Genomic DNA, 46,116 nt, shown 5'->3' with positions numbered 1-46,116 from the left:
GGTAGGCTCGATTGGACTCGAACCAACGACCCCCACCATGTCAAGGTGGTGCTCTAACCAGCTGAGCTACGAGCCTATGGTACTGCTTGAAACTAACCGCTGTATGCGCTTGCTGCACTGCGCCTACGTCTTACTGCTTGTTCGTTGGTAGGCTCGATTGGACTCGAACCAACGACCCCCACCATGTCAAGGTGGTGCTCTAACCAGCTGAGCTACGAGCCTACGGAGAACGAAAGTATAGCATCACTTTCTTTTCGCTTGCAAGACCCCCACCACATCTTCGATCAAACCGAGTGCGCGCTGCAACTGCGTGGCCTCGGCAACCTCGGCGGTGAACTGCATCCGCGCGACGCCTTTGCTCGACAGCGTCTTCACGCCGGTGACGTTGATCTTCTCGCGCGACAGCACTTCGGAGATGTCACGCAGCAGCCCTTGCCGGTCGATCGCCTCCACGTGGATGTCCACCGGATAAACGGCATCGCTGCGCTTGCCCCACTCGGTATGGATCACGCGCTCCGGCGCACGCGCCGAGAGCTGCCCGAAGGTGTGGCAGGTGCGGCGATGGATCGAGACGCCGCGCCCGCGCGTGACAAAGCCCACGATCTCGTCCGGCGGCGCCGGCTTGCAGCATTTGGACATCTGCGTGAGCAGCGAATCCACGCCCACCACCAGCACACCGCTCTTGGCGCCACGCGCCACGCTGGTGGCGCGGCTCTTCTTGGTGACGGCCTCTTCCTCGCTCTGCACCACCGCGGCTTCGCCCTCGGGGTGCCGCAGCGCCTGCTCCACATGGCGCAGGCTGAACTCATCCTTGGCAACCGCGGCGAACAGGTCGTCCGGCGTCTTGAAGCCCAGGCGCGCGGCAAGGTCATCCAGGTTGACAGCGGTCTTGCCCTCGCGCTGCAAGGTCTTGTCGATCAGCGCGCGGCCTTGCGACATGGTCTCTTGCGAATCCAGCGCATTGAACCAGGCGCGCACCTTGGCGCGCGCACGCGGGCTGGCCAGGTAGCCTAGTTCCGCGTTGAGCCAGTCGCGTGACGGGCCGCCCTGCTTGACGGCGATGATGTCCACCGTCTGGCCGTTCTTCAGCGGCGTGTTCAGCGGCACCATGGTGCCGTCCACACGTGCGCCGCGGCAGCGATGGCCCAGGTCCGTATGCAGGTAGTACGCGAAATCCACCGGCGTAGCGCCCTGCGGCAACGCCACCACGCGCGCCTGCGGCGTCAGTACATAGATGTGGTCGTCGATGGCCGCGTGCTTGAGCTGCTCCCAGGGCGACTCGTCGTGCGCAACCGAATGATCGGCGTCGTCCTTCCACGCCAGCAGCTGGCGCAGCCACGCGATCTTCTCGTCGTAGCGTTCGCTGGCGGAGAACTGGCCGCTATAGCCCTTGCTGCCCGCTTCCTTGTAGCGCCAGTGCGCGGCCACGCCGTACTCGGCGAAGTGATGCATCTCCTGGGTGCGGATCTGCACCTCGAAGGCGCGCCCGTCGTCGCCGATCACCACCGTGTGCAGCGACTTGTAGCCGTTCGATTTGGGCCGGGAAATGTAGTCGTCGAACTCACGCGGGATCGGCTGCCAGATATGGTGCACGATGCCCAGCACGGTGTAGCAATCCTTGATGTCGTCAACGATCACGCGGAAGGCGCGCACGTCGTAGAGATCGGCAAAGTCGAGCTCCTTGCCACGCATCTTCTTCCAGATGCTGTAGATATGCTTGGGCCGCCCGCTCACCTCGGCTCGGATCTCGGCCGATGCCAGCTCGGACTGCAGCCGCGCGATGGCGCTGGCGATATAGCCTTCGCGCTCGATGCGTTTTTCGTCGAGCAGCCGCGCGATGCGCTTGTAGGTGTCGGGCTGCTCGAAGCGGAATGCCAGGTCCTCCAGCTCCCACTTCATCTGCCAGATCCCGAGCCGGTTGGCCAGCGGCGCGTAGATGTCCAGCGTTTCGCGCGCGACCCCCGGCAGCGGCTGCGCCTTGACCTGCGCCAGCCAGCGCAGCGTCTGCAGCCGCGAGGCGAGGCGTACCAGCACCACGCGGATGTCCTGCGCGAAGGCCAGCAGCATCTTGCGCAGCGCCTCCACCTGCTCCTGGCGCGCGGCGATTTCATCCTTGGTGGTTTCGGGCGCGCCGCTGTGGCCCACCGCGATCGCGCCGATACGCAACAACTGCCGCACACCCTTGACCAGCCCCGCTACTTCTTCGCCGAAGAGCGGCTCGATTTCCGCCTCGCTGCCAGGTACGAACGCGGCCAGCGCGAACAGGCAGGCCGCCGCGCGCGCGGCATCGTCGACGCGCAGGCCGTCGAGAATGCGCAGCATGCCCTCGGCATGCGAGAGCACGGTTTCGCCCGTGGGCAGCAACGCAGCGCTGCCGCGCTCGCGCACGAACGCCAGGGCGCGCTCCACCAGCCCGGCATCGGGCGTGCCGGCAATCTGCCCGGTCAGGTCAGTCGACGTCACCATCTCGCTGCCCCAGTCTCACTTGAGCGCGGCGGTGACCACCACTTCGATCAGGTACTGCGGATTGGCCAGGCGAGCCTCCACGGTGGCGCGCGGGGGCGTATGGCCCTGCACCACCCACGCGTCCCAGACTTCGTTCATGATGCCGATCTGGTCGACGTCGGTGAGGAAGATCTGGCACGAGAGAATCCGGCTCTTGTCGCTGCCTGCTTCGTTCAAGAGGCGCTCGATATGGCCCAGCACCTCGCCGGTCTGGCCACGCAGGTCCGCGCCGGGATCGACTTCCGGCACCTGGCCGGCGAGGTAGACCACGCCGTTGTAGATCGCGTATTCGGACAGGCGCTTGCCCACGTGGGCGCGCTTCAGTTCATTGGTACTCATGGCAATACTTTAGTCGTCGGGTAAAACATCAAAATCATCGGGACCGGCCAGCGCCTCTCGCTTCAGCCCGCGCCCAGGAAAAACTGCTTGGCGATGGCCACTTGCGCGGGATCGATGAACGTCGGGGCATGCCCCACATCCGGCACTTCCACAGAAGTCACGTTGCGCCCGCGCGCCACCATCTCCGCCACCGTCTCGCGCGTGAGCAGATCGGACTGCGCGCCGCGCACCACCAGCGTGGGCGCCTGGATGGCCTCGAACATCTGCCACAGCGCCGCCTCGCCTGCGCTCACCTGCTCGGGCGTGGTCTCGCGGAACGGCAGCGCCATCGCCGGATCGTAATGCAAGCCCCATTCCAGGCCTTCGGCGCCCTGCACCGGCTTGAGGATGGCGCCATTGAGCTCGCGCCATTGCTCGGGCGTGTGCCGGCCAAAAGACGCGCTGATGGTCTGGAGGTAGGCGAGGCCTTCCTCGAAGGTCTTGAAGCGCACCGGCAGGCCCAGGTAGGCACCGATCCGCTCCACCGCCGAGGCGGCGATGCGCGGGCCCACGTCGTTGAGCAGCAGCTTGCGCACCGGCGACTTGGGCAGGCCAGCCAGCCCCATGCCGATCAGCCCGCCCATCGAGGTGCCGAACCAGTCGACCTGCTCGACATTGAGCCGAGCGATCAGGGTGACCATATCGGACACGTACTGCGGCACCACGTAGCGGCGCGGGTCCGCGAGCCAGTCCGAGCGGCCGCGCCCGACCACGTCGGGGCACACCACGCGGTACTCGCCGCACAAGGCGGCGGCCACCGTGTCAAAGTCACGGCCGGTGCGCGTCAGGCCATGCACGCACATCAGCACCCGGGGATTGGTGGGATCGCCCCATTCGTGATAGGCCATGCGGTGAAGGCCCGCCGGGCTGATGCACTGGACGAAGCCGAGGCGCGGACTGACTGACGACATCTGAACTCCCTGGCAATACGGTAGCGAGAACGGCGCCGCCGGCATGGTGGCGCCCGGGTTGGGCAAAGCTGGATTGTACGCTGCAGCAGTTACAATGCCACAGCATCGGGGTTCTCGCCGCCATGCCTTTGCCGCTGGCGCGCGACGGGTCCCTCGCGCAGTCCAACTCCAACGTGCAAAGCACTCCGACGAAAGGGCAAACATGCTTAAAGGCAAGACGGCACTGGTCACGGGTTCCACCAGCGGTATCGGGCTCGGCATCGCACAGGCACTGGCCGCCCAGGGCGCCAACATCATCGTCAACGGCTTCGGCGATGCGCAAGCCGCCGAGCGCGAGATCGCGCAGGCCGGCGCGGGCATTCGCGTGGGCTACCACGGCGCGGACATGAGCAAGTCCGCCGAGATCGAAGACATGATGCGCTACGCCGACGCGGAATTCGGCGGCGCCGACATCCTCGTCAACAATGCCGGCATCCAGTACGTGGCCAATATCGAGGACTTCCCGCCCGAGCGCTGGGACGCGATCATCGCCATCAACCTGACCTCCGCCTTCCACACCACCCGCCTCGCCCTGCCTGGCATGAAGCGCAAGGACTGGGGCCGCATCATCAATATCGCCTCCGCCCACGGGCTGGTGGCCTCCGCGCAAAAATCCGCCTACGTAGCCGCCAAGCACGGCATCGTCGGCCTGACCAAGGTCACCGCGCTGGAAACCGCCCAGACCGGGGTGACCGCCAATGCGATCTGCCCGGGCTGGGTGCTGACGCCGCTGGTGCAAAAGCAGGTGGAAGCGCGCGCGCAGAAGGACGGCATTCCCGTGGAGCAGGCCAAGCACGAGTTGGTGATCGAGAAGCAGCCTTCCGGCCAGTTCGTCACGCCCGACGAACTCGGCGCGCTGGCCGTGTTCCTGGCCAGCGACGCGGCCCGCCAGGTGCGCGGCGTGGCCTGGAACATGGATGGCGGTTGGGTGGCGCAATGAGCGCAATGAAAACAAAGGCACGGAGCATGCAGCGACGCCACGTTCTGCGCGCCCTGACCCTGGGCGCCGCCGCCTCGCTGGGGCTGCGCGCCGGTGCCAGCGCCGCTGCCGCCCCGCTCGCCATCGAGGTGTACAAGAGCCCGCAATGTGGCTGCTGCGAGGGCTGGGTCGAGCACCTGCGCGCGAATGGCATTGCCGTGACCGTGCGCGACGTGGAAGACACCGGCGTCTATCGCGCCCGCTTCGGCATGCCAGAGCGCTTCGGCTCCTGCCATACCGGCCGCATCGCAGGCTATGCGATCGAGGGGCATGTGCCGGCCGCCGACATCAGGCGGCTGGTAGCCAGCAAGCCCAAGGCCGTGGGCCTGGCCGTGCCCGCCATGCCGGTTGGCTCGCCAGGCATGGAACAGGGTAAGCGCAAGGACCCGTTCGATGTCCTGCTGGTCCGCGCGGATGGCGGCGCATCGGTCTTCGCCAGCTACAACAAGCGCAGCACCTGAAGCCCCCGGCGCTGAGAATAAAAAACCCCGCGAACGCAAGCTCGCGGGGTTTTTTTCATTGCGACAGCGCGTATCAGAGCAGCGGAGCGCCCGTCTTGCTCTGGATCTCTTCGCGGCTCACGCCCGGCGCGGTCTCCACCAGCTTCAAGCCGGCTTCGGTCACGTCGATCACGCCAAGGTCCGTGATGATGCGATTGACCACGCCCACGCCGGTCAGCGGCAGCGCGCACGACGCCAGGATCTTGATGTCCTCGCTGCCGTCCTTCTTCTTGGCGGTGTGTTCCATCAGGACCACCACGCGGCCGACACCAGCCACCAGGTCCATCGCGCCGCCCATGCCCTTGACCATCTTGCCCGGGATCATCCAGTTGGCCAGGTCGCCCTTCTCGCTGACCTGCATGGCGCCAAGGATAGCCAGGTTGATATGGCCGCCGCGAATCATCGCGAAGGAATCCGCCGAGGAGAAGATCGACGAGCCCGGCAGGGTCGTCACGGTCTGCTTGCCGGCGTTGATCATGTCGGCGTCGACCTCGGCCTCGGTCGGGAACGGGCCGATGCCCAGCAGGCCGTTCTCAGATTGCAGCCAGACTTCCATGCCTTGCGGCACGTGGTTGGCCACCAGCGTCGGCAGGCCGATGCCCAGGTTCACATAGAAGCCGTCCTGCAGTTCGCTCGCGGCGCGCGCCGCCATTTCGTCACGTGTCCATGCCATGATGATTCTCCTTAGCCCGCGGCACGCACGGTGCGCTGCTCGATGCGTTTCTCGGGGTTGGCGTTCAGCACGATGCGCTGCACGAAGATGCCCGGGGTGTGGACCTCATCCGGATCCAGCGTGCCGGTATCGACCAGGTGCTCGACCTCGACGACGGTGACCTTGCCGGCCATCGCGCACATCGGGTTGAAGTTGCGCGCGGTGCGGCGGAACACCAGGTTGCCGGCGCGGTCCGCCTTGTACGCCTTGACCAGGGCCACGTCAGCGGTCAGCGCGCGTTCCATCACGTACTGCTGGCCATCGAACTCGCGGATTTCCTTGCCGTCGGCCACGATGGTGCCCACGCCGGTCTTGGTGAAGAAGGCCGGGATGCCCGAGCCGCCGGCGCGCAGCTTCTCGGCCAGCGTGCCCTGCGGGGTGAATTCCAGTTCGAGTTCGCCGGCCAGGTACTGGCGCTCGAACTCCTTGTTCTCACCCACGTACGACGAAATCATCTTCTTGATCTGGCGTGTGGCGAGCAGCAGGCCCAGGCCGAAACCGTCAACGCCAGCGTTGTTCGAGATGCAGGTGAGTTGCTTGGCGCCGCTGTCGCGCAGCGCGGCAATCAGCGCCTCCGGGATGCCGCACAGACCGAAACCGCCAACCGCGATCGTCTGGCCGTCGCGAACGACGCCCGCGAGCGCCTCCGCGGCGCTGGCGTAGACCTTGTTCATGTTTGCTCCTTCCTCGGTGATTTCCTGTCATTGCGCCCGCCTCCAGGTGATGCCGGCGAGTCACGCAGGAAAATTGTAACGGTACAATCGGACGGAGATCGTCCAGTTGCCAACCGTCCGACAGCATACGCAAGCGTCGCATCCCGCGCCAATACGTACAATTACATAAGCAAATGCCCGCTATCGACTACCAGACCGCCTTCCAGCTCGCCCCAGTCGGCCTCGTGCTGTCGCGCGAGCGCATGATCGAGGACTGCAACGACGAGCTCTGCCGCATCTTTGGCACCACCCGGGCCGCCCTGATCGGCGAATCGTTCCAGGTGCTCTATCCCACCGCAGACGAGTTCGAGCGTACCGGCGCGCGCATCGTGCCGATCATGAACGCCAAAGGCTCCTACTCCGACGAGCGCATCATGAAGCGCGCCGGCGGCGACCTGTTCTGGTGCCACGTCACCGGGCGCTCGCTGGACCGCCTGCAGCCCTTGGGCGCCGGCATCTGGACCTTCGAAGACCTATCGCAGAAGCGCCCGGTCACCGCCGAGCTGACGGCGCGCGAACGCGATATCGCCGCGCAACTGGTGGATGGCAAGACCAGCAAGCAGATCGGCAAGCTGCTCTCCATCAGCCCCCGCACGGTGGACATCTACCGGGCCAGGCTGATGAAGAAGTACGGCGCCCATACCTCGGTCGACCTAGTGCAACGCCTGGTCAACCACTAAGGGCGGCGCCCTACTCCATCATCAGCGCCCGGATTGCCGGCGGCACGGGCACTGATTTTTCGGCCTCGTAGTCGCACCAGACCACCTTGGCGCCGCCTTGCGCGTACACCACGTCCGGCTGGTCGATGCGGCGGATCTCCATGCGGGTCTCGAAGCTCGTGCGCCCCAGGTCGCCCGCAAACATCCGGCACTCGATATCCCCGGGATAGCGCAACTGCTTCAGGAAACTCATGTGGGCGTTGATGATGACTGGCCCGCAACCGCTGGGGTCCTTGCCGCCATGTCCCAGCGACTCGAACCAGGCAATGCGCGCCTGTTCCAGGTAACGGAAGTAGACCGTGTTGTTGACATGGCCCATGGCGTCCATGTCGCCCCAACGGATGGGCATGCGCAGAGTGAATACGGGTTTCATCCGCGTGAGCGTAACACCGGGAGCCGGTCGCTTCCATCGGCGAAAGCGACGGTTCACGCATCGGCACATCGGGAGAACGGCTGCCTTGGCCTTCGATCAGCCAAGCATGCTCATCTCGGACCAATCCGAATCTGCCTTCAGACGTTGAGGCAAGTTCATGCCGGCGACGGACGCCGCCGGCATGATAGGCAAAACCAGGAGAACGATGGCTTAGCGGCGCACAGGGCGATCGCTGCCCGCCGCGCCGGGCATGGCGAGGCCGGAATCCGTCAGGGACGATTCCATGCGGCGGATCTGCTGCTGCAGCTGCTCCAGGCGGATACGGGAGGCACGGCTCTCGATTTCCGCGCTTTGCACCTCGATGCGCGCCGCCTTCTGCTCTTCGGCGATACGCTGGCGCTGCGCCTGCATCACGCGCACGTCTTCATTGAGCGCATTGGCACGCGCCTCGGTTTCTTGCAGTGCCTTGTCAAACGCGCGTTTTTGCGATGCCAGCACCTGGCGGCGGATATCGTCATCAGCCCAGACCGCGCTCTGCTGCGTTACCTGGCGGTAAGCCTGTTCCGCCGCCCCAATCGATTCGAAGCGGAAAACCCGCCAGAGATTCTTCTGGTAAAACAGCGCCACATAGCAAACCACCTGATCGTCCGCAAGCATCAGCGTGGTGCCGTAGTCGCCGTTGTAGCTGGTGCGCAGCTCGCGCACCGACCTGTCACGCAGGCGCTTCTGCAGCTCCGACACCAACCCCAGGGAAGCCGGCGAGGCCTGCGGCATGCTGCCCGAAGCGGTCAGCGGCGCCGGGGCCACCGACATCGGCACGGGCTCGGCCGCCGCCACGACACCGGAGGCGGACAGCGACAAGGCCAGGCCAATCAGACTGGCTAGCAAGGGGGCGCGGCAGGAATTATTCAACATGGCGTTCCGGCTGGGACAGGGACGAAATACGGTTCAGGAAATCGGGGTGCATCATGCGGCACTACCCGACGGCAATGATGCGCAGCGCGCACCTCACCGACCGCGGATTGTAACAAGCTTCCCAGCAGGGACCGCGTTTTGTAACCATTGCGGGATTGGCGTTGCCATTCCCGCAACAGCCCCACTGGCGCGTGGGGAGGCGTTGGCGCCACCCCACGCTACTGCAACTGCGCGCCGCTTAACGCTTGGCGATCGAGGTTTCTGCCTTGCTCACGAGGTCCACGCCAATCTGCTTCTTCCACTTGTCATAGACCTTGGCCGTGGCCTTGCGGAAGGCATCGTGCTCAGCCGGCGTCAGTTGCGCCACCTTCACACCGTGGGCCTCCATATCCTTCCAGGCCGGTGCGCCCGCCTCGACCAGGCCCTTGCGGGCCAGCGCCGTTTCCTGCTTGCCGGCGTCGATGGCGGCTTGCTTGACGATCTCGCGGTCGGCCGGCGTCCAGCTTTCCCAGATCTGCTTGTTGACCACGAAGATCAGCGGGTCAGCCACGTAGCCCCAGGTGGTCACGTACTTCTGGCCCACCGTGTAGAGCTTGGCGGCGGCGAACACCGATTGCGGATTTTCCTGGCCATCCACCGCGCCCGAGGCCATGGCCGGCTGCGCGTCGGCCCAGCTCATCTGGGTCGGGTTGGCACCGAGCGCGTTGAAGGTCTCGATATACAGCGGCGAGCCCACCACACGCAGCTTCATGCCTTTCAGGTCTTCCGGCTTGCGGATTTCGCGCTTGGAGTTGGAGACTTCACGAAAGCCGTTCTCGCCCCAGGCCAGCGGCACCACACCGGACTTGTCCAGGGTCGCGAAGATCGACTTGCCGACCTCGCCTTGCGTGAGGGCGTCCAGTGCCTTGTAGTCAGGCATCAGGAACGGCAACGAGAACAGGTTCAGCTCCTTGACCTGCGGCGACCAGTTGATGGTCGAGCCAACCGCCATGTCGATCACGCCCTGGCGGATCGCCGAGAACTCACGGGTCTGGTCGCCGGCCACCAGCGAGGTACCCGGGTACAGCTTGATGTTGATGCGGCCGCTGGTGCGCTGGCGCACCAGGTCGGCCCAGATCTCGCCGCCCTTGCCCCACGGGAAGGCCGGGCCGAGCACCAGCGACATCTTGTACTCGGCTTTGTAGCTCTGCGCCATGGCGCCAGCGGGCGCGAGGGCGGCAGCGGCGATGGTGGCTGCCAGCGACAGCATCAGGGCACGACGTTTCATGCGTTCTCTCCTCTCAGGATCTGTTGTGTGTTTCTTATGGGCAACGAGAATGTCAACACCTCGAATAACTCAATAACCCAGGTAGTCAGGCAACCAGGTCGCCAGCGGCGGGAAGGCCAGCACCAGCAGCATGGCGACGAACATCGCCAGCAGCATCCACACCACCCAGGGCACGGTCTCTTCCATGCGCACGCGCGCGATCCGGCACGAAACCATCAGGTTCACCGCCAGCGGCGGCGTGAACTGGCCAAGCGCGACCTTGAGCGTCAGCACCACCCCGAACCAAACCGGGTTCCAGTGAAAGGCATTGGCGATCGGCAGCAGCAGCGGCACGAAGATCAGGAAGATCGAGATGCCGTCGAGGAACATCCCCACCGTCATCAGCAAGGCCACGATCAGCGCCAGCACGCCATATTCGCCCAGCCCGGAATGCGCAATGGCATTGGCCAGCGGATCGATCACGCCCAGCGTGGACAGCGCGTAGGCAAAGATGCCGGCCAGCGCCACCACCAGCAGGATCACCGCGGAAGTCTCCGCCGCCTCCTGGAAGATCACGAACAGGTCGCGCATGCCGATGCTGCGGTAGATCACCATGCCAACGAACAGGCCGTACACCACCGCCACCACGGCGGCTTCGGTCGGCGTGAACCAGCCCGCGCGCATGCCGCCCAGGATCAGGAACGGCGCGACCAGGCCCCAGGCCGCTTCGCGCAGGCTCTTCCAGAACGGGGGACGCGGCAGGCCGGCCTCGATGGCGCCCATATTGTGCTTGCGCGCCAGCCAGACGGCCGGCACGATCAGCGCCACGCCGGCCAGGATGCCGGGGATCATGCCGGCTGCGAACAGCGCCGGCACCGAGGCGCCGGGCACCAGCACGCTGTAGATGATGAAGGCAACGGACGGCGGAATCAGGATGTCGGTTGCGGCGGCAGCGCCGACCACGGCCGCGCTGTACGCGCCGGGATAGCCGGCCCGCGACATCGCAGCAATCATCACGCCACCCACCGCGGCCGCATTGGCCGGGCCGGAGCCGGAGATGCCGCCCAGGAACATGGCAACCAGGATGGCCACCAGCGGCAGCATGCCCGGACCGCGCCCGACAATGGCAATGGCGAAGGTCACCAGCCGCTGCGCCACGCCGGAACGGTCGAAGATCGAGCCGACCAGCACGAACATCGGGATCGCCAGCAGCGGGTACTTGCCCAGGCCGGCGTAGAAATTCTGCGGCACGGCCAGCAGGCCGAACATCTGGGTGTCCACGTTGGACAGCCCGATCGCCACCAGGCCGCCAAGCCCCAGCGACACGCCGATCGGCACGCCCAGCATCATCAAGCCCAGGAACACCACGAACAGGATAATGGCAATGAGGGTCATGGCGTGGACTCCGAAGCTGCTGCGCCGGCAACGCGCTCGGCATGCAGGGCCTTGAGCGCGCGCAGGTTGCGCACCGCTACGCCGAGCGCCCGCAGCGCGATGGCGGCGGACAGCACCGGCAGCCAGACGGAGTACCACCAGCTCGGCACGCCAATGCCCGGCGAGGTCTCACCAAACGTGTATTCGTCCCACGCCACGCGAGCACCCAGCACCGCCAGCGCGATGAACATGACTGCAACGGCCACCGCCGACAGCACCGCCAGGCGCCGCTGCCGCGCCGCGCTGCCACGATCGAAAAAGAATTCAATGCGGATATTGCGGTCGCGCGCCACGGCCGCGCTGCCTGCCACCAGGGCCAGCACGATCATCAGGAAGACCGAGAATTCCTCGGTCCAGGCAAACGATTCATCGGTGAAATAACGGACCACCACGTTGGCGAAGGTGATGCACACCAGCAGCACCATGACGATTACGCCAACCCAGTCTTCAATTCGCGGCGATACCTTGAAGCCGCTGTCCCCTTGCTGGCTGGCGCCAGTCTCATCCGGCATGGCCGTGACGTGTTTTGGGTCGGCATCGCGCCGCCCCTCCCGATCTGCTTGCATCTCCCCGGCCTCCGGTCCGGTCCGCGCGGCGCCGCTGGCTGCGCACGGATTTTCTCTTTGAATTATGTAAAGACTTAATCTCAAGACATGGCGGATTATGCCAAGACTTGCCGAGCGCGCGGGAACTTTTGCTCCATGCCGCGCCAACAGGCAATCTTCTGGCCGTGGGAATCCGGCAGGCCATCGATTCCGCAGGGTGCCCAAGGGGACCGGATAAGCCCAGGGACCGGGAATCGCACGCCCCGCCGGCGCTTTTGGCGCGGGCCAGGGCCAACCTGCCGGCGGGCGCACGCAAGCGCGCGCCGCCCCTTCTGGCGGCTATACCATGCCGTCGTCGGCGGTAATGATTGCGCCGTTGATGAATGCCGACTGGTCGGACGCCAGCAGCAACAACAGGCCGTCCAGGTCCTCGGGCTTGCCCACGCGCTTGCGGGGCAGCATCTGGACCAGCTTCTGGCCGGCGTCGGTGTCCCAATGGTGGTGATTGATATCGGTGTCGATATAACCGGGGCAGATGGCGTTGACGTTGATGCCATGGCGCGCCCACTCCAGCGCCATCGACTTGGTCATGTGCACCACCGCGGCCTTGCTCATGCAGTACACGCCGATTTGCGAGAGCACCTTGAGCCCGGCGACCGAGGCGATATTGACGATACGCGACTGCGGCAGCGGATTGCCGTTCTTCTCGGCGCCCTTGGCGCGCGCAATCATGCGCTTGGCCACTTCCTGCGCCACGAAGAAAGCGCCCCGGGTATTGGTGTCGAAGACGAAATCGAAGTCGTCGGGGGTGACGTCGGTCAGGCGCTGGGTGGTGGAGACGCCCGAGTTATTGACCAGGATGTCGATCGCCCCGGCCTCGGTCTCGGCATGCGCCACCGCGGAGCGCACGCTGTCGTGGTCGGTCACGTCGAGCTGCACCACGTGCGCGCTGCCGCCCTCGGCCTCGATCGCGGCACGCAGCTCCTTGAGCCGCTCGGTACGCCGCGACGCCAGGATGACCTTGGCGCCGGCACTCGCCAGGACATGGGCAAACCGCGTGCCCAGACCGCTCGAAGCGCCTGTCACCAGCGCGACCTTGCCTTCCAGATTGATCGACAAACCCATAATGGCCTCTATGTTCGGGAGCCCCCGGCGCCGCCTGCCATGGCCACGGCCTACGGGAGCTCCTCGCGAAATCTGCCTGCTGAAACCGAAGGCAGCATATCAAAAAAAAGAACGGTCGTTCCAAAAAAAATCTTGCCTGACCATGGCGAGTCCCGGACAATGCCGGAGATTCTAAGAACTCGGGCCACAAAGGGAAAGAGGAAAAACGCGCATGGCCGCCACGATTTGGCGAGTGCGCCGCCCCGCCCTTGCCCCAAGTTCCGCCCGATCATCGCATCCCCGGTACCACCGAACACGGCATTTCCCACAATTGCGCGCAAGTTGCCAAGAATAGAGGGTTAGAGACAATGAATCAGCAACAGCTCCTGGAGCAGTACGGCCCCCGCGAGGCCATGGAATACGACGTCGTCATCGTTGGCGGCGGCCCCGCCGGCCTGGCAACCGCCATCCGCCTGAAGCAGCTCGCCCAGGAGAAAGGCACCGAGGTCAATGTCTGCGTGCTGGAAAAAGGCTCCGAGCCGGGCGCCCACATCCTGTCCGGCGCCATCATGGACCCGGTTGCGCTCAATGAGCTGATCCCCAACTGGAAGGAACTCGGCGCCCCGCTGAACCAACCGGTCGCTGAAGACAAGTTCCTGTTCCTCAACGAAACCGGTTCCAAGGCCACGCCGTCCGCCCTGCTGCCGGAGTGCTTCCACAACCACGGCAACTACATCGTCAGCCTGTCCAACTTCACGCGCTGGCTGGGGCAACAGGCCGAAGGCCTGGGCGTCGAGATCTTCCCGGGCTTCCCGGCCGCCGAGGTGCTCTACAACGACGACGGCTCGGTCAAGGGCGTGGCCACCGGCAACATGGGCATCAACAAGGAAGGCGAGCCGACCGAGAATTTCCAGCTCGGCATGGAGCTGCACGCCAAGTACACCATCTTCGCCGAAGGGTCGCGCGGCCACCTGGGCAAGCAGCTGATCGCCAAGTACAAGCTCGATGACGGCAAGGATCCGCAAAGCTACGGTATCGGCCTGAAAGAGCTGTGGGAGATCGATCCCGCCAAGCACCAGCCAGGCCTGGTGGTGCACACCGCCGGCTGGCCGCTGGACCCGGCCACCTACGGCGGCTCCTTCCTGTACCACATGGAAGACAACAAGGTCGCTGTGGGCTTCGTGGTGGGCCTGGACTACACCAACCCCTGGCTTTCCCCGTTCGAGGAGTTCCAGCGCTTCAAGACGCACCCGGAAATCCGCACGTATTTCGAAGGTGGCAAGCGCATCAGCTACGGCGCGCGCGCCATTACGGCCGGCGGCCTGCTGTCGCTGCCCAAGACCGTGTTCCCGGGTGGCGCCCTGGTCGGCTGCGACGCCGGTTACCTGAACGCCTCGCGCATCAAGGGCAGCCACGCTGCCATCAAGACCGGCATGATGGCCGCCGAAGCCGCCTATGATGCGCTGCAGGCCAACCGCCAGCACGACGAACTGACGGCCTACCCGACCGCCTTCGAGAACAGCTGGCTGCACAAGGAACTGCTGCAGGCAAAGAACTTCAAGCAGTGGTTCAAGAAGGGCCGCACCACCGCCACGCTGATGACCGGCATCGAGCAATGGCTGCTGCCCAAGCTGGGCATCCGCAACCCGCCCTGGACCATCCACCGCGAGAAGCCGGACCACGTCTACCTCAAGCCAGCCGCCGAGTGCCCGCAGATCGTTTACCCGAAGCCGGACGGCAAGCTCACCTTCGATCGCCTCAGCTCGGTGTTCATCAGCAACACCAACCATGAGGAAAACCAGCCGGCCCACTTGACGCTCAAGGACGCAAGCGTCCCAGTCAATGTCAACTGGGACAAGTTTGCCGGCCCCGAAAGCCGCTACTGCCCAGCCGGTGTGTACGAGTTCGTGCAGAATGACGACGGCAAGGAACGCCTGCAGATCAACGCGCAGAACTGCGTGCACTGCAAGACCTGCGACATCAAGGATCCCACCCAGAATATCGTATGGGTGACGCCGGAAGGCGGCGGCGGCCCGAACTACGTGGGTATGTAACTTAGCCGCATGGCAAGAACAACGGCACCGGGTTCGGTGCCGTTTTTTTTGGGCTCAGACCTGCGGGCTCGACGTTGCGGGCGACGTCAGTGAATCATGGTAGAGCGGCTTGTCGTCGGCCACGCTCTGATACCAGCCAATCACATCAGCCACGCCCGCAATCAGCGTGATGAGTGCCGGGCCAGCAAGCGGCACCTGCCCGATCCCGTCGATCAGGGCCAGCACCACGTCCGTCATGCCGCCCGCCTCGCGCGGCTTGCCGAGGGCGGTGGCCGAGGCCACGTCCAGGGGCGACATCCCGACCAGCAGGCGTGTGCCGTCGGCACCGGCGTCGGCACTAACTGGCTTGGTTCCACTCGAAAAATCTTCCAGTCCCAGCGCGCGTTCGTCCATCGACAAAGCACTCGCCTGGCTGCCGCCCTGCGCGATATCAGCCATGGCTGGCATGGCAATGGCTAGCAGGGCTGCCAGGATGGGCGCGCGCAATTGCGCGCCAAGGCGGGATAAACGCTTCATGATGTCTCCTTGTGGCAGGAATCGGGATACCGGCCCGCCACAATGCCAGCATGCCGTGCCGGATCTTCTCGCAGGGAACAGTAGAGACGGGAAGCGTGATTCGGGCAAGAATCCGTGTTAGCAGGATGACTCCAAACGCCGCCCCCTCTCACGCGGCGGTGACCTGCATGCTGGCATTGGCCAGCAACTGCTCATAGATAAAGCACTGGAGCAGCGTCAGCTCGCGCTCGCCTAGGGCTTCGAACACAACGCCGAACGTGGGAAACTCCACATCGCCCTCGGCAGGCAACGCGTTGCGCACCACCCCGTCGACCATGATCTCGCTGTCCAGCGCGGCGGTGCGCAGATGGAAGCACAAGCGTACCGGCGCACCGGGCGCCGGCACTGCGCCGGCGATCTGGATCTGCGCGCCGCCAGTGCTCAGGTCGGTCAGCAACACCAGGCGGGCAGGCTGGTGCTGTGCCGCAGCCTCATCGTCCGTGCTGCCGGGATCCACAAGGTAAGCCGCCAGCCGCGTCAGCACGCGGGTCGCCTTGCGCACCGGCATCTGCTGCGGCTCGGCCGGCGCCGACAAGACCAGGTAGCGGAATGGACTGCGGCAGATGGCGGTCACCGTCGACTCGAAACTGAGGATGGCGTGACCGGAAAAGCCGCGCAGCAACACCGTCTCGCCGGGCTTGAGCTGCAGTTCCTTCCCGCCGAGCTGCGGCCAGGTCACGAACAGGCCCTGCTCGACAAATCCGATCAGCCGGCTGGCCGCGGCGCGCCCGGTCTGCCCCGGCGATTTGACCTGAAGCAGCGTGCCCACCTGCAGGCCAAGCGGCCCCGCACTGGCCAGCCGCCCGCTGTCCATCGGCTCGCCCGGTTCGCCCGGCTCGTCCTCCGGCCGGCACACAGTGCCATGGCGAAACACCAGGGCGACGTCGCGGTCCTCGGGAATCACGCTGCCGCTGCCGAGCACGAGATTGCCTGCCTCGTCCAGCAAGGACCAAGGCAAGGGCTGGCCGACGGGGAGATCGTTAGGGGTGAGTGCAATCATGGTTAGCACCGGTGAACGCCCGGGCAGCGGGCGTGGCAGATCCAACGGCGGCTACGGGAACGCAGAAACGGTCGTCCCGGCCACCACCTAGCGAGGCGCTCAGTGCACAGAGCGGCTGGCGCGGCTGCCTCAAGGCGCCGCGATGTACCAAGTGAATAGCGCATCCCATCCAGTTTGCTATCGGCGCATTCCTGGAAAACCTTGAGAACAATCGGACAGCCAAGGGGGCAGGCATGCCTTGACGCCGTCTCGCTTTCCTCGCAAAATCTCGCCACAATCTGTCTGACAGCCTTACATATTAATCGATGACCATCCTAAGCCGCCCCGCCTCGCTTGCCGCACGTATCGCCGACGCCCTGCGCGCCGACATCGCAGCGGGCCGCTTTGCCGCCGGCGCCCGGCTCCCGGCCGAAGCCGCCCTTGGCGAGACTTTTGGCGTGAGCCGCCCCATCGTCCGGGAGGCCATTGCACAACTGAAGGCGGACGGGCTGCTGGTCACGCGCAAAGGCTCGGGTGCCTATGTATCGGACACGCCCGGCGGGCAGGTATGGCGCATGGCCCCCGAACTGCAAGGCGGTCCGACCCCGGCCCAGCTATTCGAGTTGCGCATGGTGGTGGAATGCGCCTGCGCCGAAATGGCCGCGCTGCGCCGCACCGACGAGGACCTGCAAGCCATCCACGCCGCGCTGGCCGCGATGCGCGAGCACGCCGAAGATTTCACCAGCGCCGCAGCCGCCGACGTGGCGTTCCACCACGCCATCGCGCAGGCCGCGCACAACCCCTGCTTCACCGGCCTGACCGATTTTGTTGGCCAGCACATGCTGGCGGCGCGGCAAACCGCCTGGGAAAACGCCGCCCGCTTTCGCGGCGGCTCGCAGGGCGCGGATAGCGAGCACACCGCGCTGGTGCAGGCCATTGCCGCCGGCAACGCCAGCGCGGCGCGGCAGGCCGCACGCAGGCACCTCGGCGCGGCAGCCAAGCGCATGGGGCTGACTTTGCGTTAAGCCCTGGCGCGCAGAGCGCAGGGCCTATCCACGGCACAACACAATCCAGGGACCCGCGGCACGTACCGCCTGACAGGCGCCGGCCGCATCAGCAGAGAACGACAATGGAACAAGTAGATTGCGTGGTAATCGGCGCGGGCGTAGTGGGCCTGGCCGTGGCGAGACAACTGGCCATGCAGGGCCGCGAAGTCATCATCCTGGAAGCCGAGAACGCCTTCGGCACCATCACCAGCGCGCGCAACAGCGAAGTGATCCACGCCGGCATCTACTATCCGGCCGGCTCGCTCAAGGCCGCGATGTGCGTGCGCGGCAAGGCCATGCTGTACGACTACTGCGCCTCGCACCACATCCAGCACCAGCGCTGCGGCAAGCTGATCGTAGCCACCACCGAGGCCCAGGTCGCCACACTGGAAGGCATCAGGGCCAAGGCCGCGGCCAATGGCGTGCATGACCTGCAGTTGCTCAGCCAGGCCGAGGCGCAGGCGCTGGAGCCAAACCTGCAATGCCGCGCCGCCCTGCTCTCTGCGTCCACCGGCATCGTCGACAGCCATGGCCTGATGCTGGCCTTGCTGGGCGACGCCGAGAACGCCGGCGCCATGCTGGCGGTGCAGTCGCCCGTGGCCGGCGGCGCCGTGATGCCGGATGGCATCCGCCTCGACGTGGGCAGCCAGGACGAGGCGGACGGCACCACGCTGCTGGCCCGCACCGTGATCAACTCGGCCGGCCTGACCGCGCCGGCGCTGGCGCGCAGCATCGAAGGCATGCCCGCCGCACATATTCCACCTCAGTACTACGCCAAAGGCTGCTACTTCACACTGGCCGGGCGCGCCCCCTTCTCGCGCCTGATCTACCCGGTGCCGGAGGCCGCCGGCCTGGGCGTGCACCTGACGATCGACCTGGGCGGCCAGGCGCGCTTCGGCCCCAATGTGCGCTGGATCGACGAGATCGAGTACGGCGTGGACCCGGCCGATGCCGACAGCTTTTACGGTGAAGTGCGCAATTACTGGCCGGGACTGGCCGACGGCGCGCTGCAGCCGGGCTATGCCGGCATCCGCCCCAAGATCAGCGGGCCGGGCGAGCCCGCGGCGGATTTCCGCATTGATGGCCCAGCCACCCATGGTGTGCCGGGGCTGGTCAACCTGTTCGGCATCGAGTCGCCCGGGCTGACCTCGTCGCTGGCGCTGGCCGAGCATGTGGCAAGCCTGCTGTGAAGCCCTGAACGATCCAAATGCCGGCGCGCGTCAGCGCCCGGCCGTGGCGGCATCCGCCTTGGCGTCGGACGCCGCCTCCGTACGGAACGTCATGAACGCGCACAGTGCGCCGCCCGCCGCCGCTAGTGCCGCCAGCCCGAATGTGTGCGCGGGCCCGAGCGCCTTCCAGGTCCACCCCATCGCCAGCCCGCCGCAGGTGCCGCCAAGGCCGTAGGAAAGGCCGGTGTAAAGCGCCTGGCCACGCCCCTGCAAAGGACCCGAGAACCAGCGCTGCAGGCGTTTCAGGCTGGCGCTATGGTGCGCGCCGAAGGTGGCCGCGTGCAGGACCTGCACCAGCGCCATCAGCCATGACAACTGGGCGAAGTAGCCGGTCAGGCCAAAGCGGATCGCGGCCAGCACGAAGGTGCCAGCCAGGATGGTGCGCAACGGCACGCTTGCGAACAACCGCCCCTGGTAAAAGAAGAAAACGATCTCGGCCACCACGCCGATGGTCCACATCACGCCGATGGCGAACTTGCTGTAGCCAAGCTGCTCCAGGTACAGCGAATAGAACACGTACAGCGCGGCGTGGGCGAACATCATCAGGAACGCCGAGCCGAAGAACCAGCTCACATCGGGACGGCGCAGCAGCGGCAGCGCCGGCGGCGGCTTGACGCGCGGCCCGTCCTCGGGCGCATCGCGCATGCCGAACACCACCACCAGGAACAGCGCCAGCATGGCGCTCGCCAGCCACGGGAACACCTCCATGCCGTAGTGCTCGAACAGCGCCCCACCCATCAGCACGGCCGCGATAAAGCCGGCCGAGCCGAACATGCGGATGCGCCCGTAGCGGTAATCGAAGGCGCCGTAGCGGCGCAGCGTGGAGATGGTGAGCGCGTCGCCCAGCGGAGACATGGCGCTGGTGATCAGGTTCAGCCCGATCATCATCGCCATCATTGCGCCGTAGCTGGTGACGCCGGGCACCATCAGGAACGCCAGCAAGGATGTCACGGCGGCCAGGCGCAGCAGGCGCACGCGCGTATGCGTCACGTCGGACAGCCAGCCCCAGAAATACGGGCCGACGATGCGGCTGACCTGGAAGCAGGCCATCAGCACGCCGATCTGCACCGGGGAGAAACCGCGCCCGGCGAAGAACAGGCTCACATAGGGGGAGATGACGCCGACGTAGCCGTAGTAGCCAAGATAAAACAGGCCAAAGCGCGTCTCGGAGACGCGCCCGGCACCCGCGGCGCGGGCGTGTTGCTCCGCCTGCGCCAACTCAGCGCGACGGGCCGGACTGCGGCGACTGGGCGGGAATGCGCGGGGTATCGACCTTGACGTCGCCGCATTGGGCGCGGTGGCGCAGCGCATGGTCCATCAGCACCAGCGCCAGCATGGCTTCGGCGATGGGGGTGGCGCGGATGCCCACGCAGGGATCGTGGCGGCCGAAGGTTTCCACCGTGGCGGGCTGGCCTGCCTTGTCGATGGATTCGCGCGGGGTGCGGATGCTGGAGGTGGGCTTGATTGCCAGCGAGACGGTGACGTCCTGGCCGGTCGAGATGCCGCCAAGCACGCCGCCGGCGTTATTGCCACGGAAGCCTTCGGCGCTGAGCGAGTCGCCATGCACGCTGCCACGCTGGCTCACGCTCTCAAACCCCGCGCCGATCTCCACGCCCTTGACGGCGTTGATGCCCATCATGGCATGCGCGATATCGGCATCGAGCTTGTCGAACAGCGGCTCGCCCAGGCCCACCGGCACATGGCTCGCCACCACCTCGATGCGCGCGCCGACGGAGTCGCCGTCGCGGCGCAGCGCGTCCATATAGGTTTCCAGCTCCGGCACGATCTCCGCATTGGGGGCAAAGAAGGGATTCTCCGGCACTTCCGCCCAGTCCACGAACGGCACGCGGACTTCGCCCAGCTGCGACATATAGCCCCGGATCTCGGTGCCATACTGCTCGCGCAGCCACTTCCTGGCCACGGCCGCCGCTGCCACCACCGGTGCCGTCAGGCGGGCCGACGAGCGGCCGCCGCCGCGATAGTCGCGGATGCCGTACTTCTGCCAGTAGGTGTAGTCGGCGTGGCCCGGGCGGAAGGTCTCGACGATATTGCCGTAGTCCTTGCTGCGTTGGTCGGTGTTGCGGATCAGCAGGCAGATCGGCGTGCCGGTGGTCTTGCCCTCGAACACGCCGGACAGGATCTCGACCTGGTCGGGCTCCTGGCGCTGCGTGACGTGGCGCGAGGTGCCGGGCTTGCGGCGATCCAGGTCCAGCTGGATGTCGGCCTCGGTCAGGGACATGCCCGGCGGACAGCCATCCACCACCGCGCCGATGGCCGGCCCGTGCGATTCGCCGAAAGTGGTGACAGTGAAGAGCAGGCCGAGAGTATTGCCGGACATGATGGGAGGCCGCGCAGGGCGTGAGAATTGGGGAACGGGCTACATTGTAAGGCTTTTGCCGCCCTTGCGGCCCTCCCCGGCTCGCGCTCAGGGCGCGGGCGCCGCCTGCAGGTCCGGATAGAAGCGCTCCCGCATCCGCGCCACGTAGGCCACCAGGCTGGGGTGGGATTCGGCGGCGGTGCGGATCGGCGTGTCGAACAGCGGGCACAGCGCGCCGGCCATGAAGGCGAAGACCGTGGCGTCGGCGCCGCAAGGCTTGTCGCCCATCAGGTAGGGCTGGCCACCCAGCACATCGGCCACGGCCGCCACATCGCGGCTGGCTATCGCGGCCAGATCGGCCGGGCTATGGCGCCCGAGCCCCTGCGTCCACAGGATGCGGCGGATCTTCGAGCGCACAAAACGCATCGCCAGCCCCCGCACCGGCCAGGGCACGGCGCGGAAGAACGTCGCCGGGCCCCGGGCAAAATTGGCGTCGTGGTTCCAGCGCGCATCGGCCACAGCCCAGTAGAAGTTATCTTCCAGCATCTTCTCGACCGCCCAGGCCGTGCCACGCTGGGACCGCGTCAGCCCTTCATCGAAGTCGATGTGGTAGGTCTTCTCCAGGTGCCAGCGGATCAGCGTGGAGTCCGCCACCACGCGGCCCTCGTCGTCGAGATAGGGCAGCTTGCCCTTGGGCGCGCGCCGCAGGCCGCCCTGCGCGGCGCGGTACGGCAGTCCCGCGAGCTTGAGCAGCATGTCGGCCTTGGTGACGAAAGGGCTGGCGTCTGGCAGGCCGAAGGCCGGCCCGAAGGTGTAAAGCGTGATCATGGTTGCCGCCTCCCGCTTATCGTTAGCGCCACTCGCCGCGCAAGCCCTGCACCACCTGCTGCAAGCCCTCCGGCGTGGCCAGTTCCGGCGCGATCGGGTCGCCCACGACCAGTTCCAGCCGATTCAGGATGCCGCGCCGGAATGGCCGGGACATGGCATTGCCGCCCTTGCGGGAGAAAAAGCTGCCCCACAGCCCGCGCAGCGCCATAGGCACGACCGGCACGGGGGTGCGCCGGATGATCTGCTGCACGCCCTGCTTGAAAGGATTGAGCTCGCCGGTGGCCGTGATCTTGCCCTCCGGGAAGATGCAGACCAGGTCGCCGCCGGCCAGCGCCCGCGCGACTTCGTCGTAGGCGCGCTCCAGCATGACCGGGTCCTCGTGCGCCGGCGCGATCGGGATCGCCTTGGCCTGGCGGAAGAACCACGACATCAGCGGCACCTTGAAGATGCGGTGATCCATCAAGAAGCGCACCGGCCGCGGGCTGGCGGCCATCAGCACCACCGCATCGGCAAAGCTGACGTGGTTGCACACCAGCACCGCCGCGCCCTCGGCCGGAATGTGCTCGGCGTTGACGCGCTTCAGGCGATACACCGTATGCACCAGGATCCAGGCAATGAAGCGCAGCAGGAACTCCGGCACCAGCGAGTAGATGTAGATGGCAACCATCGCGTTGAGCAGCCCCACCACCAGGAACAGCTGCGGAATGCTGAAGCCGGCCTGGGTCAGCACCACCGCCAGCAGCGAGGAGCCGATCATGAAGAAGCTGTTGAGGATGTTGTTGGCGGCGATGATGCGGGCCCGGTGCGTCGGCGCGCAGCGACTCTGGATCAGCGCGTACAGCGGCACGCTGTAGAAGCCGCCGAACATCGCCAGCAGGAACAGGTCGATCAGCACGCGCCAGTGGCGCGGGTCGGCGGCAAAGCCGGCCAGCCCGGACAGTTCGCTGTGCTGCTCGCCGTTGCTGGCAAAGAACAGGTCGACCGCGAACACCGTCATGCCAATCGAGCCGAACGGCACCAGGCCGATCTCGACATGCCGACCGGACAGCCGCTCGCACAGCAGCGAGCCGGTGCCGATGCCCAGCGAGAACACCGCCAGCAGCAGCGTCACCACGTTCTGGTCGCCGCCCAGCACGTCCTTGGCAAAGCTGAAAAACGAGGTGAGGAAGGTCGCGCCCAAAAACCAGAGCCAGGAAATCCCCAGCAAGCTCAGGAACACCGTGCGGTCGGTGCGCGCCAGCTTGAGGTTACGCCAGGTCTCGGTAAACGGGTTCCAGTTGATGCGCAGGTCAGGTTGCGGCGCCGGCGAGTCCGGCACGCGTGCGGACACCATGCGGCCGGCCAGCGCCAGCACCACGCAAGCTGCGCCGACATAGAACGGCCCCACGATCTTCTCGCCATGGGTCAGGCCGGCCAGTTCGCCGCCAAGCAGGGTACCGAGCAGGATGGCCACGAAGGTGCCCATCTCCACCAGGCCGTTGCCGCCCACCAGTTCGGTCTCGTCCAGGTGCTGCGGCAGGTAAGCGAACTTGACCGGGCCAAACAGCGTCGAGTGCAACCCCATCAGGAAGGTGCCCGTGTAGAGCAAGGGGGCGCTGTGCATGGCAAAACCCGCCAGCCCCAGCAGCATGATGGCGATTTCCAGCGTCTTCACCAGCCGGATCAGCCGGGACTTCTCGATCTTGTCGGCGATCTGGCCGCTGGTGGCCGAGAACAGCACGAACGGTGCGATAAAGATGGCTGAGATCAGGAACGCCGCGCTCTTGGCGTCAACACCGTCGAACAGGGCCGTATGGTAGGTGACCAGCGAGGTGAAGGCGACCTTGAACAGGTTGTCGTTCATGGCGCCCAGGAACTGGGTCCAGAAGAAGGGCGCGAAGCGGCGCGTGCGGAGCAGACGGAATTGGTTTTGTTGGCTCATGTAGCGCTCATGTCGCAGTCGGCTCAAAAAGATGCCGCGTCGTTGCGCGGCATTTACCACTTGTACGGACTATGGGCGCGCCCCAGGAGGGTGCACAGCCCGCAGCGCCTCGATCGGCCCAACCCGGCCGCCGCTACGTGGCGCCTCTCGCGCCATGGGCGGCTCAATCGCTCTTTTCTTCCGGCCAATCGCGGATGTAGGCCTTGAGCATGCGGTTCTCGAAGCTCTGCTCTTCCACCACGGCCTTGGCCACGTCGTAAAACGAAATCACGCCCATCAGCGTCCGGTTGTCCAGCACCGGCAGGTAACGGGTGTGGCGCTCCAGCATCATGCGGCGGACTTCATTGACGTCCGTCTCCATGGTGCAGGTCAGCGGCGCGTCGTCCATGACCTTGCGCAGGCTGGTGGTGCCAACGTTGCCCCCGTTGGCGGAGAGCGTCTTGATGATCTCGCGGAAGGTCAGCATGCCGACCAGGTCGCCGTATTCCATCACCACCAGCGAGCCGATATCGTGCTCTGCCATGATGTTGACCGCCAGCAGCAGTGACGTTTCCGGCTTCACCGTATAGAGCGTGTTGCCCTTGATCTGCAGGATGTCGCTGACTTTCATGATGGTCTCCGCTTCTCTGAATCTGCTGTTTTGCTGTTTATTACCTGCCGCCGCCGGCATGGCCTGATGCGCCGATCCTAGCCGAAACCAGCCGCCCAAGTAAAGCACGGGCCGCCGCCGGGGCCGCCAAGGCTATTTGCCGTGCCCCCGGCAGCAGCGGATGCTACGATGCGATCCGGAGACAACTCTAGCCCTTGAAGCCATGTCCGGTACCCGTTTCGACACCCTGGCGCTGCATGCTGGCGCCGCTCCCGACCCCGCCACGGGGGCGCGGGCCACGCCCATCCACCTGACGACATCCTTCGTCTTTAAAGACAGCGAGCACGCCGCCTCGCTGTTCAATATGGAACGCGCGGGCCACGTCTACTCCCGCATCTCCAATCCGACGGTCGCCGTCTTCGAGGAGCGCATCGCCGCCCTGGAGAACGGCGCCGGCGCGATCGGCGTGGCTTCGGGCCAGGCCGCGCTGCATCTGGCGGTGGCGACGCTGATGGGCGCGGGCTCGCACATCGTGGCGTCCAGCGCCCTGTATGGCGGCTCGCACAACCTGCTGCACTACACGCTGCGCCGCTTCGGCATCGAGACCACCTTCGTGCAGGCGCGCGACATCGACGCTTGGCGCGCTGCCATCCGGCCCGAGACCAAGCTGCTGTTCGGCGAGACCCTGGGCAACCCTGGGCTGGACGTGCTCGACATCCCGACCCTGGCGCAGCTCGGCCAGGACAACGGTATCCCGCTGCTGGTCGACTCCACCTTCACCACGCCCTACCTGCTCAAGCCCTTCGACCTGGGCGCCGGCCTGCTCTATCACTCGGCCACCAAGTTCCTGGGCGGCCATGGCACCACCATCGGCGGCGTGCTGGCGGAAGGCGGCACCTTCGACTTCGAAGCCTCCGGGCGCTTCCCGGAGCTGTCGGAACCCTATGCTGGCTTCCACAACATGGTCTTCACCGAGGAGAGCACGGTGGCGCCGTTCCTGCTGCGCGCGCGCCGCGAAGGCCTGCGCGACTTCGGCGCCTGCCTGAGCCCGATGGCCGCCTGGCAACTGCTCCAGGGCATCGAGACGCTGCCGCTGCGCATGGCCCGCCATGTGGACAACGCGCGCCGCGTGGTGCAGTTCCTGGTGTCGCACCCGATGGTCGAGTCGGTCGCCTATCCGGAGCTGGAATCCCACCCGGACTACGAACTCGCCAAGCGCCTGCTGCCGCGCGGCGCGGGCGCCGTGTTCAGCTTCAACCTCAAGGGCAACCGTGCCGCGGGCCAGCGCTTCATCGAAAGCCTGGCGCTGTTCTCGCACCTGGCCAATGTGGGCGATGCCCGCTCGCTGGTGATCCACCCGGCCTCCACCACCCACTTCCGCATGGACGCCGCGGCGCTGCAGGCCGCCGGCATCAGCGAAGGCACCATCCGTCTATCGGTCGGACTGGAAGACCCGGACGACCTCATCGACGACCTCAAGCGCGGCCTCAAGGCAGCCGAGAAGGCCATGAGCGCCAAGGGAGGGCAAGCCTGATGGAACTGACGATCGCAGGCCACAAGGCCTACGCCTACACCGGCGGCAAACCCTTCGACCCCGCCCTGCCCTGTGCCGTGTTCGTGCACGGCGCGCAGAACGACCACAGCGTCTGGGCCCTGCAGACGCGCTGGTTCGCCAATCACGGCTTCAGCGTGCTGGCGGTGGACCTGCCCGGCCACAACCGCAGCGAGGGCATGCCCCTCAAGACGGTCGAGGCCATGGCCGACTGGGTGATCGAACTGGTGCGCGCGGCCGGAGTAAGCGCCCCCGCGCTGGTCTTCGGGCACAGCATGGGCTCGCTGATCGCCCTGGAAACGGCCGCCCGCCACCCTGACGCGGTGCGCGGCATCGCCCTGCTTGCCACGGCCTATCCGATGAAGGTTGCCGACGCCCTGCTCGACGCCTCGCTCAACCGCGTGGACCAGGCCATCGCCATGGTCAACGCGTGGTCTCACTCCAGCCTCGCCAACAAGCCCTCCTCGCCGGGACCGGGCTCGTGGATGCAAGGCGGCAGCCAGCGCCTGATGGAACGCGTGGCACAACGCAACCCTGAAGGCCACGTCTTCCACAACGACTTCTCCGCCTGCAACGCCTACGCCAACGGCGACGCCGCGGTGGCCGCCGTGCGCTGCCCCGCCCTGTTCATCAGCGGCAGCAAGGACATGATGACCTCGCCCAAGGCCGCCCAGGCGCTCGCCGCCAGGATGGCATCGGCCAGCACGGTCACGGTGCCCTGCGGGCACGCGCTGATGGGGGAAAGGCCGGATGAGGTACTGGACGCGCTGGCGGCGTTTGCGCGCAAAGTGGTAGCGGCAGCTTGAAGGCGGCGGCGTAGCGAGCGCCCGCCCTCTCCCCCGGCCCCTCTCCCACTTGTGGGAGAGGGGAGCCAACCAGCGGCAAGATCAACCAACTGTGGTAGCCGTGTTTCCCGCCCTAAGGGGCGGGAAACACCCAAGCGCGATGCGAAGTGAGCCGTCAAGGTGTGCCCAGGCCGTACACCGGCGCGCCTTCTTTGCCTACTTTCTTGGCAAGACAAGAAAGTAGGGCTGTAGTGGTCTAATGAACTTGGACACCTCAAAAGGTAGACTTCCCGTCGACTAGAGAGGTGATGATGGCACACAAGGATTTCTCGGACGAGTTCAAGGCAGAGGCCGTGAACTTGGTGTTAGAGCAGGGCTATACGGTGACCAAGGCTGCCAAGGCACTGGGCATCGGGGAGACGGCGCTTCGACGCTGGCTGGGACATCGACAGGCGAAGGTGCAGCCGGGCCCGAGTGACCTGGTGAGTCTAACGCCGGATCAGCGCCGCATCCGGGATTTGGAGCGGCAGGTGGCCCAACTGGAGCGCGAGCGCGACATCCTAAAAAAGTCCACGGCCTTCTTCGTCAAGGAACTCGATCGCAATACGAAGTGATCGAACAGGCGGAGAAGGTCTGGCCAGTGGCCGTGGTGTGCAGGACGCTGGGAATGCCGCGCAGCAGCTACTACGCGTGGAAGGCCCGGCAAGGGCCGCCGCGTGCGCAGCGCGAGGCCTTGGTGGATCAGGTCAAGTTGATCCACGAGGCAAGCGGAGAAAGCTACGGCAGCCGCCGCATGTCGCAAGAGATGCGGCGACGAGGCCACGCCGTGGGACGCCATCAGGCCAGAGGATTGATGCAGGAAGCACAGGTTGCAGTCCGGAGGGCACGCAAGCACTACTACTCGAAGGGCGGGAAGTCCTCGGCCATTGCGCCGAACCGACTGAATCGGCAGTTTGCGGTGGCGCAGCCAAACCGCGTATGGGCTGGTGATGTGACCTTCATTGGGACGCAGCAAGGCTGGCTGTACTTGGCTGTGGTGATCGACTTGTTCTCGCGACGGGTAGTTGGGTGGGCGTACTCGGCCTCGGCCGACACGCAGCTGGTGGTCAGAGCGTTGAGACTGGCGCTATCGAGCCGACGGCCGGCCGAAGGGCTGATGTTCCACTCGGACCAAGGTAGTCAGTACGCCAGCCTCGCGTTCCAGGCGCTGCTACACGATGAAGGGATTACGCCCAGCATGAGCCGCGCTGGCAACTGCTGGGACAACGCGGTGGTGGAGCGCTTCTTCTGTAGCTTGAAGGGGGAACGCATACGAGACCGGACTTACCGGGACCGCGCGGAGGCCCGAGCGGACATCACAGACTATGTGCTGTTCTTCTACAACCAACAGAGATTGCACTCGGCCACGTTGAACATGCCGCCGGCCGAGTACGAGGATTTAAAGGTGGAAGCTGCCTGAGAAAGTGTCCAGGTTTACTTGACCACCACAGTCGCCGCCCCGCAGGGGTGGCGAAACTGCAGTTGCCTTTGACGTTAAGCAGTTGCAGTGACAGTCCCCCCCCACCTAAACTAAAAGCCCCCGAACACCCCACAGGCCCCCGCCATGCCCCAGGCCCACCCCCGTGAGTTCGAGAATTTCGCCGCCTTCTACCCCTTCTACCTGAACGAGCACCGCAACCCCACCTGCCGCCGCCTGCATTTCGCTGGTTCCACCGTGGCATTGCTGTGCCTGCTTGCACTGCTGCTCAGCGGCAACTGGTGGTGGCTGGCAGCGGCCGCAGTGTCCGGCTATGCCTTCGCCTGGGTCGGCCATTTCGGCTTCGAGAAAAACCGGCCCGCCACCTTCCGCCATCCGCTCTACAGCCTGATGGGCGACTGGGTGATGTACGGCGATATCTGGCGCGGCAGGATTCCCTTCTAGGCCCGCGCGGCCTTCAGACCTGGCCGTGCCAGCCGGGCGGCACCACCTCCAGGGTGCGCCGCGCGGGATCGGCGGGGCGTTCCTGGGCGGCCGGCCCGGCCTGCGCTTGCGCCTGTTGATCCTGTTGCTGGCGCCGGAACACGGCCTCCAGCGGCTGGTCCAGGCGCGGGTTGTCCAGCACCTGCTTGAGCGCATCGGCGCCCTGGAGTTGCTGCGCTAGCGCCGTGCGCGGCAGGCGCGGCAGGTTCAGCACCAGCCGGTCGTGCAGCGTGCGCAGCGTCACCTGGCCCGGATCGCACAGCAGCGCCCAGTGCGCCTGGCCGCGATCCTGCGCCAGCCTGCCGACCAGATGCATGCCCTTGAGCTTGCCGAGCAGGCCAGCCAGGTAGTCCGCCTCCACCCGCAGCTTGCGCCCCAGGTCGAGCTCGCCGACGCTGCGCGGCACTTCGTCCCGCGCCCGATAGAGCAGGTAGAGCACGCCCAGCGCGTCGAAGAACTCGCTGCCGGCAAAGGTGCGGCGGCGCCAGTAGCCCTGCCGGATCACCGGCAGGTTGGCGGCGATGGTGGCACCCAGCAGCGTCACCAGCCAGCTCAGGTAGATCCACAGCAGGAAGATCGGCAGCGCGGCAAAGGTGCCGTAGACCGCGGTGTAAGTCGGGATATGGGTGACGAAGTAGCCAAAGCCGCGTTTGGCCAGCTCGAAGGCCAGCGCTGCCACCAGCCCGGCGGCGATCGCGTCGCGCCACTCCACGTTGGCGTTGGGCACTGCCGTGTAGAGGAAGGCAAAGGCGAGCGCCGACAGCAGCACCGGCGTCAGGCCGACCACCAGCCCCAGCCCGAACGGCATGGTGCCGACATAACCAGCCGAGACCGAGATCAGGTAGGAGCTGATCGACAGGCTGGCACCGATCAGCACGGGGCCCAGCGTCAACACGGCCCAGAACACCAGCACGCGCTGCGCCAGCGGGCGGCGCTGCTTGACCCGCCAGATCGCGTTGAGCGCGTCCTCCACCGTCAGCATGGTGAGCACCGAAGTCACCATCAAGCCACCCAGGCCCACCGCCGTCAGGCCCTTGGCATTCTTGGCGAACTGGCCAAGGTAGCTGGTGATGGAATTACTGACGTTGCCAGGAATCAGGTTCTGGAACAGGAAGGATTCGGTCGCGCTGCGAAACTCGCGGAACACCGGGAAGGCCGCCAGCAAGGCGAAGGCCACCGTCAGCACCGGCACCACCGCCAGTACCGTGGTGAATGTCAGGCTGGCCGCGACCTGCGGCAAGCGGCCTTCGCCAGCGCGGCGCAGCGCGTAGCGCGTGAGCGCGCGTAGTTTTTGCAGATTCCATTCCCTGCGCAGGCGAACGATGCGGGCGGCAAACATGCGGGGGCAAACTCCTTACCGGATTCCGTGGCGAGGCCGCAACTATAATACGCGCATTGCCCTCGCGCGCCGCGCAAGGCACAAACCCGGCCTGCCTCCCGGGACCGCTCCATCCTGGCGCCTCCCCGGTTACACCGTCAGGCGCCGTAGCCCCGTCCATGACCGAACTCCTAGTCCTCTACTACAGCCGCCACGGCAGCACCCGCAAGCTGGCCGAACTCATCGCCACCGGCATCGACAGCGTGCCCGGCGCCCAGGCGCGCCTGCGCACGGTGCCGCCGGTCTCGACGGTGAGCGAAGCCACCGCCCCGGATATCCCCCCGCAAGGCCCGCCCTACGCGGAACTGCGCGACCTCGAGGAATGCGCGGGCCTGGCCCTGGGTAGCCCCACGCGCTTCGGCAACATGGCCGCGCCGATGAAGTACTTCCTCGATGGCACGGTGGCCCAGTGGCTGTCCGGCGCCCTCACCGGCAAGCCCGCCTGTGTGTTCACCGCCACCGGCAGCCTGCACGGGGGCCAGGAAACCACCTTGCTGTCCATGATGTTGCCCCTGCTGCATCACGGCATGCTGGTCATGGGCCTGCCTTATTCGGAAAGCGCGCTGATGACCACCACCGGTGGCGGCACGCCCTACGGCCCAAGCCACCACGCGCGCGTGGACAACAGCGCGCCGGTGTCCGAGGAGGAAGCCGCGCTCGCGCGCGCCATGGGCAAGCGCCTGGCCGAGACTGCGCTGCGCCTGGCTGGCGGGAGCCGCGCATGAGCGCCGCCCCGAAAGTCCCGGACGCGTCGCACGCCACGGCCCCGTCCGCCGCCAACGCCAGCGACGGCGCGCTGCACAATGCCGCCCTGTGGCGCCTGAGCGCCGGCAGCTTGATTGCGCTGATCGTGCTGTGCATCGCCTGGGAATGGTTCCTGGCGCCGCTGCGTCCGGGCGGCTCCTGGCTGATCCTCAAGTTCCTGCCCCTGCTGCTGCCGCTGCGCGGCGTGCTGACCCGCAACCGCTACACCATGCAGTGGTCGTCGATGCTGATCCTGCTGTTCTTCACCGAAGGCATCGTGCGTGCCACCAGCGACCGCGCCCCATCTTCCACGCTGGCGTGGACCGAGGTGGCGCTGACGCTGCTGTTCTTCTTCGGCACCATCCTCTACCTGCGCCCTTACAAGCGCCGCGCCAAGGCCCTGCAGCCGGCCAAGCCCGGCAAATGACCACGCCGGCGAGCTTGCCATCAGCCCGCACCGATCCATCTCAGCGCGGCCGCCCTCACAGCGGCCGCCCTCCCGGACCCACCGCCATGAACGCCTCGCACCTCGATTCCTTCCTTGCCCTGTGCCGCGCCGCGCTCGGTGAGCAGCACGTGCTGACCGACGCCGCCGATCAGGCCCCCTACCTGACCGACTGGCGCAAGCGCTACACGGGCGAGGCAGTGGCGGTGCTGCGGCCGGGCTCGGCGGAAGAAGTCGCCGCCGCCGTGCACGCCTGCCACGCGCACAAGCTCGCCGTGGTGCCGCAAGGCGGCAATACGGGGCTATGCGGCGGCGCCACGCCGCAGGCGGACCAAGCTTCGGTGGTGATCTCGCTGCAACGCCTGAACCGCGTGCGGCAGGTGGACCCGCTCAACAACACCATCACCGTGGAAGCCGGCGTGATCCTGCAGCAGTTGCAGGACACCGCGCGCGAGCACGGGCGGCTGTTCCCGCTGAGCCTGGCCGCGGAAGGCAGCTGCACCATCGGCGGCAACCTCTCCACCAACGCGGGCGGCACCGCCGTGCTGCGCTATGGCAATACGCGTGAGCTTTGCCTGGGGCTGGAGGTGGTAACGCCTGCCGGCGAGATCTGGGACGGCCTGCGCGGCCTGCGCAAGGACAACACCGGCTACGACCTGCGCGACCTGTTCATCGGGGCGGAAGGCACGCTCGGCATCATCACCGCCGCTGTGATGAAGCTCTACCCGCTGCCGCGCGCTCGCGTCACCGCGCTGGCAGCCGTGGCCAACCCGCGCGCTGCGCTGGCCCTGCTGGCCATCGCCCAGCAGCGCGCAGGCGCCATGCTGACCGGCTTCGAGCTGATATCCGAGCGGTGCCTGTCGCTGGTCACCACGCATTACCCGCAACTGCGCTATCCGTTCGACCGCCCGCACCCCCAAGTCGTGCTGCTGGAACTGTCCGACAACGAAAGCGAAGACCATGCGCGCGCGATCTTCGAAGCGCTGATGGAAACTGCCTTCGAAGCCGGCGTGGTGCAAGACGCGGTAGTCGCCGAATCCGTGCAGCAGTCACGCGACTTCTGGAACCTGCGCGAACATATCCCGCTCGCCCAGGTCGACGATGGCAAGAACATCAAGCACGACATCGCCGTGCCGATCTCGCGCATCGCCGACTTCATCGACACCACCGACGCCCTGATCCAGCATGCCTTCCCCGGCGCGCGCATGGTCACCTTCGGCCATCTCGGCGACGGCAACCTGCACTACAACGTGTCGCCGCCCGTGGGCGAAAGCCACGATGCCTTCCTCGGCAACTCGGCAGCCATCAACCTGATCGTGCATGACAGCGTGCACGCCCACCGCGGCTCGATCTCCGCCGAGCATGGGCTGGGCCAGCTCAAGCGCGAGGAAAACCGCCGCTACAAGAGCGGCGTGGAGCTGGCGATGATGCGGGCGATCAAGCAGGCGCTCGATCCCCAGGGGTTGATGAATCCGGGCAAGGTGATCTGACGGGAAACGCGCGCCGGTGGCTTAGCGCGCTGCCGGAATTTCCACGACCTGCCAGCCCTCGTTGCGGTCCGCCAGGAATCGCATCACGGAATCGACGGTGACGGTCCTGATGCGGTCGGAGAAGCGCAGTTCAGTGGGATGATCGTCAAAGGCCACGTTGGCCTTGAACACGCGGCCACCCAGGCGCTTGAACGTACCGATCTTCATCTCGGACGGCTGGTAACCGGCCAGCTTGAGCCAGGCCTGCGCCTGCTCGCGATTGACGATCTTGGCGTCCCTGGCTTCCACGGCTGCCAGCGTTTCCAGCACCCAGGTGTTGGAGTTCTGGTACTGCGTGGAGAATGGGTACGATACCAGGCTGTAGTTGACGTCGTGAACCGAGCGCAGGGCTGCGCCATCCTGCAGGCGCGGCAGCAGGCGATCGGCGATCGGCTTGGGAGGGACGATCAGGACGGCATCGTACGAGAACATATCGTCGAGGAAGAAATTGCCGACGCCCTCGTACCACAGATCCGACTGCGCGGTGCCACAGCTATTGAGCAAATGGGCAATGCGCCAACGCGCGTCCGCCGGGTTGCGGTAGATGATGCCGACGTGGCTGTATTTCAGCCCATAGCTGGACAGGTCCTGCCCCACCCGCCCCACCAGCGCCACGTTGTCCTGGCGCCGTTCCATCTCCGCCGTCACCTTTTGCGCCGTGGCCATGGCCTGGCGCAGCGTCTGCGTGCTGAGCGGCGTGTCTTCGCAGCTCTGCCCCGCCGACGCCAGCAGCGGAACCAGCAGCAAGGCGAGCAAGGCGCCGGTGCGCCCCATCCGGTTCAAGATCATGGCGCGCCCCTTCACGGCTTCGCGGCCGTGGGAACCCGCTCGCGATAAAGCAACGCCTCACCGATCGTATTGGGAATGAAGGCGAGCACCTTGCCTGACACCACCAGCACGGTGCCGGTCGAATCGGCCACGGCGTTCACGGTGGCGCCCACCGACACGCCCAGTTTCTCGAACCCGCTCTTGGCGACCTTGACCGAGGCCTTGCCCGCGGTGCTGACCGAGTCGAGGATCACCTCGACGGTATCCTTCCCGCCCTGCGCAATGCCGGAAACGACAAAGGCACTGCCCATGCCCGCCAGCAAGGAACCCTGCACAGGGCCCGCGCCACCGGTGCTGCCGGCCACGCTGACGACAGGCGCGGCCAGGATCGACAGCGTGCCAACGGAGATCTGCTCCGAGCCGCCCATATTCGTGGACTGCGCACTGGCCGGCGCTACACAGAGCGACGCGCCAACGATGACCAGCAATGCAGAGATCGTTCGCACCGATACCTTGCCTTCATAGAAGTTCATTGTTCTTTTTTCTCGGAAATGTGATCTTCTATTGTAAAGGCAAAGCCCTCACAGGCAATGGCGTCTGCCTGGCGCTGGGCTGCGACCTGGAAGTCGCGGCGATCCTGGACAATAGCGGCCGGGATATCCCCGCGAACCAGGCAGGCAACCCGTCAGCCGCCCTTCAATGCCGCCACGTGCTGGTCCTTCAGCTTGACGTAATTGGCCGCCGTATAGCGAAAGAAGCCAAGCTCCTTCTCCGTCAGCGCCCTTGCCTCTTTCGCCGGGCTGCCGACATAGAGATGCCCGCTCTTGAGCACCTTGCCGGGAGGCACCAGGCTGCCGGCGCCGAGGATCACTTCATCCTCGATCACCGCGCCGTCCATCACGATGGTGCCCATGCCGATCAGGATGCGGCTGCCTACCGTGCAGCCATGCAGCAGCGCCTTGTGGCCGATCGTCACGTCGTCGCCGATGGTGAGCGCGAAGCCATCGGGATTGAACGGCCCGGCATGCGTGATGTGCAGCACGCTGCCGTCCTGCACGCTGGTGCGCGCGCCGATGCGAATGCGGTGCATGTCGCCACGAATGGTCACCAGCGGCCAGACGGAGCTGTCCGCGCCGATCTCTACGTCGCCGATCACGACGGCACTGGGGTCGACGAACGCGCGGTCGCCGAGTTGGGGGGCCTTGCCCTGGAAGCTGCGAATGGTCACGATGAAAGCCTGGATACGGAAAGTCGCCAATCAAGCGCGCGCTGCGGCGCCCGGATGGCGCCGGGTCAGCGTGGAGCGCGCCGGTGCGAGCATTCTAATCCGCCGGCTGGCTGCCCTGCAGCACAGCGCAGCGCAGCGCCGCGTGATTCGCGTGGGCAAGGTGTCAATCAAACAGCCCGAATTGCGCCGAAGCACGCACTCATTGCGCCAAAGCCTCCCCCATTGCCTTCTTGAACAACTCCGGCTTCCCGAAATACCGACCCAGGCGCAGTCTCGAGATCTTGCCGTCCTGCTCGATGGCCAGCGCCGGGTAGCCACGGCCGCCGATCTCCTCGAGTAGCGCCTGGGTCTGCTCGAAATGGTCCGGCAGCATCGCGCTCGCCTGGTCGTAGGCGTTTGCGAACGACGCAGCATCGAGCCCCAGTTCGTCGGCAATCTGGATCAGTTCCTTGCGCTCGGCGATCGGGCGTCCTTCGCGATAGTACGCAACCTGAAGGCGCTCCAGCATCTTCAGCCCTGCTCCGGCGACGGCTTCGGCGGCCAGCATCGCCGCGGTGGGCGGGCCGGAATCCAGCCTGACATCGTAGTCGAACTGCGTGCCCTGCTGGTACGTCTCGCTGAAAGGCTGCCCGCTGAGCGCGGTGATGCGCTCCTCGTGAGGGCGAACGAAATCGCGCCATTCGGCGGACATGTTCTGCGCCCGCTCTCCCGCCAGCATGCCGCCGCTGTGCGGCACCACCCTCAGGCCGGCTTCGTCGGCTGCCGACACGAGCGGCGCAAGCCCATAGCACCATCCGCAAAACGGGTCGTAGACGTAATGAAGCGTCGCTTGCTTGTTCATGTCTGTGTTCTCCAGATTCTCTGCGGCAGCCGCCCGGTGCGCGTGCTGCATGTTCACGATCAAATGGCCTCGGCCACGCCCGCCTGCAACGCCTTCTCCATGATCGAAGGCGGCTGCGCCCCAGCGATGACGGCGTTGCCGATCCGGATCGTGGGCACGGAGCGGACCCCCTCGCGCAGCGCCTTCGCCTGCGCCGCCACGATCTGCGCTTCGCCGTCGGTGCCAGACAGGTGATTGCGCACAGCTTGCGCATCGAAGCCGGCCGATACGGCCAGCGGCACGAGTACATCGATCAGGCCGATGTGCTCGCCGCGGGAGAAGTACGCAGCGAAGATGGCATCGAACAACGCCTCCGCCATGGCTGCGTCGCCGTTCTGTTGGGCGAATGCCATCAGCCGGTGCGCAAGCCGGGTATTGGGCGTGACCGTGATCAGGTCATAGTTGAAATCCAGTCCGGTGCGCCGGCCCATCGTCGTCACCTCTGCGTCCATGGACTGCGAGCGGGCCCAGCTGCCAAATTTCGCGCTACGGTAGGCCTTGCGGTCCGCGCCTTCCACCGGCATGTCCGGGTTGAGTTCGTAGGGCACATAGGAAATCGCGAGGGTGGCCTCGGTCGACATGCGCCCGATGGCGGCCTTCAGGTTGCGATGGCCGATCCAGCACCACGGGCAAATGAAGTCATAGGTGATCTGGGTGTCGATGGGTTTCATGACGGCTCCTTGCGTGAGTGATGCAGCCAGCGTAGACGGCGGCCCGCATCAGCGGAATGGCATGCCGGCGCAAACCTGCGTTGCCGGCGGCGCAACGCTGGGTTCGCGCGGCGAGTGCGCCACCCCGTTGCCGCCCACGCAAAACTGCTTTGCCCCCGCCAAGCATTCTCTGCGGACCCGGGCGCTTCTACGATGCAACGCATCCACTCGCACTCTGGAGCCACACATGAACACCAATGACGCATCCTCCGTCGGCCCGCGCAAGGCCCTGGTCATAGGCGGCTCGCTGGGCGGCCTGTTCACGGCCACCGCGCTGCGTGCCGTGGGCTGGCAGGTCGACGTGTTCGAGCGTTCGGCATCGGACCTCGACAGCCGTGGCGGCGGCATTGTCCTGCAGCCGGAGGTGCTGCGGGCGTTCTCGTTCGCCGGCATCGCCGCGCACGGCGCGCTGGGTGTGCGCTCGCACGACCGGCTGTTCCTGGACCAAGGCGGCCACGTGCTCCACCGCCAGCGCATGCCGCAGACACAGACCTCGTGGAACACGCTGTATTCCACCCTGCTCGATCATTTCCCGGCGGCGCACTATCATCGCGGTGCCGCGCTCACCGCTATCGCGCAGGACGAGCACGGCGTTTGCGCCACGTTTGCCGATGGACGCCAGGCGTGCGGCGAGCTGCTGGTCGGTGCCGACGGCGCCGGCTCTACCGTGCGCGGGATCGTGCTGCCCGGCGTCGCCCCCGCCTATGCCGGCTATGTCGTCTGGCGTGGCCTGGTCGACGAGGGCCTTCTGCCCGAATCGGCCAGGCCGCTGCTGCACGAGAACTTCGTGTTCCAGCAAGACCGCGACTCGATGATGCTGCAGTACATGGTGCCCGGCGCCGACGGCGCCACGGCGCCCGGACGGCGCCGCTTCAACTGGCTCTGGTACCTGAAGGCCGAGCCCGGCGCTGCGCTCGATGCCGTGCTCACCGATCGCGACGGAAAACGCCGCGGCCATTCGATCCCGCCGGGCATGTTGTCGGCTGAGCAAGAGCGTTGGTTTCGCCAGACCGCGGCCGCGCGCGCCAACCCCTCGTTCCGCGCGCTGATCGATAACACCGATCAGATCTTCGTCCAGGCCATCCAGGACCTGCAGGTGCCACGCATGGTGTTCGGCCGCGTGCTGCTGACCGGCGATGCCGCCTTCATTCCCCGCCCCCATACCGCCGGCAGCACCGCCAAGGCCGCAGCCAATGCCGTGGCGCTGGCCAAGGCGCTCGACGGCACGGCCGACCCGGACCAGGCGCTGCAGCGCTGGCAGCAGGGTGAACACGCACAAGGCGAGCAGATGACCCAGTGGGGCATTCGCATGGGCAACCGCATCATGGGGATCGCACTGCACTAAGGCACAGGGCTGCGCCGCGAAGAAGTGGCGCAGCCGGCATGCACTCCGCCGATCAGGGTAAGTACTCCCCTTTTTTGCTCTTGGCCGTTCCACGCAGCCGACCTACAATTTATCACACGATCACTAATCGATCGATCAATAGCAGAGGCACCCATGACCATCCGCAAACTCGCACACTTCTCGATCCGCACCACGGACCTCGAGCAATCCTGCGCCTTCTACGAACGCATTCTCGGATTCAGGCGAGGCTATCGCCCGCCCTTCGATTTCCCCGGCGCCTGGCTGTACATGGGCGGGGACGAAGGTGACTTCGGCACCGTCCACATCATCGGTGCCGACCCTGGCAACCCCGGCGGACTGTCCGCCTACCTCGGCGACCGCGCCCCCTCGGCGGCTGGCACCGGCGCCCTCGACCACATTGCGTTCCTGGCCACCGGCGTGGCGCAGATGTGGGCGAAGCTGGCAGCCGAGGGCATCCCGTGGCGCGACCGCACCGTCCCCAGCCTGGGCCTGCACCAGGTGTTCATCGAGGACCCTTCCGGCGTCACCATCGAACTGAACTACCCCGCCGCCGAGGTGGCGGGCCTTGAAATCCCGGGCAACGGCGCGCGCGCGCCCCACCCCGAAGTGGCAGGAGACTGATCATGACGACCCTATCGACACGGCCGAAGGCCATCATCGTGGGCGGCTCGCTGGGCGGACTGTTCGCGGCCAACCTGCTCGCCCGCGCCGGGTGGGAAGTGGAGGTATGCGAGCGCGTTCCCGAAGCCCTTGCCGGGCGCGGCGCGGGCATCGTCACGCATCCGGAATTGTTCGAGGCCCTGGCCGCCGCCGGGGTCGAGGTGGACGACTCCATCGGCGTGCAGGTGAAGTCCCGGCTGACGCTGGGCCAGGACGGCAGCGTGCTGTCGCAGCGTGAGCTGCCGCAAACGCTGACGGCATGGGGCAAGATGTACCACGTGCTGCGCTCCGCCTTCACCGGGGGCACCTACCGCACGGGCGCCAATGTGGTGTCGGTGCGCAGCGAGCCCGGCCGCGCCGTGGTGATGCTGGACGACGGCTCGATCCATCACGCCGATCTTGTCGTCGCCGCGGACGGCTTGCGCTCCGCGCAGCGCGAGTGCCTGTTGCCCGAGTCCCGGCTCCAGTACGCAGGCTACATCGCCTGGCGCGGCCTGGTGGACGAAACGAGCCTGAGCGAAGCCACGCGCGACATGCTGTTCGAGAAGTTCGCCTTCTGCCTGCCGCCGCGCGAGCAGATCCTCGGCTACCCGGTGGCGGGCCAGGGCAACAGCACCCGGGTTGGCGAGCGCCGCTACAACTTCGTGTGGTACCGCGCCACCAGCGAAGACGTGGACCTGCCCGACCTGCTGACCGACGCCAGCGGCAAGCGCTGGTCCGGCGGCATCCCGCCGGGGCTGATCCGCCCGGACGTGCTTGCCAGCATGGAGGAAGCCGCGCTGGCCAACCTGGCGCCCCAGTTCGGCGAGGTCGTGACCAAGGCCGCGCAGCCGCTGTTCCAGCCCATCTTCGACCTTGAGGTGCCGCGCATGGCCTTCGGCCGCGTGGCGCTGCTCGGCGACGCCGCCTTCGTGGCGCGCCCGCACTGCGGCATGGGTGTGACCAAGGCCGCGGGCGACGCCATCTCGCTGGTCAAGGCCTTGCAAGCGCATGACAGCGTCAGTGCCGCACTGGAAAGCTACAGCGACGAGCGCGTGCAGGTGGGCGCGGCCATCGTCCAGCACGCGCGCCACCTCGGCGCCTATATGCAGGCGCAGCTCAAGAACGAGACCGACCGCCAGATGGCCGAGCGCTATCGCACGCCGGAAGCCGTGATGCGCGAGACGGCGGTATCGACGCGCTTCTGAGCGCGCCGCCGCCCTCCCGCCAGACCAACCGCCCCCAACGGAGACAACCTTGGAACACACCGCCCCCACCTTTGCCGCAGCCGCCCGCGAAAGCGCCGCGCCCGCTGCGCCCCCACCGAATCCCCTGCTCGCCAATCCGGCATTCCAGTCCCTGGTGCGCGCGCGGCGCAGGTTCGCGTGGGCCCTGACCGCCATCATGCTGGCGGTGTACTTCGGCTACATCCTCACGCTCGCCTTCCGGCCCGCGCTGCTGGGCCGCCAGCTGACCCTGGGCCAGCCCATGAGCGTGGGCATTCCCGTGGGCTTCGGCATGTTCGCGCTGACCTTCCTGCTGGTTGCGGTGTACGTGCATCGCACCAACACCGTGTACGACCAGCGGATCAGCGAAATCAAGCAAGGGGCAGCAAAATGAAGCAAGCCAACCTCTGCGCCATCGGCGCTGCCCTGTTGCTCACCGCGTTGCCAGCCTTTGCGGCGTCGAGCTCGGTGGGCCAGGGCATGAACGTCATCGCCATCGCCATGTTCCTGATGTTCGTCGCCGCCACGCTCGTGGTCACGCGCTGGGCGGCCAGGAGCAACCACAGCGTGGCCGACCACTATGCAGCCGGCGGCAAGATCACCGCCCTGCAGAACGGCTGGGCCATTGCCGGCGACTACATGTCGGCGGCCTCCCTGCTGGGCATCTCCGCGCTGGTCTTCACCAGCGGCTACGACGGCCTGATCTACTCCATCGGCTTTCTCGCCAGCTGGCCGATCATCCTGTTCCTGATCGCCGAGCCACTGCGCAACCTGGGCCGCTTCACGCTGGCGGACGTGGTCTCATACCGCCTGCAGCAGCGCCCCATCCGCGCGTTCTCCGCGTCCAGTTCCATCGTCATCGTGCTGCTGTACCTGGTGTCGCAGATGGTGGGGGCCGGCAAGCTGGTGGAGCTGCTGTTCGGCTTCAGCTACACGGCGGCGGTGGTGCTGGTCGGCGTGCTGATGGTGGTCTATGTGTTCTTCGGCGGCATGCTGGCCACCACCTGGATCCAGATCATCAAGGCAGTGCTGCTGCTGGCCGGCGCCGCCTTCATGGCATTCATGGTCATGAGCCGCTTCGGCTTCAGCCTGAATGCGCTGTTCGGGCAGGCCATCGAGGCCCACGGCAAGCATGCGGCCATCATGCGCCCGGGCGGTCTGGTCTCCGATCCCGTCTCGGCGGTATCGCTCGGCCTGGCACTGATCTTCGGCACCGCCGGCCTGCCGCATATCCTGATGCGCTTCTTCACCGTCGGCGACGTCAAGGCGGCACGCAAGAGCATCCTGTACGCCACCGGCATCGTCGGCATCGGCTACGCGCTGATCATCATCATCGGCTTTGGCACCATCGCGCTGGTGGCCAGCGATCCGGCCTACCACACGCCCGCTGGCGCGGTGATCGGCGGCGTCAACATGGTGGCCGTGCACCTGGCCCATGCCGTCGGCGGTAACCTCTTCCTTGGCTTCATCTGCGCGGTAGCGTTCTCGACCATCCTGGCCGTGGTGGCGGGGCTGACGCTGGCGGGTTCCTCCGCCATCTCGCACGACCTCTATGCCAAGGTTCTGCGCCAGGGCAACGCCACCGACAAGGAAGAGATGCGCGTCTCCCGGATGACCACGCTGGTGCTGGGCGTACTGTCCATCCTGCTTGGCATCCTGTTCGAGAAGCAGACCATTGCCTTTATCGTCAGCCTGACCTTTTCGATCGCCGCCAGCTCGAATTTCCCGGTGCTGCTGCTGTCGATCTACTGGCGCGGACTGACCACGCGGGGCGCTGTGGTGGGCGGCTCTCTCGGCTTGCTGAGCGCGGTGGTGCTGACGGTGCTGAGCCCGACCGTATGGGTGCAGGTGCTTGGCCATGCGAGCGCCATCTACCCCTACGAGTATCCGGCGCTGTTCTCCATGCTAGTGGCCTTCGCCAGCATCTACGTGTTCTCGGTCACCGACCGGTCCGCGCGCGGTGCGCGCGAACGCGGCGCCTTCGATAACCAGCTGGTCGATTGCGAGCTCGGGCTGGTGAAGCCGCAGTAGTACCGGTGCCCTGCGCTGCCGGCCCCATTGCCGGCAGCCCGGCCGCGCCTCACAATTTATCACCCGATTGGTACAATGCCGCAAACGCTCCGCACGGGACGTGCCTGTCACAGGTGAACGAATGAAACGAGACACAACGCCGACGCAGACCCCTGCCCCGGCCAAGACCGCAAAACGGCTGCTCCCCGAAGAGCGGGAGCAGCAGATCGTGCAGAAGGCCATCGAGCACTTCACGCGCAACGGATTCTCCGGCAGCACGCGCGATCTCGCCAAGCAGATTGGCGTCACCCAGCCCTTGCTGTACCGCTACTTCTCCAGCAAGGAGGCGCTGATCGACCGGGTCTACAGCGAAGTGTTCCAATGGCGGCCCGACTGGGAACGCCAGATCGCCGATCGCGCTACGCCGCTGACCGAACGGCTGTATGCGTTCTACCTCGACTATGCGTCCGTGATCCTGCGCGAGGAATGGATCCGGGTCTTCATCTTTGCCGGCCTCACGCGCGAAGGCATCAACAACAAGTACCTCAACAAGCTGCGCAGCAAGGTCTTCCTGCCCGTGCTGGCCGAAGTGCGCGCCGCGTACGGCATCCCGGAGCCGCGCAATGCGGCCGAGCTGGAGGCCGAGGTCGAGATGATCTGGGGCCTGCACGCGGCCATCTTCTATCTCGGCGTGCGCAAATGGGTCTATGGCCTCAAGGTGCCCGCGGACATCAACGCCGTGATCCGCCGCAAGGTAGACATGTTTCTCCACGGCGCGCCTGCCGTCATGCGTTCCCTGCGTGCGCCCGACAAGCCCGGCAACTGATCCCCCGCAGGGATAGACGACACCATTACCGCTGGAGCCTTACCTATGGACAAGCTGCTGGCATTGAAGCTGTTCGTCGAGACCGTCGACGCCAAGGGGTTCTCGTCCGCCGCGCGGCGGGTCAACCTGGCCACGTCATCGGTGACCCGTATGATGGACAGCCTGGAGGAGGAGCTGGGCACCGTGCTGCTGAACCGGTCGACACGGCAGGTAACGGTGTCCGAGGCCGGCGCGGCCTACTACCAGCGGGCGCGCAAGATCCTCGACGCGGTGGCGGAAGCCGATGCGCTGATCGCCGACCGTGGCGATACGCCGGTGGGCCAGCTTCGCGTGTCGCTGCCGGTGGCGTTCGGGCGCCGCTGCATCGCGCCGTTCCTCGGCAGCCTGATCGCGCAGTATCCAAAGCTGGAACTGGAAGTCACGCTGACCGACGAGATTGTCGACCTGCTTGGCGAACGCATCGATCTATCCATCCGCCTGGGCAGCGCCGCGTCGCTCGATGAAGTGGTGGCGCGTCAGATCGGCACGTTCCGGCGCAGGGTGGTGGCAAGTCCTGGCTATCTGCAGCAGCGCGGCATCCCCACCGCGCCGGCGGAGCTCGCCGGGCACGCGTGCCTGCGCTTCACGTACGGCGCGGGCCAGCAGATGTGGACCTTGCTGCGCGGCACCGAGGAAGTCCAGGTGCCCGTTCCGGGCACCTTCAAGAGCAACAACGCCGAAGTGCTACGCGAACTGGCGCTGGCCGACGGCGGCATCGCGCTGCTGCCCGACTGGCTGGTCGACGACGATATCCAGAGCGGGCGGCTGACCGCACTCCTGGAAGACTGGACCGTCAACCCCAACCGCGCCAGTTCGGCCATCACCGCGCTCTACCTGCCCAACCAGCGCGGCTCGCGGCGCATCGCCGCCTTCCTCGACTTTCTCTCGCGGATTCCCGGGCCGACCGGCCGGAACGAAGCGGGCGCCTGACGCGCCCTTCCGCTTTCCCTTGCCGCTTTCTCCTTTCCCCTTGCCGCCAGCGCAACGCAACGTTGCGCGGTGGCCCGATTCTCCGACGACGGGTTAGCACCTAACCTTCAGGTCATCTCTTTTCGAGACAGCCAGCGCGGCGCAAAGGCAAGCCTGCTGCCGCCGACCGACCCATCGCACCTGACGGAGAACCATCGTGACCCACCATCTCTTCACCCCCGTTCGCCTCGGCAACCATACCCTGGCGCATCGCGTTGCCATGGCGCCGCTGACGCGCTCGCGTGCCGGCCAGCCCGGCAACGTGCCCACCGGCATGAATGTCGAGTACTACCGGCAGCGTGCCGGCGCGGCGCTGATCGTCACCGAAGCCACGCAGATCTCGCAGCAGGGGCAGGGCTACGCCTGGACACCGGGCATCCATAGCGAGGCGCAAATCCAGGGATGGCAGGCGGTCAGCGACGCCGTGCATGGGCAAGGCGGCATCATCTTCATGCAACTGTGGCACGTCGGCCGCGTCTCGCACCCGGTATTCCAGCCCGGCGGCGCGCTGCCAGTGGCGCCCAGCGCCCTGCCCGTCCCCGGCAAGACCTTCATTATCGACGCGCAGGGCAACGGCGCCTGGGGCGACGTGCCTGTGCCACAGGCGCTGACCCTGGACGGCATCCACGATATCGTGTCCGACTACCGGCACGCCGCGCGCAACGCCATGGCTGCCGGCATGGACGGCGTGGAGATCCACGCCGGCAACGGCTACCTGCTCGACCAGTTCATCAACTCCAACAGCAACCAGCGCGACGACGCCTACGGTGGCAGCATCGAGAACAGGGCACGGCTGCTGCTGGAGGTGGTGGACGCGATCGCGGCGGAGGTGGGGCCCGCGCGCGTTGCCGTGCGGCTGACGCCCATGGGGCGCTTCATGGGCATGGGAGATGCATCGCCTGAAGAGACCTTCGGCTATATCGTGCGCCAGCTCGACACCCGGGGCCTGGCCTACCTGCACCTGGTGGAGCCGGCCATGGTCGGCACCGTCAAGGAGGAGCACGCCGATCCCCGCTGGGACGCGATCATCCGGCAACTGCGCGCGGCCTACCGCGGCGTGCTGATGCTGGCGGGCGGCTACGGCCGCGACAGCGCCGAACACGCGCTCGCCAGCGGCCGCGCCGACATCATCGCCTTCGGCCGCCCGTTCATCGCCAATCCCGATCTGCCCGCCCGGCTGCGCGGCGGCCTGCCCCTGAACGCGCCAGATGCCACGTCATTCTTCGGCGGCGGTGCCGGAGGCTACACCGATTACCCGGCCGCGGCGTGAATGCGGGTAGCCGGCAGGCGATCGGCGTGCTCGGCCGGGTCGAGCACCGCCCGCCGCGCCATCGCGCTAGCCCCCCCTCTCATACTTTGGTTTGGGCGTCACAGACCACTCGTCTGATTGTTGCCGGTCGACACGGCTCCTACCATGCGAGTTGAGCCGCGCCTTCCCGCCGCTGCCAGAGGTCCCGATGCATGGAATGCGCACCGCGGGCCTCTATCGACACAAGGATTCCCGCAATGAACCGGCATCGACTCCCGGCAGGCCAGGCATGAAACGCCGGCCCATCCTTCTCGCTGCGGCAGGGGCAGCGGCTGTTGCCCTGCTGGCTGCCGCCGGCATCATGTGGGAGCCGGCCATCGCGCCGATCGCCGCGCCCGCGCCGGCTTCCTTCGAGCGGGCGCTGACACTGGAGGGCGCCCGCGTGGTCGCGCTCGGCGACTGCGCGGTATGCCATACGGCCAAGGGCGGCCAGCCCTTCGCCGGCGGCCTGCCGCTGGTCACGCCGTTCGGCACCATCTACTCGACCAACATCACGCCCGATGCGCAAACCGGCATCGGCAACTGGTCGTTGGACGCCTTCATGCGTGCCATGCGGCGCGGCATCGCGCGCGACGGCCACCAGCTCTATCCGGCGTTTCCGTACATCCACTTCACCAGGATGTCGGACCGCGAGATCGAGGCGGCCTATGCCTACCTGATGCGGCGCGAGCCCGTAACTGCCAGGCCGCCCGCCAATGCACTGATCTTCCCGCTCAACTTCCGGCCCCTGGTCGCCTTCTGGAACGTGCTGTTCCTTCGACCCGGTGAAGCACAACACGATCCAGCGCAGGATGAAGCCTGGAACCGCGGCCGCCTGCTGGTGGACGGACTTGGCCACTGCGCCGCCTGCCACTCTCCGCTCAATGCGATCGGCGGGGAAAAACCGGGCCGCGCCTTCGCTGGCGGCGTGGTGGACAACTGGGAAGCGCCACCGCTGAATCGCCTGGCGGGCGGGCCCGTGCCCTGGACCAAGGCGCAGCTAAGCACATACCTGCGCACCGGCATCTCCGCGGCGCATGGCGCGGCAGCCGGGCCGATGCTGCCAGTCACGCTCGAACTGGCCACCGTGCCAGAGGCGGACGTCGATGCCATTGCGAGCTATCTGATGTCGCTGCGCAAGCCAGCATCCGCGCCCGCCGTGGTGCCGGTGTCGGCGGCCGTG

46 protein-coding genes and 2 tRNA genes (1 of these 48 cut by a window edge) are annotated in these 46,116 nt (G+C 66.4%); 22 read left to right on the top strand and 26 right to left on the bottom strand.

Annotation, left to right across the window (positions count from 1 at the left end; translation table 11 throughout):
* Window positions 1–2: 2 nt before the first annotated feature.
* The 5 genes from AC1Q7Q_RS02485 to phaZc form a co-directional block, all read right to left on the bottom strand.
* Window positions 3–76: transfer RNA gene (locus AC1Q7Q_RS02485), tRNA-Val, on the bottom strand.
* A gap of 69 nt (window positions 77–145) precedes the next feature.
* Window positions 146–222 (bottom strand) — tRNA-Val (locus AC1Q7Q_RS02480).
* A 21-nt stretch (window positions 223–243) separates the two neighbouring features.
* Window positions 244–2,466: a RelA/SpoT family protein gene (locus AC1Q7Q_RS02475; RefSeq protein WP_492374729.1), complete on the bottom strand. Its 2,223-nt coding sequence runs from the start codon at window positions 2,464–2,466 to the stop codon at window positions 244–246.
* Window positions 2,467–2,481: 15 nt separating this feature from the next.
* Entirely contained in the window at window positions 2,482–2,844 is a 363-nt protein-coding gene (locus AC1Q7Q_RS02470) for a RidA family protein (RefSeq protein ID WP_416048153.1), read from the bottom strand.
* 62 nt (window positions 2,845–2,906) lie between these two features.
* The gene (gene phaZc / locus AC1Q7Q_RS02465; protein WP_492374730.1) at window positions 2,907–3,794 is read right to left on the bottom strand and encodes a 3-hydroxybutyrate-oligomer hydrolase PhaZc; all 888 of its coding nucleotides are present in this window, start codon (window positions 3,792–3,794) and stop codon (window positions 2,907–2,909) included.
* Between the two features lie 202 nt (window positions 3,795–3,996).
* On the opposite strand from phaZc, the gene AC1Q7Q_RS02460 reads away from it, so the two are divergent.
* Both AC1Q7Q_RS02460 and AC1Q7Q_RS02455 read left to right on the top strand, forming a co-directional pair.
* Window positions 3,997–4,773, top strand: coding sequence for a 3-hydroxybutyrate dehydrogenase (locus AC1Q7Q_RS02460; RefSeq protein WP_492374731.1), 777 nt, complete (start codon window positions 3,997–3,999; stop codon window positions 4,771–4,773).
* 26 nt (window positions 4,774–4,799) lie between these two features.
* Window positions 4,800–5,273: a DUF411 domain-containing protein gene (locus AC1Q7Q_RS02455; protein WP_492374732.1), complete on the top strand. Its 474-nt coding sequence runs from the start codon at window positions 4,800–4,802 to the stop codon at window positions 5,271–5,273.
* Between the two features lie 73 nt (window positions 5,274–5,346).
* On the opposite strand, the gene AC1Q7Q_RS02450 is transcribed toward AC1Q7Q_RS02455, so the two are convergent.
* Together AC1Q7Q_RS02450 and AC1Q7Q_RS02445 are read right to left on the bottom strand one after the other, a co-directional pair.
* Window positions 5,347–5,985: a CoA transferase subunit B gene (locus tag AC1Q7Q_RS02450; protein WP_150983922.1), complete on the bottom strand. Its 639-nt coding sequence runs from the start codon at window positions 5,983–5,985 to the stop codon at window positions 5,347–5,349.
* Between the two features lie 11 nt (window positions 5,986–5,996).
* On the bottom strand, window positions 5,997–6,698 hold the full coding sequence (locus AC1Q7Q_RS02445; protein ID WP_492374733.1) for a CoA transferase subunit A: 702 nt from the start codon (window positions 6,696–6,698) through the stop codon (window positions 5,997–5,999).
* A gap of 173 nt (window positions 6,699–6,871) precedes the next feature.
* On the opposite strand from AC1Q7Q_RS02445, the gene AC1Q7Q_RS02440 reads away from it, so the two are divergent.
* Window positions 6,872–7,417, top strand: a complete 546-nt coding sequence (locus AC1Q7Q_RS02440) for a PAS domain-containing protein (RefSeq protein WP_492374734.1) — start codon at window positions 6,872–6,874, stop codon at window positions 7,415–7,417.
* A gap of 10 nt (window positions 7,418–7,427) precedes the next feature.
* Here the strand turns inward: AC1Q7Q_RS02440 and AC1Q7Q_RS02435 are convergent, their stop codons facing one another.
* The 6 genes from AC1Q7Q_RS02435 to AC1Q7Q_RS02410 all read right to left on the bottom strand — a co-directional run bounded on the left by AC1Q7Q_RS02435 (window position 7,428) and on the right by AC1Q7Q_RS02410 (window position 13,094).
* Window positions 7,428–7,829, bottom strand: coding sequence for an acyl-CoA thioesterase (locus AC1Q7Q_RS02435; protein WP_492374735.1), 402 nt, complete (start codon window positions 7,827–7,829; stop codon window positions 7,428–7,430).
* Window positions 7,830–8,039: 210 nt separating this feature from the next.
* Window positions 8,040–8,744, bottom strand: coding sequence for a DUF2968 domain-containing protein (locus AC1Q7Q_RS02430; protein ID WP_174422757.1), 705 nt, complete (start codon window positions 8,742–8,744; stop codon window positions 8,040–8,042).
* 238 nt (window positions 8,745–8,982) lie between these two features.
* A complete protein-coding gene (locus AC1Q7Q_RS02425; RefSeq protein WP_492374736.1) occupies window positions 8,983–10,011 on the bottom strand; it encodes a DctP family TRAP transporter solute-binding subunit in 1,029 nt (342 codons plus the stop codon).
* A gap of 69 nt (window positions 10,012–10,080) precedes the next feature.
* Window positions 10,081–11,385: a TRAP transporter large permease gene (locus AC1Q7Q_RS02420; protein WP_492374737.1), complete on the bottom strand. Its 1,305-nt coding sequence runs from the start codon at window positions 11,383–11,385 to the stop codon at window positions 10,081–10,083.
* Window positions 11,382–11,990, bottom strand: a complete 609-nt coding sequence (locus AC1Q7Q_RS02415) for a TRAP transporter small permease (protein WP_492374738.1) — start codon at window positions 11,988–11,990, stop codon at window positions 11,382–11,384. Before AC1Q7Q_RS02415 ends, AC1Q7Q_RS02420 begins: the two co-directional genes overlap by 4 nt.
* 318 nt (window positions 11,991–12,308) lie before the next feature.
* Window positions 12,309–13,094 (bottom strand): SDR family oxidoreductase, encoded by a 786-nt coding sequence (locus AC1Q7Q_RS02410; RefSeq protein ID WP_043345010.1) that lies wholly within the window; start codon window positions 13,092–13,094, stop codon window positions 12,309–12,311.
* A gap of 347 nt (window positions 13,095–13,441) precedes the next feature.
* Here AC1Q7Q_RS02410 and AC1Q7Q_RS02405 point away from each other — a divergent pair, with 347 nt between their 5' ends.
* Entirely contained in the window at window positions 13,442–15,127 is a 1,686-nt protein-coding gene (locus AC1Q7Q_RS02405; protein ID WP_492374739.1) for an electron transfer flavoprotein-ubiquinone oxidoreductase, read from the top strand.
* A 54-nt stretch (window positions 15,128–15,181) separates the two neighbouring features.
* Here AC1Q7Q_RS02405 and AC1Q7Q_RS02400 read toward each other — a convergent pair whose 3' ends face one another.
* Window positions 15,182–15,643 carry a hypothetical protein gene (locus tag AC1Q7Q_RS02400; protein ID WP_492374740.1) on the bottom strand — a complete coding sequence of 154 codons (462 nt, stop codon included), beginning with the start codon at window positions 15,641–15,643 and terminating at the stop codon, window positions 15,182–15,184.
* 148 nt (window positions 15,644–15,791) lie between these two features.
* Window positions 15,792–16,682 (bottom strand): flagellar brake protein, encoded by an 891-nt coding sequence (locus AC1Q7Q_RS02395; RefSeq protein ID WP_492374741.1) that lies wholly within the window; start codon window positions 16,680–16,682, stop codon window positions 15,792–15,794.
* Between the two features lie 305 nt (window positions 16,683–16,987).
* Here AC1Q7Q_RS02395 and AC1Q7Q_RS02390 point away from each other — a divergent pair, with 305 nt between their 5' ends.
* Together AC1Q7Q_RS02390 and AC1Q7Q_RS02385 are read left to right on the top strand one after the other, a co-directional pair.
* Window positions 16,988–17,686, top strand: coding sequence for a FadR/GntR family transcriptional regulator (locus AC1Q7Q_RS02390; RefSeq protein ID WP_492374742.1), 699 nt, complete (start codon window positions 16,988–16,990; stop codon window positions 17,684–17,686).
* Between the two features lie 104 nt (window positions 17,687–17,790).
* Complete coding sequence (locus AC1Q7Q_RS02385; protein WP_492374743.1) at window positions 17,791–18,897, top strand: NAD(P)/FAD-dependent oxidoreductase; 1,107 nt, start codon at window positions 17,791–17,793, stop codon at window positions 18,895–18,897.
* Window positions 18,898–18,927: 30 nt separating this feature from the next.
* Here AC1Q7Q_RS02385 and AC1Q7Q_RS02380 read toward each other — a convergent pair whose 3' ends face one another.
* The 5 genes from AC1Q7Q_RS02380 to AC1Q7Q_RS02360 form a co-directional block, all read right to left on the bottom strand.
* Window positions 18,928–20,154: an MFS transporter gene (locus AC1Q7Q_RS02380; RefSeq protein WP_492374744.1), complete on the bottom strand. Its 1,227-nt coding sequence runs from the start codon at window positions 20,152–20,154 to the stop codon at window positions 18,928–18,930.
* 1 nt (window position 20,155) lies between these two features.
* Window positions 20,156–21,274 carry a chorismate synthase gene (aroC, locus tag AC1Q7Q_RS02375; RefSeq protein ID WP_492374745.1) on the bottom strand — a complete coding sequence of 373 codons (1,119 nt, stop codon included), beginning with the start codon at window positions 21,272–21,274 and terminating at the stop codon, window positions 20,156–20,158.
* Window positions 21,275–21,361: 87 nt separating this feature from the next.
* Complete coding sequence (locus AC1Q7Q_RS02370) at window positions 21,362–22,081, bottom strand: glutathione S-transferase C-terminal domain-containing protein (RefSeq protein WP_492374746.1); 720 nt, start codon at window positions 22,079–22,081, stop codon at window positions 21,362–21,364.
* Window positions 22,082–22,103: 22 nt separating this feature from the next.
* On the bottom strand, window positions 22,104–24,002 hold the full coding sequence (locus AC1Q7Q_RS02365; protein WP_492374747.1) for an MFS transporter: 1,899 nt from the start codon (window positions 24,000–24,002) through the stop codon (window positions 22,104–22,106).
* A 163-nt stretch (window positions 24,003–24,165) separates the two neighbouring features.
* Window positions 24,166–24,612 (bottom strand): CBS domain-containing protein, encoded by a 447-nt coding sequence (locus AC1Q7Q_RS02360; RefSeq protein ID WP_174422769.1) that lies wholly within the window; start codon window positions 24,610–24,612, stop codon window positions 24,166–24,168.
* A 202-nt stretch (window positions 24,613–24,814) separates the two neighbouring features.
* On the opposite strand from AC1Q7Q_RS02360, the gene AC1Q7Q_RS02355 reads away from it, so the two are divergent.
* From AC1Q7Q_RS02355 to AC1Q7Q_RS02340, 4 genes are all read left to right on the top strand, one after another.
* On the top strand, window positions 24,815–26,125 hold the full coding sequence (locus AC1Q7Q_RS02355) for an O-acetylhomoserine aminocarboxypropyltransferase (protein ID WP_183031501.1): 1,311 nt from the start codon (window positions 24,815–24,817) through the stop codon (window positions 26,123–26,125).
* Window positions 26,125–26,949: an alpha/beta fold hydrolase gene (locus AC1Q7Q_RS02350; protein ID WP_492374748.1), complete on the top strand. Its 825-nt coding sequence runs from the start codon at window positions 26,125–26,127 to the stop codon at window positions 26,947–26,949. The genes AC1Q7Q_RS02355 and AC1Q7Q_RS02350 overlap by 1 nt, the downstream gene beginning before the upstream one ends.
* A gap of 290 nt (window positions 26,950–27,239) precedes the next feature.
* A protein-coding gene (locus AC1Q7Q_RS02345; RefSeq protein WP_492374750.1) for an IS3 family transposase occupies window positions 27,240–28,387 on the top strand; the annotation gives its coding sequence in 2 pieces (ribosomal slippage) (window positions 27,240–27,498 and window positions 27,498–28,387; 1,149 coding nt in all).
* A 144-nt stretch (window positions 28,388–28,531) separates the two neighbouring features.
* The gene (locus AC1Q7Q_RS02340) at window positions 28,532–28,849 is read left to right on the top strand and encodes an Mpo1-like protein (RefSeq protein WP_043344994.1); all 318 of its coding nucleotides are present in this window, start codon (window positions 28,532–28,534) and stop codon (window positions 28,847–28,849) included.
* Between the two features lie 13 nt (window positions 28,850–28,862).
* Here the strand turns inward: AC1Q7Q_RS02340 and AC1Q7Q_RS02335 are convergent, their stop codons facing one another.
* A complete protein-coding gene (locus tag AC1Q7Q_RS02335; protein ID WP_492372625.1) occupies window positions 28,863–30,227 on the bottom strand; it encodes a YihY family inner membrane protein in 1,365 nt (454 codons plus the stop codon).
* A gap of 158 nt (window positions 30,228–30,385) precedes the next feature.
* On the opposite strand from AC1Q7Q_RS02335, the gene wrbA reads away from it, so the two are divergent.
* The 3 genes from wrbA to AC1Q7Q_RS02320 all read left to right on the top strand — a co-directional run bounded on the left by wrbA (window position 30,386) and on the right by AC1Q7Q_RS02320 (window position 32,945).
* Entirely contained in the window at window positions 30,386–30,991 is a 606-nt protein-coding gene (wrbA, locus tag AC1Q7Q_RS02330; protein WP_043344989.1) for an NAD(P)H:quinone oxidoreductase, read from the top strand.
* Window positions 30,988–31,437, top strand: a complete 450-nt coding sequence (locus AC1Q7Q_RS02325; protein ID WP_492372626.1) for a DUF2069 domain-containing protein — start codon at window positions 30,988–30,990, stop codon at window positions 31,435–31,437. The genes wrbA and AC1Q7Q_RS02325 overlap by 4 nt, the downstream gene beginning before the upstream one ends.
* Window positions 31,438–31,523: 86 nt before the next feature.
* Complete coding sequence (locus tag AC1Q7Q_RS02320) at window positions 31,524–32,945, top strand: FAD-binding oxidoreductase (RefSeq protein ID WP_492372627.1); 1,422 nt, start codon at window positions 31,524–31,526, stop codon at window positions 32,943–32,945.
* 21 nt (window positions 32,946–32,966) lie between these two features.
* On the opposite strand, the gene AC1Q7Q_RS02315 is transcribed toward AC1Q7Q_RS02320, so the two are convergent.
* The 5 genes from AC1Q7Q_RS02315 to AC1Q7Q_RS02295 all read right to left on the bottom strand — a co-directional run bounded on the left by AC1Q7Q_RS02315 (window position 32,967) and on the right by AC1Q7Q_RS02295 (window position 36,531).
* On the bottom strand, window positions 32,967–33,773 hold the full coding sequence (locus AC1Q7Q_RS02315) for a DUF2145 domain-containing protein (RefSeq protein ID WP_492372628.1): 807 nt from the start codon (window positions 33,771–33,773) through the stop codon (window positions 32,967–32,969).
* An 11-nt stretch (window positions 33,774–33,784) separates the two neighbouring features.
* Window positions 33,785–34,285, bottom strand: coding sequence for a hypothetical protein (locus AC1Q7Q_RS02310; protein WP_492372629.1), 501 nt, complete (start codon window positions 34,283–34,285; stop codon window positions 33,785–33,787).
* Between the two features lie 152 nt (window positions 34,286–34,437).
* Window positions 34,438–34,980 (bottom strand): gamma carbonic anhydrase family protein, encoded by a 543-nt coding sequence (locus AC1Q7Q_RS02305; RefSeq protein ID WP_492372630.1) that lies wholly within the window; start codon window positions 34,978–34,980, stop codon window positions 34,438–34,440.
* A 199-nt stretch (window positions 34,981–35,179) separates the two neighbouring features.
* A complete protein-coding gene (locus tag AC1Q7Q_RS02300) occupies window positions 35,180–35,872 on the bottom strand; it encodes a DsbA family protein (protein ID WP_492387127.1) in 693 nt (230 codons plus the stop codon).
* Between the two features lie 8 nt (window positions 35,873–35,880).
* A complete protein-coding gene (locus tag AC1Q7Q_RS02295) occupies window positions 35,881–36,531 on the bottom strand; it encodes a DsbA family oxidoreductase (protein WP_492372632.1) in 651 nt (216 codons plus the stop codon).
* A gap of 226 nt (window positions 36,532–36,757) precedes the next feature.
* Between AC1Q7Q_RS02295 and AC1Q7Q_RS02290 the strand changes: the two genes are divergently transcribed.
* The 9 genes from AC1Q7Q_RS02290 to AC1Q7Q_RS02250 all read left to right on the top strand — a co-directional run.
* Window positions 36,758–37,915, top strand: coding sequence for an FAD binding domain-containing protein (locus AC1Q7Q_RS02290; RefSeq protein WP_492372633.1), 1,158 nt, complete (start codon window positions 36,758–36,760; stop codon window positions 37,913–37,915).
* Between the two features lie 153 nt (window positions 37,916–38,068).
* On the top strand, window positions 38,069–38,557 hold the full coding sequence (locus AC1Q7Q_RS02285) for a VOC family protein (RefSeq protein ID WP_492372634.1): 489 nt from the start codon (window positions 38,069–38,071) through the stop codon (window positions 38,555–38,557).
* Window positions 38,558–38,559: 2 nt separating this feature from the next.
* Window positions 38,560–39,783, top strand: a complete 1,224-nt coding sequence (locus tag AC1Q7Q_RS02280; protein WP_492372635.1) for an FAD binding domain-containing protein — start codon at window positions 38,560–38,562, stop codon at window positions 39,781–39,783.
* Between the two features lie 49 nt (window positions 39,784–39,832).
* On the top strand, window positions 39,833–40,195 hold the full coding sequence (locus AC1Q7Q_RS02275; RefSeq protein ID WP_492372636.1) for a DUF485 domain-containing protein: 363 nt from the start codon (window positions 39,833–39,835) through the stop codon (window positions 40,193–40,195).
* Window positions 40,192–41,832, top strand: a complete 1,641-nt coding sequence (gene actP / locus AC1Q7Q_RS02270) for a cation/acetate symporter ActP (protein ID WP_492372637.1) — start codon at window positions 40,192–40,194, stop codon at window positions 41,830–41,832. The genes AC1Q7Q_RS02275 and actP overlap by 4 nt, the downstream gene beginning before the upstream one ends.
* 121 nt (window positions 41,833–41,953) lie before the next feature.
* A complete protein-coding gene (locus AC1Q7Q_RS02265; protein ID WP_492372638.1) occupies window positions 41,954–42,637 on the top strand; it encodes a TetR/AcrR family transcriptional regulator in 684 nt (227 codons plus the stop codon).
* A gap of 45 nt (window positions 42,638–42,682) precedes the next feature.
* Window positions 42,683–43,606, top strand: a complete 924-nt coding sequence (locus AC1Q7Q_RS02260; protein WP_492372639.1) for a LysR family transcriptional regulator — start codon at window positions 42,683–42,685, stop codon at window positions 43,604–43,606.
* Window positions 43,607–43,802: 196 nt separating this feature from the next.
* Window positions 43,803–44,915, top strand: coding sequence for an alkene reductase (locus AC1Q7Q_RS02255; protein ID WP_492372640.1), 1,113 nt, complete (start codon window positions 43,803–43,805; stop codon window positions 44,913–44,915).
* Between the two features lie 268 nt (window positions 44,916–45,183).
* A protein-coding gene (locus AC1Q7Q_RS02250) for a c-type cytochrome (RefSeq protein WP_492372641.1) crosses the window boundary here: on the top strand, window positions 45,184–46,116 show its 5' portion. 348 nt of this gene lie beyond the right edge of the window; only the first 933 of its 1,281 coding nucleotides appear in the window; the start codon lies at window positions 45,184–45,186; its stop codon lies off the right edge, out of view.

Source organism: Cupriavidus sp. GW823-FHT07A04, assembly GCF_058794615.1.
The sequence above is the reverse complement of the archived record's forward strand: the minus strand, read 5'-3'. Positions and strand labels throughout refer to the sequence as shown.

What these genes read in the sequence shown, in the direction of transcription:
- AC1Q7Q_RS02315 (WP_492372628.1), bottom strand. Translation starts at nt 33,773, where the DNA reads ATGATCTTGAACCGGATGGGGCGCACCGGCGCCTTGCTCGCCTTGCTG.
- AC1Q7Q_RS02350 (WP_492374748.1), top strand. Translation starts at nt 26,125, where the DNA reads ATGGAACTGACGATCGCAGGCCACAAGGCCTACGCCTACACCGGCGGC.
- AC1Q7Q_RS02310 (WP_492372629.1), bottom strand. Translation starts at nt 34,285, where the DNA reads ATGAACTTCTATGAAGGCAAGGTATCGGTGCGAACGATCTCTGCATTG.
- AC1Q7Q_RS02360 (WP_174422769.1), bottom strand. Translation starts at nt 24,612, where the DNA reads ATGAAAGTCAGCGACATCCTGCAGATCAAGGGCAACACGCTCTATACG.
- AC1Q7Q_RS02430 (WP_174422757.1), bottom strand. Translation starts at nt 8,744, where the DNA reads ATGTTGAATAATTCCTGCCGCGCCCCCTTGCTAGCCAGTCTGATTGGC.
- AC1Q7Q_RS02405 (WP_492374739.1), top strand. Translation starts at nt 13,442, where the DNA reads ATGAATCAGCAACAGCTCCTGGAGCAGTACGGCCCCCGCGAGGCCATG.
- AC1Q7Q_RS02425 (WP_492374736.1), bottom strand. Translation starts at nt 10,011, where the DNA reads ATGAAACGTCGTGCCCTGATGCTGTCGCTGGCAGCCACCATCGCCGCT.
- AC1Q7Q_RS02385 (WP_492374743.1), top strand. Translation starts at nt 17,791, where the DNA reads ATGGAACAAGTAGATTGCGTGGTAATCGGCGCGGGCGTAGTGGGCCTG.
- AC1Q7Q_RS02265 (WP_492372638.1), top strand. Translation starts at nt 41,954, where the DNA reads ATGAAACGAGACACAACGCCGACGCAGACCCCTGCCCCGGCCAAGACC.
- actP (WP_492372637.1), top strand. Translation starts at nt 40,192, where the DNA reads ATGAAGCAAGCCAACCTCTGCGCCATCGGCGCTGCCCTGTTGCTCACC.
- AC1Q7Q_RS02410 (WP_043345010.1), bottom strand. Translation starts at nt 13,094, where the DNA reads ATGGGTTTGTCGATCAATCTGGAAGGCAAGGTCGCGCTGGTGACAGGC.
- AC1Q7Q_RS02280 (WP_492372635.1), top strand. Translation starts at nt 38,560, where the DNA reads ATGACGACCCTATCGACACGGCCGAAGGCCATCATCGTGGGCGGCTCG.
- AC1Q7Q_RS02420 (WP_492374737.1), bottom strand. Translation starts at nt 11,385, where the DNA reads ATGACCCTCATTGCCATTATCCTGTTCGTGGTGTTCCTGGGCTTGATG.
- AC1Q7Q_RS02355 (WP_183031501.1), top strand. Translation starts at nt 24,815, where the DNA reads ATGTCCGGTACCCGTTTCGACACCCTGGCGCTGCATGCTGGCGCCGCT.
- AC1Q7Q_RS02475 (WP_492374729.1), bottom strand. Translation starts at nt 2,466, where the DNA reads ATGGTGACGTCGACTGACCTGACCGGGCAGATTGCCGGCACGCCCGAT.
- AC1Q7Q_RS02435 (WP_492374735.1), bottom strand. Translation starts at nt 7,829, where the DNA reads ATGAAACCCGTATTCACTCTGCGCATGCCCATCCGTTGGGGCGACATG.
- AC1Q7Q_RS02415 (WP_492374738.1), bottom strand. Translation starts at nt 11,990, where the DNA reads ATGCAAGCAGATCGGGAGGGGCGGCGCGATGCCGACCCAAAACACGTC.
- AC1Q7Q_RS02300 (WP_492387127.1), bottom strand. Translation starts at nt 35,872, where the DNA reads ATGCAGCACGCGCACCGGGCGGCTGCCGCAGAGAATCTGGAGAACACA.
- AC1Q7Q_RS02440 (WP_492374734.1), top strand. Translation starts at nt 6,872, where the DNA reads ATGCCCGCTATCGACTACCAGACCGCCTTCCAGCTCGCCCCAGTCGGC.
- AC1Q7Q_RS02320 (WP_492372627.1), top strand. Translation starts at nt 31,524, where the DNA reads ATGAACGCCTCGCACCTCGATTCCTTCCTTGCCCTGTGCCGCGCCGCG.
- AC1Q7Q_RS02285 (WP_492372634.1), top strand. Translation starts at nt 38,069, where the DNA reads ATGACCATCCGCAAACTCGCACACTTCTCGATCCGCACCACGGACCTC.
- AC1Q7Q_RS02365 (WP_492374747.1), bottom strand. Translation starts at nt 24,002, where the DNA reads ATGAGCCAACAAAACCAATTCCGTCTGCTCCGCACGCGCCGCTTCGCG.
- AC1Q7Q_RS02455 (WP_492374732.1), top strand. Translation starts at nt 4,800, where the DNA reads ATGCAGCGACGCCACGTTCTGCGCGCCCTGACCCTGGGCGCCGCCGCC.
- AC1Q7Q_RS02340 (WP_043344994.1), top strand. Translation starts at nt 28,532, where the DNA reads ATGCCCCAGGCCCACCCCCGTGAGTTCGAGAATTTCGCCGCCTTCTAC.
- AC1Q7Q_RS02400 (WP_492374740.1), bottom strand. Translation starts at nt 15,643, where the DNA reads ATGAAGCGTTTATCCCGCCTTGGCGCGCAATTGCGCGCGCCCATCCTG.
- AC1Q7Q_RS02370 (WP_492374746.1), bottom strand. Translation starts at nt 22,081, where the DNA reads ATGATCACGCTTTACACCTTCGGGCCGGCCTTCGGCCTGCCAGACGCC.
- phaZc (WP_492374730.1), bottom strand. Translation starts at nt 3,794, where the DNA reads ATGTCGTCAGTCAGTCCGCGCCTCGGCTTCGTCCAGTGCATCAGCCCG.
- wrbA (WP_043344989.1), top strand. Translation starts at nt 30,386, where the DNA reads ATGACCGAACTCCTAGTCCTCTACTACAGCCGCCACGGCAGCACCCGC.
- AC1Q7Q_RS02290 (WP_492372633.1), top strand. Translation starts at nt 36,758, where the DNA reads ATGAACACCAATGACGCATCCTCCGTCGGCCCGCGCAAGGCCCTGGTC.
- AC1Q7Q_RS02445 (WP_492374733.1), bottom strand. Translation starts at nt 6,698, where the DNA reads ATGAACAAGGTCTACGCCAGCGCCGCGGAGGCGCTCGCGGGCGTCGTT.
- AC1Q7Q_RS02395 (WP_492374741.1), bottom strand. Translation starts at nt 16,682, where the DNA reads ATGATTGCACTCACCCCTAACGATCTCCCCGTCGGCCAGCCCTTGCCT.
- AC1Q7Q_RS02450 (WP_150983922.1), bottom strand. Translation starts at nt 5,985, where the DNA reads ATGGCATGGACACGTGACGAAATGGCGGCGCGCGCCGCGAGCGAACTG.
- AC1Q7Q_RS02295 (WP_492372632.1), bottom strand. Translation starts at nt 36,531, where the DNA reads ATGAAACCCATCGACACCCAGATCACCTATGACTTCATTTGCCCGTGG.
- AC1Q7Q_RS02460 (WP_492374731.1), top strand. Translation starts at nt 3,997, where the DNA reads ATGCTTAAAGGCAAGACGGCACTGGTCACGGGTTCCACCAGCGGTATC.
- AC1Q7Q_RS02335 (WP_492372625.1), bottom strand. Translation starts at nt 30,227, where the DNA reads ATGTTTGCCGCCCGCATCGTTCGCCTGCGCAGGGAATGGAATCTGCAA.
- AC1Q7Q_RS02325 (WP_492372626.1), top strand. Translation starts at nt 30,988, where the DNA reads ATGAGCGCCGCCCCGAAAGTCCCGGACGCGTCGCACGCCACGGCCCCG.
- AC1Q7Q_RS02260 (WP_492372639.1), top strand. Translation starts at nt 42,683, where the DNA reads ATGGACAAGCTGCTGGCATTGAAGCTGTTCGTCGAGACCGTCGACGCC.
- aroC (WP_492374745.1), bottom strand. Translation starts at nt 21,274, where the DNA reads ATGTCCGGCAATACTCTCGGCCTGCTCTTCACTGTCACCACTTTCGGC.
- AC1Q7Q_RS02470 (WP_416048153.1), bottom strand. Translation starts at nt 2,844, where the DNA reads ATGAGTACCAATGAACTGAAGCGCGCCCACGTGGGCAAGCGCCTGTCC.
- AC1Q7Q_RS02390 (WP_492374742.1), top strand. Translation starts at nt 16,988, where the DNA reads ATGACCATCCTAAGCCGCCCCGCCTCGCTTGCCGCACGTATCGCCGAC.